This window comes from Massilia sp. P2_C2, from assembly GCF_056404615.1.
Map to the genome: position 1 here is coordinate 1 of NZ_JBFUDR010000004.1, position 57671 is coordinate 57671.

Annotated in this window: 46 protein-coding genes and 2 pseudogenes (1 of these 48 running past the window's edge); 15 read left to right on the top strand and 33 right to left on the bottom strand. The window is 65.7% G+C overall.

Annotation, left to right across the window (positions count from 1 at the left end; all coding sequences use genetic code 11):
• The 7 genes from AC1DYX_RS00975 to AC1DYX_RS01005 all read right to left on the bottom strand — a co-directional run.
• Positions 1-494, bottom strand: a 494-nt coding sequence (locus AC1DYX_RS00975) for a type IV pilus assembly protein FimV (RefSeq protein ID WP_477255374.1), incomplete at its 3' end; no start/stop codon positions are given.
• A gap of 283 nt (positions 495-777) precedes the next feature.
• The gene (gene asd, locus AC1DYX_RS00980; RefSeq protein WP_477255376.1) at positions 778-1902 is read right to left on the bottom strand and encodes an aspartate-semialdehyde dehydrogenase; all 1125 of its coding nucleotides are present in this window, start codon (positions 1900-1902) and stop codon (positions 778-780) included.
• A gap of 135 nt (positions 1903-2037) precedes the next feature.
• A complete protein-coding gene (gene leuB / locus AC1DYX_RS00985) occupies positions 2038-3108 on the bottom strand; it encodes a 3-isopropylmalate dehydrogenase (protein ID WP_477255378.1) in 1071 nt (356 codons plus the stop codon).
• A 12-nt stretch (positions 3109-3120) separates the two neighbouring features.
• Positions 3121-3768 carry a 3-isopropylmalate dehydratase small subunit gene (gene leuD, locus AC1DYX_RS00990; RefSeq protein WP_477255380.1) on the bottom strand — a complete coding sequence of 216 codons (648 nt, stop codon included), beginning with the start codon at positions 3766-3768 and terminating at the stop codon, positions 3121-3123.
• A gap of 120 nt (positions 3769-3888) precedes the next feature.
• Complete coding sequence (gene leuC / locus AC1DYX_RS00995) at positions 3889-5289, bottom strand: 3-isopropylmalate dehydratase large subunit (protein WP_477255382.1); 1401 nt, start codon at positions 5287-5289, stop codon at positions 3889-3891.
• Positions 5290-5547: 258 nt separating this feature from the next.
• Complete coding sequence (locus tag AC1DYX_RS01000) at positions 5548-7443, bottom strand: chemotaxis protein CheA (protein WP_477255384.1); 1896 nt, start codon at positions 7441-7443, stop codon at positions 5548-5550.
• Complete coding sequence (locus AC1DYX_RS01005; RefSeq protein WP_477255386.1) at positions 7443-8285, bottom strand: protein phosphatase CheZ; 843 nt, start codon at positions 8283-8285, stop codon at positions 7443-7445. The genes AC1DYX_RS01000 and AC1DYX_RS01005 overlap by 1 nt, the downstream gene beginning before the upstream one ends.
• Before the next feature lie 365 nt (positions 8286-8650).
• Here AC1DYX_RS01005 and AC1DYX_RS01010 point away from each other — a divergent pair, with 365 nt between their 5' ends.
• The 3 genes from AC1DYX_RS01010 to AC1DYX_RS01020 all read left to right on the top strand — a co-directional run bounded on the left by AC1DYX_RS01010 (position 8651) and on the right by AC1DYX_RS01020 (position 11095).
• Positions 8651-9115, top strand: a complete 465-nt coding sequence (locus AC1DYX_RS01010; RefSeq protein ID WP_477255388.1) for a universal stress protein — start codon at positions 8651-8653, stop codon at positions 9113-9115.
• A 125-nt stretch (positions 9116-9240) separates the two neighbouring features.
• A complete protein-coding gene (locus AC1DYX_RS01015) occupies positions 9241-9885 on the top strand; it encodes a response regulator (RefSeq protein ID WP_413674070.1) in 645 nt (214 codons plus the stop codon).
• A gap of 415 nt (positions 9886-10300) precedes the next feature.
• Positions 10301-11095, top strand: a complete 795-nt coding sequence (locus AC1DYX_RS01020; protein ID WP_477255460.1) for a Crp/Fnr family transcriptional regulator — start codon at positions 10301-10303, stop codon at positions 11093-11095.
• A gap of 91 nt (positions 11096-11186) precedes the next feature.
• Here the strand turns inward: AC1DYX_RS01020 and AC1DYX_RS01025 are convergent, their stop codons facing one another.
• The 6 genes and pseudogenes from AC1DYX_RS01025 to AC1DYX_RS01050 form a co-directional block, all read right to left on the bottom strand.
• On the bottom strand, positions 11187-12305 hold the full coding sequence (locus tag AC1DYX_RS01025; RefSeq protein WP_477255390.1) for an outer membrane lipoprotein: 1119 nt from the start codon (positions 12303-12305) through the stop codon (positions 11187-11189).
• A gap of 68 nt (positions 12306-12373) precedes the next feature.
• Complete coding sequence (gene pdeM / locus AC1DYX_RS01030; protein ID WP_477255392.1) at positions 12374-13033, bottom strand: ligase-associated DNA damage response endonuclease PdeM; 660 nt, start codon at positions 13031-13033, stop codon at positions 12374-12376.
• Entirely contained in the window at positions 13030-15516 is a 2487-nt protein-coding gene (locus AC1DYX_RS01035) for a ligase-associated DNA damage response DEXH box helicase (RefSeq protein ID WP_477255394.1), read from the bottom strand. The genes pdeM and AC1DYX_RS01035 overlap by 4 nt, the downstream gene beginning before the upstream one ends.
• A complete protein-coding gene (locus AC1DYX_RS01040) occupies positions 15513-17144 on the bottom strand; it encodes an ATP-dependent DNA ligase (RefSeq protein WP_477255396.1) in 1632 nt (543 codons plus the stop codon). Before AC1DYX_RS01040 ends, AC1DYX_RS01035 begins: the two co-directional genes overlap by 4 nt.
• Positions 17137-18192, bottom strand: a complete 1056-nt coding sequence (locus tag AC1DYX_RS01045) for a ligase-associated DNA damage response exonuclease (protein ID WP_477255398.1) — start codon at positions 18190-18192, stop codon at positions 17137-17139. The genes AC1DYX_RS01040 and AC1DYX_RS01045 overlap by 8 nt, the downstream gene beginning before the upstream one ends.
• Positions 18189-19912: pseudogene (locus AC1DYX_RS01050) on the bottom strand (RecQ family ATP-dependent DNA helicase). The gene AC1DYX_RS01045 and the pseudogene AC1DYX_RS01050 overlap by 4 nt, the downstream one beginning before the upstream one ends.
• Before the next feature lie 211 nt (positions 19913-20123).
• Between AC1DYX_RS01050 and AC1DYX_RS01055 the strand changes: the two are divergent.
• From AC1DYX_RS01055 to AC1DYX_RS01065, 3 genes are all read left to right on the top strand, one after another.
• The gene (locus AC1DYX_RS01055) at positions 20124-20249 is read left to right on the top strand and encodes a hypothetical protein (protein ID WP_477255400.1); all 126 of its coding nucleotides are present in this window, start codon (positions 20124-20126) and stop codon (positions 20247-20249) included.
• Between the two features lie 102 nt (positions 20250-20351).
• On the top strand, positions 20352-20798 hold the full coding sequence (locus tag AC1DYX_RS01060; RefSeq protein WP_477255402.1) for a response regulator: 447 nt from the start codon (positions 20352-20354) through the stop codon (positions 20796-20798).
• Positions 20799-21179: 381 nt separating this feature from the next.
• The gene (locus AC1DYX_RS01065; protein WP_477255404.1) at positions 21180-22406 is read left to right on the top strand and encodes a glycoside hydrolase family 30 beta sandwich domain-containing protein; all 1227 of its coding nucleotides are present in this window, start codon (positions 21180-21182) and stop codon (positions 22404-22406) included.
• A 24-nt stretch (positions 22407-22430) separates the two neighbouring features.
• On the opposite strand, the gene AC1DYX_RS01070 is transcribed toward AC1DYX_RS01065, so the two are convergent.
• From AC1DYX_RS01070 to AC1DYX_RS01135, 14 genes and pseudogenes are all read right to left on the bottom strand, one after another.
• Positions 22431-23582 (bottom strand): chromate transporter, encoded by a 1152-nt coding sequence (locus tag AC1DYX_RS01070; RefSeq protein WP_477255406.1) that lies wholly within the window; start codon positions 23580-23582, stop codon positions 22431-22433.
• Positions 23579-24547, bottom strand: coding sequence for a chromate resistance protein ChrB domain-containing protein (locus AC1DYX_RS01075; RefSeq protein ID WP_477255408.1), 969 nt, complete (start codon positions 24545-24547; stop codon positions 23579-23581). The genes AC1DYX_RS01070 and AC1DYX_RS01075 overlap by 4 nt, the downstream gene beginning before the upstream one ends.
• A 359-nt stretch (positions 24548-24906) precedes the next feature.
• The gene (gene ahpF / locus AC1DYX_RS01080; RefSeq protein WP_477255410.1) at positions 24907-26484 is read right to left on the bottom strand and encodes an alkyl hydroperoxide reductase subunit F; all 1578 of its coding nucleotides are present in this window, start codon (positions 26482-26484) and stop codon (positions 24907-24909) included.
• A gap of 250 nt (positions 26485-26734) precedes the next feature.
• Positions 26735-27298: an alkyl hydroperoxide reductase subunit C gene (ahpC, locus tag AC1DYX_RS01085; RefSeq protein ID WP_166861448.1), complete on the bottom strand. Its 564-nt coding sequence runs from the start codon at positions 27296-27298 to the stop codon at positions 26735-26737.
• Positions 27299-27508: 210 nt separating this feature from the next.
• Positions 27509-28726 carry a hybrid sensor histidine kinase/response regulator gene (locus AC1DYX_RS01090; protein ID WP_477255413.1) on the bottom strand — a complete coding sequence of 406 codons (1218 nt, stop codon included), beginning with the start codon at positions 28724-28726 and terminating at the stop codon, positions 27509-27511.
• Positions 28723-29334, bottom strand: coding sequence for a chemotaxis protein CheB (locus AC1DYX_RS01095; protein WP_477255462.1), 612 nt, complete (start codon positions 29332-29334; stop codon positions 28723-28725). Before AC1DYX_RS01095 ends, AC1DYX_RS01090 begins: the two co-directional genes overlap by 4 nt.
• The gene (locus AC1DYX_RS01100) at positions 29334-30164 is read right to left on the bottom strand and encodes a CheR family methyltransferase (protein ID WP_477255415.1); all 831 of its coding nucleotides are present in this window, start codon (positions 30162-30164) and stop codon (positions 29334-29336) included. Before AC1DYX_RS01100 ends, AC1DYX_RS01095 begins: the two co-directional genes overlap by 1 nt.
• A gap of 26 nt (positions 30165-30190) precedes the next feature.
• Positions 30191-33685, bottom strand: a complete 3495-nt coding sequence (locus AC1DYX_RS01105) for a response regulator (RefSeq protein WP_477255416.1) — start codon at positions 33683-33685, stop codon at positions 30191-30193.
• A gap of 275 nt (positions 33686-33960) precedes the next feature.
• Entirely contained in the window at positions 33961-34125 is a 165-nt protein-coding gene (locus AC1DYX_RS01110) for a hypothetical protein (RefSeq protein WP_477255418.1), read from the bottom strand.
• A gap of 62 nt (positions 34126-34187) precedes the next feature.
• Positions 34188-34607: pseudogene (locus AC1DYX_RS01115) on the bottom strand (excinuclease ABC subunit A); the annotation flags it as partial.
• Between the two features lie 156 nt (positions 34608-34763).
• The gene (locus AC1DYX_RS01120; RefSeq protein ID WP_477255420.1) at positions 34764-35843 is read right to left on the bottom strand and encodes an SDR family oxidoreductase; all 1080 of its coding nucleotides are present in this window, start codon (positions 35841-35843) and stop codon (positions 34764-34766) included.
• Positions 35844-35998: 155 nt separating this feature from the next.
• Complete coding sequence (locus tag AC1DYX_RS01125; RefSeq protein WP_477255422.1) at positions 35999-36922, bottom strand: ABC transporter permease; 924 nt, start codon at positions 36920-36922, stop codon at positions 35999-36001.
• Complete coding sequence (locus AC1DYX_RS01130) at positions 36919-38004, bottom strand: ABC transporter permease (protein ID WP_477255424.1); 1086 nt, start codon at positions 38002-38004, stop codon at positions 36919-36921. The genes AC1DYX_RS01125 and AC1DYX_RS01130 overlap by 4 nt, the downstream gene beginning before the upstream one ends.
• On the bottom strand, positions 37991-39583 hold the full coding sequence (locus AC1DYX_RS01135) for an ABC transporter ATP-binding protein (protein ID WP_477255426.1): 1593 nt from the start codon (positions 39581-39583) through the stop codon (positions 37991-37993). The genes AC1DYX_RS01130 and AC1DYX_RS01135 overlap by 14 nt, the downstream gene beginning before the upstream one ends.
• A 229-nt stretch (positions 39584-39812) precedes the next feature.
• On the opposite strand from AC1DYX_RS01135, the gene AC1DYX_RS01140 reads away from it, so the two are divergent.
• The 4 genes from AC1DYX_RS01140 to AC1DYX_RS01155 all read left to right on the top strand — a co-directional run bounded on the left by AC1DYX_RS01140 (position 39813) and on the right by AC1DYX_RS01155 (position 43180).
• Positions 39813-40520 carry a GntR family transcriptional regulator gene (locus tag AC1DYX_RS01140; protein ID WP_477255428.1) on the top strand — a complete coding sequence of 236 codons (708 nt, stop codon included), beginning with the start codon at positions 39813-39815 and terminating at the stop codon, positions 40518-40520.
• A 214-nt stretch (positions 40521-40734) separates the two neighbouring features.
• Positions 40735-41586: an outer envelope protein gene (locus AC1DYX_RS01145; protein WP_477255430.1), complete on the top strand. Its 852-nt coding sequence runs from the start codon at positions 40735-40737 to the stop codon at positions 41584-41586.
• A 31-nt stretch (positions 41587-41617) separates the two neighbouring features.
• Entirely contained in the window at positions 41618-42688 is a 1071-nt protein-coding gene (locus AC1DYX_RS01150) for a BMP family ABC transporter substrate-binding protein (RefSeq protein WP_477255432.1), read from the top strand.
• A gap of 9 nt (positions 42689-42697) precedes the next feature.
• The gene (locus AC1DYX_RS01155) at positions 42698-43180 is read left to right on the top strand and encodes a nucleoside deaminase (protein WP_477255434.1); all 483 of its coding nucleotides are present in this window, start codon (positions 42698-42700) and stop codon (positions 43178-43180) included.
• A gap of 3 nt (positions 43181-43183) precedes the next feature.
• Here AC1DYX_RS01155 and AC1DYX_RS01160 read toward each other — a convergent pair whose 3' ends face one another.
• Entirely contained in the window at positions 43184-44467 is a 1284-nt protein-coding gene (locus tag AC1DYX_RS01160) for a glycosyltransferase (protein ID WP_477255436.1), read from the bottom strand.
• Between the two features lie 267 nt (positions 44468-44734).
• Here AC1DYX_RS01160 and AC1DYX_RS01165 point away from each other — a divergent pair, with 267 nt between their 5' ends.
• Together AC1DYX_RS01165 and AC1DYX_RS01170 are read left to right on the top strand one after the other, a co-directional pair.
• Entirely contained in the window at positions 44735-45271 is a 537-nt protein-coding gene (locus tag AC1DYX_RS01165; protein ID WP_477255438.1) for a GAF domain-containing protein, read from the top strand.
• A gap of 59 nt (positions 45272-45330) precedes the next feature.
• Positions 45331-46992, top strand: a complete 1662-nt coding sequence (locus AC1DYX_RS01170; protein WP_477255440.1) for a methyl-accepting chemotaxis protein — start codon at positions 45331-45333, stop codon at positions 46990-46992.
• Between the two features lie 106 nt (positions 46993-47098).
• On the opposite strand, the gene AC1DYX_RS01175 is transcribed toward AC1DYX_RS01170, so the two are convergent.
• The gene (locus AC1DYX_RS01175) at positions 47099-47566 is read right to left on the bottom strand and encodes a cyanophycin metabolism-associated DUF1854 family protein (protein ID WP_477255442.1); all 468 of its coding nucleotides are present in this window, start codon (positions 47564-47566) and stop codon (positions 47099-47101) included.
• A gap of 3 nt (positions 47567-47569) precedes the next feature.
• On the bottom strand, positions 47570-49855 hold the full coding sequence (locus AC1DYX_RS01180; RefSeq protein WP_477255444.1) for a cyanophycin metabolism-associated ABC transporter: 2286 nt from the start codon (positions 49853-49855) through the stop codon (positions 47570-47572).
• Between the two features lie 346 nt (positions 49856-50201).
• On the opposite strand from AC1DYX_RS01180, the gene AC1DYX_RS01185 reads away from it, so the two are divergent.
• From AC1DYX_RS01185 to AC1DYX_RS01195, 3 genes are all read left to right on the top strand, one after another.
• Positions 50202-52391 (top strand): cyanophycin synthetase, encoded by a 2190-nt coding sequence (locus tag AC1DYX_RS01185; RefSeq protein WP_477255446.1) that lies wholly within the window; start codon positions 50202-50204, stop codon positions 52389-52391.
• 84 nt (positions 52392-52475) lie between these two features.
• On the top strand, positions 52476-55046 hold the full coding sequence (cphA, locus tag AC1DYX_RS01190; RefSeq protein WP_477255448.1) for a cyanophycin synthetase: 2571 nt from the start codon (positions 52476-52478) through the stop codon (positions 55044-55046).
• 214 nt (positions 55047-55260) lie between these two features.
• Positions 55261-55647, top strand: a complete 387-nt coding sequence (locus AC1DYX_RS01195; RefSeq protein WP_477255450.1) for a hypothetical protein — start codon at positions 55261-55263, stop codon at positions 55645-55647.
• On the opposite strand, the gene AC1DYX_RS01200 is transcribed toward AC1DYX_RS01195, so the two are convergent.
• The 3 genes in view from AC1DYX_RS01200 to AC1DYX_RS01210 are tightly spaced (at most 45 nt apart) and all read right to left on the bottom strand, a layout consistent with a single transcriptional unit that may run on beyond the window.
• Complete coding sequence (locus AC1DYX_RS01200; RefSeq protein ID WP_477255452.1) at positions 55629-55847, bottom strand: hypothetical protein; 219 nt, start codon at positions 55845-55847, stop codon at positions 55629-55631. The two genes, AC1DYX_RS01195 and AC1DYX_RS01200, sit on opposite strands and share 19 nt — an antisense overlap.
• A gap of 45 nt (positions 55848-55892) precedes the next feature.
• Positions 55893-56522, bottom strand: a complete 630-nt coding sequence (locus AC1DYX_RS01205; protein ID WP_477255454.1) for a response regulator — start codon at positions 56520-56522, stop codon at positions 55893-55895.
• Between the two features lie 34 nt (positions 56523-56556).
• Positions 56557-57671, bottom strand: the 3' portion of a protein-coding gene (locus tag AC1DYX_RS01210; RefSeq protein WP_477255456.1) for a putative bifunctional diguanylate cyclase/phosphodiesterase. The gene runs 1069 nt beyond the window's last position; 1115 of the gene's 2184 nt are visible here — the last part of the coding sequence; its start codon lies off the right edge, out of view; it ends in the stop codon at positions 56557-56559.

The window sequence follows — 57671 nt, forward strand, 5'->3', positions numbered from 1 at the left end:
GCCGGCGCGGCCGCGGCGGTGCCGGCGGCAGGCGCCTCGGCGCGCGCACGGGCCGTCTCGCTCGGCGCGACCTGGGCCGACTGCGTCGCGCGCAACTCGGCGGGGTCGAGCAGGAACGTGTATTCGCGCACGAGGCGCCCGTTGTTCCACGACAATTCCAGCAACATGTCGACGAACGGCTCGTTCAGCGGCTGCGTGGAACTGACACGGATGAACTGGCGTCCGCCGCGCTGCTCGACATTGAATCGCAGCGACAGCAGGGCCGGATTGAAATCGATGTTGGCTGCCTTGAACGCTTCCGGCGATGCCAGCTTCGCGGTGAGGCCGGCGGCCTCGTCACCGGACACCGCCGTCAGTTCGATTTCGGCGCGCAGCGGCTGGCCGAGCGCGGACAACACCGTGAGCTTGCCAAGGCCGGCCGCGTGGGCCGCCGACGTCAGGACCAGCGCACTTGCGACCGCCGCGGTGAGCTTTTTCAGCGCGGACGACTTCATCGGGAGGCGGTGAGTGACATGCATAGATTCGAAAGCGGAGTGGGTTGACGGAGACGTGACGTTGCCCGGAGGTCACAGCAACATATCATCATGCACTGTGGCATGCAAGTTCTGTAGGGAGAAACATTCAGCGAGTCTGAGATATGTAGACGATCTATTCAGATGTGTGATGTTTTTTGGATGATTCCATGCCACCGATACAACCTTAGGATGAGCCATCGCGGCCGGATGAAAAAAGGCGGCTCGAGGCCGCCTTTTTTGCGCCCGCAGGCGACAGATTACATCACTTGTCCAGGACGATGCGCAGCATGCGGCGCAGCGGCTCGGCGGCGCCCCACAGCAGCTGGTCGCCGACGGTGAACGCGGAGATGTATTCCGGGCCCATGGACAGCTTGCGCACGCGGCCGACCGGGATCGTCAGGCTGCCGGTGACGGCGGCCGGGGTCAGGTCGTGCATCGACGCTTCACGCGTGTTCGGCACGAACTTCACCCACTGGTTGTCCTTGGCGATGATGTCGTTGATCTCGTCCAGCGGCACGTCCTTCTTCAGCTTGATGGTCAGCGCCTGCGAGTGGCAGCGCATCGCGCCGATGCGGACGCACAGGCCGTCGACCGGGATGATGTTGCCACCGGCGGCATTGCGGCCCAGGATCTTGTTGGTCTCGGCGCCGCCCTTCCACTCTTCCTTCGACTGGCCGTTGCCCAGGTCCTTGTCGATCCAGGGGATCAGGTTGCCGGCCAGCGGCACGCCAAACTGCTTCGTTTCTTCGGCGGACAGGCCGTGCTGGGTGGCCAGCACGCCGCGGTCGATTTCCAGGATCGCCGATGCCGGGTTGTCCAGCAGCGGCTTGACGGCCGCGTTGATGGTGCCGAACTGGGTCAGAAGTTCGCGCATGTGCTGCGCGCCGCCGCCCGATGCGGCCTGGTACGTCATCGAGGTCATCCAGTCGACCAGGTCGTGCTTGAACAGGCCGCCCAGGCCCATCAGCATGCACGACACGGTGCAGTTACCGCCGATGAAGTTCTTCACGCCGTTCACCATGGCGTCCTTGATGACGTTCAGGTTGACGGGGTCCAGCACGATGACGGCGTCGTCGCTCATGCGCAAGGTCGAGGCGGCGTCAATCCAGTAGCCGTTCCAGCCGGCGGCGCGCAGCTTCGGGAACACTTCGGTCGTGTAGTCGCCACCCTGGCACGAGATGATGATCTCGCATTTCGACAGTTCGGCGATGTCGGTTGCGCTTTTCAGCGTGGTTTCGTTCTTCGCCATTTTCGGCGCAGGGCCACCCGGATTCGACGTGGTGAAGAACACCGGCTCGATATGGGCGAAATCGCCCTCGTCCTGCATGCGCTGCATGAGGACCGAACCGACCATGCCGCGCCAACCAACCAGACCTACTAATTTCATTTTTTGACCCCTCGTTTGATTTACTCCGCCCCGTTCGGCGTATTCCTTAATGATCATGCTTATGGTGGGCACGGGGTGCCCACCCTACGGCGTGCTGACAGGCTGGCCCATCAACGCTCCGTTCTTAACGTCTTATCAACCCAACGCGTTGACGACGGCGTCGCCCATCTGTTCGGTGCCGACGCGGGTCGTGCCTTCCTCGTAGATGTCCGGCGTGCGCAGGCCCTGGGCCAGCACCTTCTTGACCGCGTTCTCGATGCGGTCGGCCTGTTCGGCCTTGCCCAAGGAGAAGCGCAGCATCATGGCGCTTGATAAGATCGTGGCCAGCGGATTCGCGATGCCCTTGCCGGCGATGTCCGGCGCCGAACCGTGCGACGGCTCGTACAGGCCCTTGTTGTTCACGTCCAGCGAAGCCGACGGCAGCATGCCGATCGAGCCCGTCAGCATGGCGGCAGCGTCCGACAGGATGTCGCCGAACATGTTGCCGGTCACGATGACGTCGAACTTCTTCGGTGCGCGCACGAGCTGCATCGCGGCGTTGTCGACATACATGTGGTCCAGTTCGACGTCCTGGTATTCCTTGTGCACGTCGGTGACGATGTCGCGCCAGAACTGGAACGTCTCCAGCACGTTGGCCTTGTCGACGCTCGTCAGGCGGCGGTTGCGCTTGCGCGCGGCCTGGAACGCGACGTGGGCGATGCGGCGGATCTCGCCTTCCGCATAGCGCATCGTGTCGAAGCCTTCGCGCTGGCCCGCGAACGGACCGTCCGGGCACTCGCGCACGCCGCGCGGCTTGCCGAAGTAGATGTCGCCCGTCAGTTCGCGGATGATCAGGATGTCGAGGCCGGACACCACTTCCGGCTTCAAGGTCGAGGCGCCGGCCAGTTCCGGATACAGGATCGCGGGACGCAGGTTGGCGAACAGGCCCAGTTCCTTGCGCAGGCCGAGAATGGCCTGTTCCGGACGCAGCGAACGCTCCAGCGAGTCGTACTTGAAGTCGCCGACGGCGCCGAACAGGACGGCGTCCGCCGACTTCGCCAGCGCCAGCGTGCCCTGCGGCAGCGGATGGCCGTGTGCGGCATAGCCGGCGCCGCCGACGTCCGCGCTTTCCAGTTCAAACGATTCGCCCAGCGCCTTCAGGACCTTGACGGCTTGCGTGGTGATTTCGGGACCGATGCCGTCGCCCGGCAGGATTGCAATCTTCATGTTCTTGTTCTCTCAGATGGTGTTGGCGAGCCAGGGCTGCGCGCGCAAATGGCGCTCTTCGTAGGCGCGGATGTCGTCGGCATGGCGCAGCGTGAGGCCGATGTCGTCCAGGCCGTTCAGCAGGCAGTACTTGCGGAAGTCGTCGATGGCGAATTCGAACGCGAGGCGGCCGTCCGGCGTGCCCACGGTCTGCTTCTCGAGGTCGACGACGAGCTTGTAGCCTTGGCCCGCCTTGACTTCATTCATCAGCTGGTCGACCCTGGCTTCGTCCAGCACGATCGGCAGCAGGCCGCCCTTGAAGCAGTTGTTGAAGAAGATGTCGGCGAAGCTCGGCGCGACGATGGCGCGGAAGCCATACTGCTGCAGGGCCCACGGCGCGTGCTCGCGCGACGAACCGCAGCCGAAGTTCTTGCGGGTCAGCAGGATCGACGCGCCGGCGTAGCGCGGCTGGTTCAGCACGAAATCCGGATTGACCGGGCGCTTCGAATTGTCCATGCCCGGTTCGCCGTGGTCGAGGTAACGCCATTCGTCGAACAGGTTGGGGCCGAAGCCGGTGCGGCGGATCGACTTGAGGAACTGCTTCGGAATGATGGCGTCGGTGTCGACGTTGGCCCGGTCCAGCGGGACCACCAGTCCTTCGTGTACGGTGAATTTATCCATGATGCTGTCTGCCTTATTTGCTACCGCAGGGGTCAGAGCCCGAAGTTGCCTTTTGGGGCTCTGACCCCGAATTCAGTCGGAGTCGGAGCACCGGGAAATTCGTGCTCTGACCCCGAATTATCAAATCTTACGGACGTCCACGAAATGACCGGCGATACCAGCCGCCGCGGCCATCGCCGGCGACACCAGGTGCGTGCGCCCGCCCTGTCCCTGGCGGCCTTCGAAGTTGCGGTTCGACGTCGATGCGCAGCGCTCGCCCGGTTCCAGGCGGTCGGCGTTCATCGCCAGGCACATCGAGCAGCCCGGCTCGCGCCATTCGAAGCCGGCGGCCTTGAAGATCGCATCCAGGCCTTCGCGTTCCGCCTGTTCCTTCACGAGACCGGAGCCCGGCACCACCATCGCCAGCTTGACGTTCGACGCGCGCTGGCGGCCGCGCACGACGGCGGCGGCGGCGCGCAGGTCCTCGATGCGCGAGTTGGTGCAGGAACCGATGAACACCTTGTCGATGCGGATGTCTTCCATCGCGGTGTTCGGCTTCAGGTCCATGTAGACGAGCGCCTTTTCCATCGCGTCGCGCTTGACCGGATCCTTTTCGTTGTCCGGATCGGGCACGCGGCCGTCGATCGTCGTGACCTGCTCGGGCGACGTGCCCCAGGTCACCTGCGGGCGGATTTCCTGTGCGTTGAGTTGCACGACGAGGTCGAACTTCGCGCCCGGGTCCGTGTGCAGGGTGCGCCAGTAGGCGACGGCCTGTTCCCATTGCGGGCCGCTCGGGGCGAACGGACGGCCCTTCACGTACTCGATGGTCGTGTCGTCGACGGCGACCATGCCGGCGCGCGCGCCCGCCTCGATCGCCATGTTGCAGACGGTCATGCGGCCTTCCATCGACAGCGCACGGATCGTCGAGCCGCCGAATTCGATGGCATAGCCGGTGCCGCCCGCCGTGCCGATCTTGCCGATCACGGCCAGCACGATATCCTTCGCGGTGACGCCCGCCGGCAGTTCGCCGTCGACCTGCACCAGCATCGATTTCGATTTCTTCGCCAGCAGCGTCTGCGTGGCCAGCACGTGTTCGACTTCCGAGGTGCCGATGCCGTGGGCCAGCGCGCCGAACGCGCCGTGCGTGGACGTGTGCGAGTCGCCGCAGACGACGGTCATGCCAGGCAACGTGGCGCCCTGCTCCGGGCCGATCACGTGCACGATGCCCTGGCGCTTGTCGTTCATGTTGAAGTACGTGAGGCCGAAGGCCTTCGCATTACCGTCCAGGGTTTCGACCTGCAGGCGCGAGGTCGGGTCGGCGATGCCGTGCGAACGGTCGGTAGTCGGCACGTTGTGGTCGGCTACGGCAAGATTGGCCGAAGTGCGCCATAGCGGGCGACCGGCTTCGCGCAGGCCTTCGAACGCCTGCGGGCTGGTGACTTCGTGGACCAGATGACGGTCGATATACAACACGGTGGTGCCATCGGCATCGGCACGCACGACATGCGAATCCCAAAGTTTGTCGTAGAGCGTTTTTAACATGATGAGTTGCGAAGTCCAGAGAAACGACCGCTTCATGCGGGCATGGTCTTTGATTATGCCATATTTGTGCATTGCAGAAGCAATGCCCCTCAAGCACGATTATTCCAATGAACTCATCCGCACAAAAATTTTGTTCGGATGCCTAGCCAGGCAGGCAAACAAAAAAAGCCTGTGCATTTGCTGCACAGGCTTTTCGTGGTTTTGTTGCAAAAATGCGGAAACCCGCTTATAGCACGTTTTCAGTGCGTCGGGCGCATCTCATGCAGCCAGCCTGACGGTCGAACGGCAGCCGTCCATCAGGAACGACAGGCCGACGACCAGCACCAGCGAGCCCTCGGCCGAACGCGCCGTGCCCGTGATGCCATCGACGTTCAGCGCCGTCATCGGCTTGATCACCAGGTCGGCCGTGCCGTCGACGGCTTCCACCGCGATGATGTACGGCTGCGGCGCGTTGATGACGATGCCGACGCGCTCCGAGCAGGGCTCGTAGCCGAGCGACAGCGCCAGCGAGCGCACCGGCAGCGGACGGCCCTGGTCCTTCAGCACCGGGGCGCCGCCGACCTGCATGAAGGTCTCCGGCAGTTCGACGACGCGCTCGACGACGGCCATCGGCAGTGCCAGCTGGGCGCCCGACGTGGACACCAGCATGGTCGGCACGATCGACAGTTCGATCGGCAGGCGGATCGAGAACCTGGTGCCCTTGCCCAGGTTCGAATCGATGCGGATCGCGCCGCGGTTCTTCTCGACGGCCGTCTTGACCACGTCCATGCCCACGCCGCGGCCCGAGACCGACGACGCCACTTCCTTGGTCGAGAAGCCCGGCAGGAACACGAGTTGGTACGCCTCGTCGTCGCTGCTGGCCTGGCTCTCGGAGATCAGACCCTTCTCCATCGCCTTCTTGCGCAGCTTGGCCGGGTCCATGCCGCGGCCGTCGTCCTGCAGCACGATCATGACGCTGTTGGCTTCCTGCCAGGCTTTCAGCAGGATGTAGGCCTTGGCCGGCTTGCCGGCGGCGACGCGGTCCTGCGGCGACTCGACGCCGTGGTCGAGCGCGTTGCGCAGCATGTGCACGAGCGGGTCGTACAGGCTGTCCACGACGACGCGGTCGACTTCCGTCTCGGCGCCTTCGATCGTCAGCTCGACGTCCTTGCCCAGGTCCTTGGCCAGCTCGCGCACGAGGCGCGGGAATTTCTGGAACAGGCGGCCGACCGGCTGCATGCGGGTCGCCAGCGTGGCGCGCTGCAGCTCGGCCGAGTAGCGCGAGGCGCGCTCCAGCGTTTCCGTCAGCGTGGCCATCAGCGTGGCGGCCTGGCCCTCGAACTTGAACTGCAGCAGGCGCTCGAGCAGCACGGATGCCTGGTTCGCAGCCTGCACGGATTCGCCGGCCACTTCCAGCAGCGCGTCCAGCTTGACCGCGTCGATACGGATGCTCTCGTCCTTGGCCGGGCCGGCGGCGGCCGGCTTGCTCTCGGAACGGCGCTCGACGCCGTCCCAGCCCGGCTTGCCGGACGCGGCCGGCGCGGCGGCTTCGGCCGGCGTAGCGACGCCCGGCGCGGCGACGGTATCAAGCGCTGCAGCCGGAGCAGCAACAGCCGCCTGGGCCGGCGTGTACGTGCCCGGCGGGACGACTGCCATGAACATCGCTTCCCAGTCGAGGCCATCGGCGGCCGGCGTAGCGACGCCCGGTGCGGGTGCCGCGACAGGCGCGACGACCGGAGCCGGTGCCGCCGCCACGGGCGCAGGCGCGGCCTTCGGCGCGGGCGCGGCATCCTTGCCGGCGATCGCTTCCTTGAGCATGCGCTCGAGGTCGGGCGGCATCGAGGCCAGCTGGTCCGGCGTGGCGCCGTTGTTCAGGTCATTCAGCTGGTCGGCCACGAAGCCGGACGCCTGCAGCGATGCCTCGATCGCCGCCGGTGTGACCGGCGCGGCGCCGGTGCGCAGCGCGTCGAACAGGTTTTCCGTCAGGTGGCAGGCGGCGACGAGCGCCGGCAGCCCCATGAAACCCGCGCCACCCTTGATCGTGTGGAACGAGCGGAACACCGCATTCAGCGTTTCCTTGTTGTCTGGATCGCGTTCGAGGTGCAGCAGATGCTCTTCGACATTCGCTGCAAGATCCATCGCCTCGACGACGAAATCCTTGAGCATTTCATCCATTAGAATCCCAGATCGGCAAGAAGGTCATCGACACTGTCCTGGTCGAGCGCCGCGGACGGCACCGACGGACCCGACATCAGCGGCTGCGGCTGTTCCTGTGCGGCCTGTTTCTGCGCCAGCTTTTCCTTCACGTCCGGCGGCGCGCTGTCCTTCAGCAGCTGGGTCAGCTCGTTCTCGACCGTCTTGGTGATGATGACGACTTTCTTGATCAGCTGGCCGGTGATGTCCTGGAAGTCCTGGGCCATCATGATCTCGAGCAGGCGCGCCTTCTCGGCCTCGGTCGCTTCCGACACCAGCTGGGCGAACTGCTTCGAGTCGCCGGCCAGCGCCTTGAACTGCTCGATCGAGAGCTTGCCCGAGAACAGGTCGTCCCAGCGGTTTTCCATGTCCTTGGCCTGCTTGGACAGCAGGTCCTGCGCAGGCATGCCGTCGTCCAGGGTGTTCAGCACCTTGTTGGCGGCCTGTTCGGTCAGGGAGGCGACGTATTCCAGGCGGTCCTGGGCGTCCACGATCTGGGACGACGCCTCGGTCAGCGCCTTGTCGTAGCCCAGCTCGCGCAGCGAATCGTGCAGCAGGCGCACGATGCCGCCCAGGCGCTCGTACATGCCTTTTTCATGTTCTTCCTCGGCCGGCCCGGCGGCCGGCGCCGGTGCAGCGGCTGCGGGCGCCGGGGCGGTCGTGGCCGAGACCTGGTCGAACAGGGCCTCCAGGTCGTCACTGTCGCCGCTGTCGCCGCCGGCGGCGGGCTCGGGCGCGGGTGCAGGAGCGGCTGCGGGTGCGCTGGCACGCTGCGCTGCCACTTCCTCGAATAGTGCGTCGAAATCGTCAGCGGCGTCGGTCATAGTCCCTGCTTCTCCATAATTTAAATGTCGCGATGATCTTTGCTGTGTGCGGTACGGCTGCCGTCATTACGCTGACGGTACAAACTCCGACGAGTGTATCAGTGTGGTTGCCGTAGGTAAATCTTCTGAAATGCCAGTGTCGTCGATTGACGGGTAATGTTGGTCTGACGACAATCATTTACAGGTTTTTCTGAATATTTTCGCAAAGCAAGTGTTGTATTTTTTTATCGTAGGATATTGTGACACGTGGCATTTGCTTGCGGATAGCCGAGCACATCCCTGAGAAAGATCAAGCATTTACGTTCTGCCAAAGGGTCAACGCGAACTACAATGAGAACGTAGCGTGACGTGAGGGAGGGCTTACCATGTACCAGAAGATTCTGATTACCACCGACGGCTCCTTGGTATCGCAACACACCGCGTGCGCCGGCGTCAAATTTGCGCAACAGATGGGCGCCGAAGTCCTGGCCCTGTTCGTCGCGCCGGAATACCAGTATCCGGTGTACGTCGAGATCGTACCCCCCGCCTATCCCAGCGAGGAGGAATATGTGTTGCAAATGAAGCGCATGGGAGAAGAGTACATGGGCTCGATCATGCGCGCGGCGCAGAGCGCCGGGCTGAAACATGCATGCATGACGGCGTTTTCCGACTCGGCGGCGCTGAAGATCGTCGACGTGGCGGAACAACAACACTGCGACCTGATCTTCATGGGCTCGCACGGCCGCAGCGGCTGGGGGCAGTTATTGCTTGGTAGCGTCACCAACAAAGTGTTGTCGCATACGAGCAAACCCGTGCTGGTGCACCGCCTGATCCGGGAGCCCGGTACCTGAACGGCTGACCAGAAGTCGCGCCCGCGCCGCATTCGGACAATTGGAATTGTCGAAAAAAAGGCAGCGTAGATGTTGCCCATGTGATATCTTTTTTAACCTTTTTTACGTGATCCTTAGGGACATCTATGATTCGCATTGTCATCGCCGACGACCACACGATCATGCGCGAAGGTCTGAAGCGTATCCTCGACGGCGCCCTCGACATCGAGATCGTCGGCGAGGCCATCAACGGCTTCGAAGTGCTGTCGCTGGTGCGGCAAGGCGGCTTCGACCTGCTTCTGCTGGACCTGTCCATGCCCGGCCGCAGCGGCGTCGACCTGATCCGCCAGGTGCGCAGCGAGGCGCCCAAGCTCGCCGTCCTGATCCTGACGATGCACGAGGAAGAACAGTACGCCGTGCGCGCGATCCGCGCCGGCGCCCAGGGCTATCTCACCAAGGAAAGCGCCGGCACCCAGCTCGTCGGCGCGATCCGCAAGGTCGCGTCAGGCCGGCCCTACATCAGCACGGAAGTGGCCGAGCAGCTGGCACTGAACATCATGGCGCCGAACGAACAGCTGCTGCACAAGCAGCTTTCCGATCGCGAGTTCGAGGTGTTTTCCCTGCTCGTGGGCGGCAAATCGATCACCGAGATCGCCAACAACCTGCACTTGTCCGTCAAGACCGTCAGCACCCACAAGACCCGCATCATGCAGAAAATGGGCATGACCTCGCTGTCGGAAATGGTCCAGTACGCGGTTGCGCACCGTCTGCTTGCACCGATGAAAGCCTAAGCGCATCGCCCGAAACCGATTTGACATTCTGGCGACACTTTTTGCACCCTGCGGCACCGATTTTTCCGGATGCGCAGGGCTCGTCTCCCTACTCGAACTCCTACCCGCGCTTCATTGGGACGTCCTCTGACAGGACAGGTTAGCAATCGGAAAATTCCTACAAGCTGACGTCTTCTCCTACTACACATTCAGCCGTTGCTGATATTAATGCCGGACTCGTGTTGGCATACTGACTTCAGCGTTTCGACTTGCCTGCGATCTATATCCGTATCCAGCTAGAAGCCGTGCGTCATCATCGCACTGCCGTCGGATCGCAGCTTGCTTCTTTGAAATCCTAAACCTGGAGATGAGTATGCAGTCCCCGCTAACTTCAGAACAACGCAACGCCGCCACGTCGACCCTGCACTCATCACAGATGGAAGCCGGACGTCAGCGCCAGGGCCGTCTCTGGTCGAACCTGAAAGAGGTCTGCGACCTGCTCCACATCCCGGCCGCCGTATCGATGAACACGGAAGAGCTGCTGTTCCAGCACGTACAGTTCAAGACCGGGCAGCGCGTGCACACGATCGGCCAGGCGTTCGACACCCTGTACATCGTGAACTCGGGCTTCCTGAAAACCGTGCTGATCGACGAATTCGGCAACGAGCAGGTGCTGAGCTTCCCGATGAAGGGCGACATGCTCGGCGTCGACGGCATCCACACGCGCCATTACGCGTCGGAAGCCGTGGCCCTGTCCGACTGCGACCTGATCCTGGTACCGTTCAAGAAGCTCACCGCCCTCGGCCGCGTGCACGCCGAGCTCGAAAACCTGATGTATGGCGTGATGAGCCGCGAACTGGTGCGCGAACAGGCCATGATCGGCATGCTCGGCGCCCTGTCGGCCGAAGCCCGTGTGGCACGTTTCCTGATTTCGCTGGCGGAGCGCTTCGCCGCGATGGGATATTCGAGCAAATTGTTCAACCTGCGCATGACGCGGCACGAAATCGGCAGCTACCTCGGCCTGACGCTCGAGACGGTCAGCCGCACCTTGTCCGCCTTCAACGAAATCGGCCTGATCACGGTCGACCAGCGCACGATCGGCATCAAGGATCCGGAAGCGCTCAAGACGCTGCGCCGCCTGCCGCCGTCGCGTTCGCGCGCCAAGCAGAACGCCAAGCAAAAGGCCGAAGCGGACAGCACGGGCGACGGCCAGGTGCTCGCCACCGCCTGAACGCCCATCCACGGCGCGGCCCGCTGCCGCAGCCGCACGAAAAAAAGCCGGATCCGCGCGGAGTCCGGCTTTATGTTTTCGATGCCGCCGCTCAGTCGCGGATCAGCATGCCATCGCTGACTTTCACCCGGTCGCCGGGGCGGAACCCAGGATTATTTTCGTAAGGAATGGTCTGCGTGGCACCGTTCGCATAGCGCACGACGACTTCATAGCGCTGCCTCGTATTGGCATTGCGCTCGATCTCGCGCCCCGCGATCGCGCCGCCCACGGCGCCGGCGACGGTGGCCGCCGTGCGTCCGCTGCCGCTGCCGACCTGGTTGCCCAGCAGCCCGCCCACGACGGCCCCGGCACCCGTGCCCAGGTAGCTGCCGTCGCCGCTGACCTGCACGACATTGACCGCTTCCACCGTCGCGCAATTCGTGCAATAGCGCGCCACGCGCGGCTGGTTACCCGGCGGGTTGATGCCCTGGCCGTTGCCGCCTGCCATCAGCGGCTGGCCCAGCGTAGCAGTCGAATAACGGCCATTGGCACGGATCGTCGCCGTGACGGGCGCATCCGGCGCGATATGGTCGTTGCGGCGGATCGTGTACAGGCCGCTGTATTCGCCCGGCCGGATTTCCGGCAGGAAGAAGATGCCGCGCGTACCCGCGATCTGCACCTCGACCTTGGCGCCCGGCGTGCCGTGCACGGTGAACTTGAGTTCGTTGCCCGGACCGAGGTCGTCGCTGCCGCGCACGTCGAAGCGGTCCACGTGCGGCATGTTGCCGGCCACGCGGTCGCCGCGGTCGCCGCCGCGATCGCGATCACGGTCGGGACCGCGCACGATCGATTCGGCCAGCAACCGCGTCGTGACCATGTTGTTCACGCGCAGGTTCGCGGTCACGGCACTGCCGGGATTGATGCGGTCGTGCGTGCCGATCGTGTAGGTGCCTTGGTAAGTGCCGGGCGACGTTTCTGTCAGGGTCAGGTTGCGTGTGGCGCCATCGATGCGCAAGGTGGCGTAGCCGCCCGGCGTACCGTAGAGGTCGAAGTTCAGTTCCGTGCCCGGTTCCAGGCGCCGGACCTCGTCCACGTTGAAGCCATCGATGCGCGGCGCCAGCCGGGCCGCGCGCGGGTGGTCCTGCGCATGGACGGGCGTCGTCACGGTTATGTTGAGCAGGGGCAGCGCGGCCACCATCGCAGCGGCCAATGTCTGTCGGGTTGTTGCCATGGGGTCCTCCGACGAATCTTGTTGTCGATACAATCAGCTTACGCCCTGCCCCGGCCGGGCTCGGTGCGTTAGCGTACGTTGTGCACGGCCTCGCCTGAGGTCACATAAATGCGATCGCCTTCGTCCGGACGGACGGTGTATCCGCCGGTAAAAGATCCGAACGACGGCAGGATCATCCGACGCGGCCCCGCCACGAAACACGGCAGGCGCAATGCGTCGAAACGTGTCGCCAAGACATAAACCGGGTGGACGTGGCCGGCCAGCACATAGCCGGGCGCGTCCAGGTCCGGATGGTGGCAGAAGGACATGGGGCCGACCGTGTACGGCTCGTCGACGAGCGCGATGCCCAGCGCCTCGGCCGGGTCGCCTGCGTGTTTGTCGTGGTTGCCGCGCACGAGCGTCAGCACGAGATCCTGCCTGCGCCGGCGCCACGCGAGCATGGCGGCCTGCGTCCCGGCCGCGTGCGCCGCGCGCGCATGCAGGAAGTCGCCGAGGAACAACACGTGGTGCGCCCCGGTCGCATCGATCAGTGCATCCAGCGCATCGAGATTCTCGCTCGTCGTGCCGCGCGGCACGGGAATACCGAACGAACGGAACGCGGCCGCCTTGCCGAAATGGATGTCGGCGATGGCCAGCAACCGTTCGCGCTGCCAGTACACGGCTTTCTGCGGCAACAGCCACAACGCCTCGCCGCCCGCTTCGATGACCACGCTGCCTTCGATTCTCATCGTTCCGCCGCCTTTTCCAGTTCCCGCACCATGCGCGCGACACGGTCCGCCAGCTTTTCCGTGCTGACCTTTTCGCGGAAACGCTCGACCATCAGCGGAAAGCCGAACGGCGTGGCGCGCCTGACCTCGCGAAACGCGATGCGGCGCGCGTGCAGTTCCACGAGCGTGTCGCGCAGGCGCGTGAGTTCCAGTTCCTGCTCCAGCACCTCGCGCTCGGCCTGCGTCAGCAGCAGGTTGTCGCTGTCGTGCTTGCGGAAGACCTCGAAGAACAGCGACGACGACGCCTGCACCTGGCGCATGGACTTGTGCTGGCCCGGGTAGCCCTGGAACACGAGCCCCGCGATGCGCGCCACTTCGCGGAAGCGCTGCTGCGACAGCTGGGTCGCGTTGAGGCTGTCCAGCACGTCTTCCAGCAGGTGCGACGTGTCGAACAGGCCGACGCCAGCCCCCGTCTCGGCCGCGAACAAAGACGCCCAGTCGACGGGGGCCAAAGCGAGCAGCTCGAAGCCGTAGTCGTTGACGGCGACGGAAAAGGTATTGGGCAGCACGCGCCCGATGCGGAAGGCGAACAGCGACGCGAGCCCCGTGTGCACGGCGCGCCCGGCGAACGGATAGACGAACAGATGATGTCCCTCGCGGCTCTTCATGCTCTCCACGACGAGCACGTCGCTGCCGGGCAGCGCCGACCAGCGCGCCTGGATCTCCAGCAGCGGCTGCAGCGCGCGCATCTCGGGGCCGTCGTATAAGCCTTCGCTGGCCATTTTGAGTTCTTCCAGCGCCGCATGCGCGAGTTCGGACGACAACGGCATCTTGGTGCCCTGCCAGCGGCTGACGGCGCCGCGCGTCGAATCCGAGCGCTTCACGAATGCCGTCATCTCGTGCACGCGCACGAGTTCCAGGATGCGGCCCGAGAACAGGAAGCGGTCGCCCGGCTTCATCCGGCCGATGAACGATTCCTCCACGCTGCCGATGCGTCCGCCGCTCACGTACTTCACCTGCATCTGCGCGTCGGACACGATGGTGCCGATACCCATGCGGTGGCGCCGGCCGATCTTTACGTCCGGCACGCGGTAGACGCCCTCCTCGTCCGGCAGCACGCGCCGGTACTCCGGATAAATCGTCAGGCTCTGGCCGCCGCGCGCGACGAAATCCAGCGCCCACTGCCATTCCTCCGGCGTCAGGTGGCGGTACGACCAGGCGCTTTTCACCTCTTCATACAATTCTTCGGAACGGAAGCCGCCGCCCAGCGCGACGGTGACGAGGTGTTGCACGAGCACGTCGAACGGCTTGTTCGGCACCTGCCGCGCTTCGATGCGGCGCGTGGCGACGGCCCGCCTGGCGCCGGCCGCCTCCAGCAGTTCGAGGCTGTTGGTCGGCACCAGGGTCACGCGCGAGATGCGGCCCGGCGCGTGGCCGCTGCGCCCTGCCCGCTGCAGCAGCCGCGCGATGCCCTTGGCGCTGCCGACCTGCAGCACGCGCTCGACGGGCAGAAAATCGACGCCGAGGTCCAGGCTCGCCGTGCACACGACGGCTTTCAGGTCGCCGCGTTTCAGGCCCGTCTCGACCCAGTCGCGCACCTCGCGGTCGAGCGAGCCGTGGTGCAGCGCGACGAGGCCGGCCCAGTCGGGGCGCGCCTCGATCAGGTTCTGGTACCACAGCTCCGACTGCGAGCGCGTGTTCGTGAAGACCAGCGTCGCCTCGTGGCGTTCGATCTCGTCGATGACGGGTTGCAGCATCTGCAGGCCCAGGTGGCCGGCCCACGGAAAGCGCGCCACGCTCCGCGGCACGAGGCAGTCGACGACGATCTGCTTTTTCAGGTCGCCCTCGACGAGCACGCCCGCGCCTGGCTCGCCCAGCAGCACGGCGCGCGCCTCCGCCAGGTTGCCCATCGTGGCGGACAGTCCCCACACGACGAGGCCGGGATTCCAGCGTCTGAGGCGCGCCAGCGCCAGCTGCACCTGCACGCCGCGCTTGCTGCCCATCAGCTCGTGCCACTCGTCGATGATGATCATGTCCAGGTGCTTGAACTGGTCGCGCGCGGCCGCGTGCGACAGCAGCAGCGACAGGCTTTCCGGCGTCGTGATCAGGGCACCCGGCAGCGCCTTCGACTGGCGCGCGCGCTCGGCCGCGCCCGTGTCGCCCGTGCGCGCGCCGATGGTCCACGCGCCGATCACGTCCGGGCTGGCGGCGCCCAGTTCCGCCGCCGACGTCTCCAGCGAGCGCTGCATGTCCGCCGCGAGCGCGCGCATCGGCGTGATCCACAGCACGCGCAGGCCTGTGTTGGCACGGCGATTCCGGTTTGCCCCACGCAGCAATGCGGCGAACCACACGGCATAGGTCTTGCCCGCGCCCGTGTTCGCGTGCAGCAGGCCCGATTCGCCCGCGAGCGCCGCCTTCCACACGGCGCGCTGGAACGGGAACACCTTCCAGTCGCGCGCGGCGAACCACGTGTCGACTGCCTGCTCTGCCTGCCCCTTGCTCATGGTCCCGCCGCCTCGAGCAGACCCTTCAACGTATCGAGCGTATCGGCCTGCTCGACCGTCTTGTCGTCGCGCCGGCGCAGGATGCGCGGAAAGCGCACGGCGATGCCGGCCTTGTGGCGCGTGGACAGCGCGATGCCCTCGAAACCGATCTCGAACACCATCGTCGGCCGCACGGACCGCACGGGCCCGAATTTTTCCACCGTCGTCTTGCGGATGATGTTGTCGACCTGCGCGATCTCGGCATCCGTCAGGCCGGAATAGGCTTTCGCGAACGGGACGAGCCTGCGTTCGGCCCCGTCGCCATCCCACACGGCGAACGTGTAATCGGTGTACAGCGACGCGCGCCGGCCGCTGCCCGCCTGTGCATAGATCAGCACCGCGTCGACGGCGTACGGATCGATCTTCCACTTCCACCACGTGCCCACGTCCTTCGTGCGGCCGACGCCGTACTGCGCATTCCTCGCCTTCAGCATCATGCCTTCCACGCCGCGCGCCCGCGATTCGGCCCGCAGCCTGCCGAGGTCTTCCCAGCTGTCGGCCGTCACCAGCGGCGAGATCTTCAGCTGCGGCTGCGCGGCGCCCGTGACGAGCGTCTCCAGCAGCGCGCGCCGCTCGTGCTGCGGCAGCGCGCGCGTGTCGACGCCGTCCAGTTCCAGCAGGTCGTACGCGAGCAGCCTTGCCGGCAGCTCGGCCAGCAGTTTCGCGGACAAGGTCTTGCGGCCGATGCGCTTCTGCAGGTCGGCGAACGGCGCGGGCGCGTCGCCCGTCGTCCAGATCAGTACCTCGCCGTCGACCACGGTCCCTTCCGGCAGGGAGAGGCTTGCCAACTCGGGAAAGCGCTCCGTGATCAGGTCTTCGCCGCGCGACCACAGGTAATTCTGGCCACCGCGCCGCACCAGCTGGGCGCGGATGCCGTCGTACTTCCATTCGACCTGCCAGTCGCCCATGTCGCCAAGCGCGCTCGGGTCGCCCTGCAACTGGTGCGCGAGGAAGAAGGGGTAAGGCTGGCCGCCGCGCAGCCTGTGTTCATCGTCGGTCTGCGCAGCGATCAGTTGCAGGAACCCCGTCGCCGTCGGCTGCACGCGGCCGTCCGTCCAGCCCATCAGGCGCTGTGCGATCAGTTTCGAATCGACCGCGGCGATCGACGCCAGCGCGCGCGTGACGAGCAGCTTCGACACGCCCACGCGAAAGCCGCCGCCGATCAGCTTCACGAACAGGAAGCGTTCGCGCCACGTCAACTCGTCCCAGTACGCGAACAGCGCCTCCCGGATCGTGCCGGGGTCGGCGCCGCGCAGCGGGCCGATGCGCTCTTCCATCCACACGGCCAGGCCGACGTCGCTGTGGCGCTTCGGCTGCGGCAGGATGTGGGCGATGGTCTCGGCCATGTCGCCGACGGCCGCGTACGATTCGTCGAACAGCCAGTCGTCCAGGCCCGCGTACTCGATGGCGTACTGGCGCAGCAGCTTGCTCGGCACGGCCTGGCGCGGCTTGCCGCCGGCGAGGAAGTAGACGGCCCAGGCGGCGTTTTCCGGCGCGGCGCTGGCGAAGTAATTCTGCAGCGCCTCGAGCTTGCGGTTGGTGGCGGTGGTCTCGTCGAGTTCGGCGTACAGGCGGGCGAATTCACGCATCCTTTGCCTCCTCCGCCCCTTGTTCCCCTTGCGGTTCGCCCGGCGTGGCCGTGACGGCTTCGTCGTCCTCCTCGCCGTACTCGGTGTCGAATGCCTTCGCATCGAGGCCGATCTGGCACAGCCAGCGCACCATCACGGGAATGGAGCCATGCGTGACGATCACCTGCTGCGCGCCGGTCGCGTGGATGGCGTCGAGCAGGCCGGGCCAGTCGGCGTGGTCCGAGAGCACGAAGCCGCGGTCCACGCCGCGCCGCCGGCGCGCACCGCGCAGCAGCATCCAGCCGCTGGCGAACGCATCGGAATAATCGCCGAAGCGGCGCGTCCACGGCGAGCCGGCGGCCGACGGCGGCGCCAGCACCAGCGCCTTCTTGAGGTCGGCCTTGTCCGTTGCGCTGACGAGCCGCGTGTGCGGAAGATGCACGCCGCCCTCGCGGTAAATGCGGTTCAGTGGCTCTATGGCACCATGGCACACGATGGGACCGAGGGAAGAGTTCAAGCCATGGAGCAGCCGCTGCGCCTTGCCGAACGCGTAGGCATACAGGATGCTCGTGCGGCCTTCCTCCGCATTGCGCCGCCACCAGCGGTTGATGTCGTCGAACACTTCCTGCTGCGGATCCCAGCGGTAGATCGGCAGGCCGAACGTGGATTCCGTGATGAAGGTATGGCAGCGTACGGCCTCGAACGGCGCGCACGTGGCGTCCGGCTCGACCTTGTAGTCGCCGGACGCGACCCAGACCTCGCCTTCGTGTTCCATCCGGACCTGGGCGGAACCAAGCACGTGCCCGGCGGGATGCAGCGAGATCGCCACGCCGTTGTGGACGATGCGCTCGCCGTACGCGAGCCCGTCGATGTGGATGTCGTGGCCGAGGCGCGACTTCAGGATGCCGACGCTGTCGTTCGAGGCCAGGTAATGCCGGTGGCCCCAGCGCGCGTGGTCGCCGTGCGCATGGGTGATGACGGCCCGGTCCACCGGCCGCCACGGGTCGATGTAGAACTGGCCCGGCACGCAGTACAGGCCTTCCTTGCGTACGACGACCATGTCACTCATGCCGGCGTGACGAAATCGGCGAGGAACGCGCGCGCCTCGCCGCCCGGGAAGTCGATCGTGACCTGGTCGGAGGCAGCGGTCAATACGACGCCTTCGCCATACTTCGGCACCGTCACGCGCGCGCCCGGCTCGAACGTGGGACCGGCCGCGACTTCCGTGTCCGGCGCGCGGTCGAACTCGTCGTCGCGGATGTCGATATCCTCCGTCAGCACGGCGGCCGGCGGATTCAGGCAGTTGTCGCAGCGGCAGCACTGCTCGAAGCCCTCGACCTCGTCGCCGAAGTAATCGAGCAGCAGCTTCCAGCGGCAGAAACCGCTGACGGCATACGCCACCATCTGCTCCAGCGCTTCCCTGTCGCGCTCCTGCTTCTGGCGGTAGACCTCGGCCATCGCGGCGAACAGCTTGTCGTCCGGCACGGCGCTGCCCGGGGCGTAGGCCAGCTTGCGGTTCTGGCGCAGCAGCTTCGCATCTTTCAAGAGTTTCAGGCAGACCTTCAGGTGCGGGCCCGCAAGATCGCCCGATACGTCCTCGATGCGGTCCGGCGTGGCCGTCTCGTTCTCGAGCAGGGTGCGCACGGCGTCGTAGACGGCGCAGATCTCGTCCGCGGTCGGGTAGTGCTTCACGAGGAAGAACTGCTGCACGCGCTTGTCGTCCTGCAGGAACAGCAGGGTGCACCGGGCATCCTGGCCGTCGCGGCCCGCGCGGCCGGATTCCTGGTAGTACGCTTCCAGGTCGCCGGGATCTGCAGATGGATGACGAAGCGCGTGTCCGGCTTGTCGATGCCCATGCCGAACGCGTTCGTCGCCACCATCACGCGCCGCTCGTCGTTCATGAACAGGTCCTGGTTGGCCTTGCGCTCGGCCGCGTGAAGCTTGCCGTGGTACAGGGTAACGGACTCTCCCGCCTCCTCCAGCAGCGCGTGCATTTCCTCGGCTGCCTTGACGGTGGCCGCGTAGACGATGCCCGTGCCCTGTGTCTCGCGCACGAGCCGCAGCGCGGCCGCGAGCTTCTCGTCGGGGTTCGTCACCTGCAGCACGCGATACTGCAGGTTCGGCCTATAGATGCCCGTGTTGATGACGTTCATCCGCGGCCGACGGTGTTGGCCAATGAGTTGGCGACCGATGTCCTCGACGACTTCCTCGGTCGCCGTGGCCGTCAGCGCCAGCACGGGCGGACGGCCCAGCGCCTCGATCGCGGCGGCCATCTCGAGGTAGGCCGGGCGGAAATCGTGGCCCCATTGCGAGATGCAGTGAGCCTCGTCGACGACGACCAGGGCAATGGGAACAAGCCTCAATACGTCGACGAATTCCGGCATCGTGAGGCGCTCGGGCGTGCAGAACACGATCTCGCAACGGCCCTCCCCGATCGCCGCGAGCGCCGTGCGTTCTTCCTCGGCCGACAGGCTGCTGTTGACCTGCCCGGCATGGATGCCCAGCTCGCCGAGCTTTTCCAGCTGGTCCTTCATCAGCGAGATCAGCGGCGAGACGACGATCGTCATGCCGTCGAGGATGCGGGCGGGAATCTGGTAGCACAGCGATTTACCGCTGCCGGTCGGCATGATGGCCAGCGTGTCCCTGCCATCGAGGACGCTGTCGATCACGCGTTGCTGGCCGTCGCGCAGGTGTTCGATGCCGAATACCGTATGCAGCAGGCGGCGGATGGTGTTGCGGCGTACCGCAAGCACACCCTTGTGGAGGAGTCGGGGGTCGTGTGTGGTCATGATGCAACCACTCTAGGCCTGAGCACGGCGGCACGCCATAGGACGCAACCTACAGCGACCGTAGGATCGCTACGACGAGGTGACACAAGCGTTCAGACAGAGAGACGAGGCGCCGTCCTACAGCGCGACGGATTTCCAGCCGATAGTTACCCCCAAGTACGCAATTTAAGATGTGGTCAACAATCAGAAATCGGCAATCCGGAGGTTCATCATGACCCGCTTCTTCCCCACAACCAAAGCCTGGACCGCAGCCCACGTCGCGCTGGCGACCGCCGCAACCTGGCTGCTGTGCGAAACCGATGCGTTGGGCGGCATGGCGCCGCTGTTCTTCCATTGACGAAGACGAAGCGCATCCCTTCACGCACCGCGCACCTTGTTACAACTTGACAGTTGAACAATAGCAGCCCGAGCGCCATACCTGAGGCAGGAGGACTCATCCATGAAGTACGCCCTGTTATACGACGATGACGCGGCCACGCGCCGCCACAGTGCCACCCTGCTCAAGTCGCTCGGCTATGTCGTGGCCGAGACGACGACGGCCCAGGCCGCGCTGAACGCCACCCGGGCGCTGCATTTCGATGTGATCCTGACTTCCCGCGCGCACGCCGCCGGCGAGCGTCGCGCCCTGCCCGGCGAACTCTCCCGCCTCGCCCCCGACACCCCGACGATCCTGCTGCTCGACGAAGACGCACCGTTCCCGCCGCTGTACGACGCATTCAGTGCCACCGTCACGAAACCGGTCAGCGTGCGCGGCCTGCGCCACGCGCTGGACTTCGGCCTGGACGGCACGGGCGCGCGGCCGGTGCCGCAGGCGATCCGCTACGAACGGCGCAACGGCCAGCGCCGCCGGCGCGCGCGCGACATGGCCCCCACCCAATTGGCATAAATACAATTTGTGAATTACTGTTAACAATCTTTGGTTTGATCAGGCATCCGCTGCGGCGTAAGATGTTCACAACAAAATGTTATATAAAACATAATTTTGTGAAATAACAGTAAATAACAATAACCGGAGGAGCCATGCCGCACATCCTGATCCCGCGTCGCCGACCGCATCCGCTTCCTCGCCCCGTCCCCCGTCCCTTCCCGCGCTGAGCGCGCCCCCTCGACAGTCCGCATTTTTTCACGGTGACCTCGTGCCCCATTCGGGCACCGGTGTCGCTCGTCCTGCCTGCCGGCGATCCCGGCATGGGTCCGCAGTCAAAGCAGCACACGCAGTGAACTCCCGGGCCGCCCGCCCGGCAACCAACCGATCACGGAGACGTTCATGCCTCATGCTTTTTCGCGCACTACCCGCCGCGTCGCGTCGGCGCTTCTCTTGTCATCCGCTGTTATCGCCGGCGCCTCCGCGCAGACGGTCACCGTCAACCCGGCCACGACGTACCAGACCGTGCGCGGCTTCGGCGGCTTCAGCGGCGCCGGCTGGGCGGCGGAACTGACCCCGGCCCAGATCGACGCCGCGTTCGGCACCGGCACGGGCCAGATCGGCCTTTCGATCATGCGCCTGCGCATCGACCCCGATTCCAGCAAGTGGTCCACGCAACTGGCGTCCGCGCAGCTGGCCAAGGCGAAGGGTGCCATCCTGTTCGGGACGCCGTGGACGCCGCCGGCGAGCATGAAGACCAACAACAGCCTCGTCTCCGGCCATCTGTCCGCGAGCCACTACGGCGACTACGCGACGCACCTGCTGAATTTCGCGAGCACGATGCAGGCCGGCGGCGCGGCGCTGTACGCCATCTCGATCCAGAACGAACCGGACTTCGACCCGGACTACGAAAGCTGCCTGTGGAGCTCGCAGGAATTCATCGATTTCCTCTCCGGCCAGGGTTCGCGCTTCGGCAACTACAAGGTCATCGCGGCCGAGTCCGCCACCTTCTACAAACCGCTCACCGATCCGATTCTCAACAGCGCGACGGCCGCGCCGCAGTTCGACATCGTGGCCGGCCACCTGTACGGCGTGAGCCCGACCGACTATCCCCTCGCCCGCGCCAAGGGCAAGGAGGTGTGGATGACGGAGCACTTCACCGACAGCACATCCGACGCGAACGACTGGACGAAAGCGATGCCGGTGGCATTGGAACTGCACAACAGCATGGTGGCCAACTACAACGCCTACGTCTGGTGGTACATCCGCCGCTCGTACGGCCTGCTCACGGAGGACGGCAACGTCAGCAAGCGCGGCTACATCATGGCGCAGTTCGCGAAATACGTCCGCCCCGGCGCCGTGCGCGTCGCGGCAACCGAAAAACCGTATGCCGACGTCTTCGTCACGGCCTACAAGGACACCGCCGGCAAACTGATCGTCGTGGCCATCAACAACGGCACGTCGCAGCGCCAGCTGCAACTGCAGGTCGGCAGCGCCGCTCCCGGCTTCACGAAATACCGCACCACGTCGACGGACAACACCGGCTATGCGGGGCAGTACACGGTGACGGGCGGCGTCGCGACGGCGTGGATCGATCCCGGCAGCGTCAATACGTTCGTCAGTCAGTGAGTCAATCAACCCACCCAGGATCCGCTAGGCCGACAGCAACGGGTGCACGACGAGGCCCAGGATGGCAGCGGCGGCGATGACGACCGGTTCCTGCAGCTTCCGGTAGCGCCACAACAGGACGATCGTGGCGACGGCGATCAGCGCCGTCGGGACGTCGACGATCGTGCGCTTCGCGATGATGACGACCGACCCGGCGATCGCCCCGACCGCCGCCGCCGTGATGCCGTCGACGAAGGCGATGACGCCCGGCAGCTTGCCGTAGCGCTTGAAGTAAGGCGCGGGGATCACGGTGAACAGGTAGCACGGCAGGAACGTGGCGAGCGCGGCGACGGTCGCGCCGGGCAATCCCGCCACGAGGTAGCCGATGAAGCCGACCGTGATGACGACGGGCCCCGGCGTGATCATCGCCACGGCCACCGCATCGACGAACTGCTTTTCCGTGAGCCAGTGATGCTCGGTGACGACGCCGCCGTACAGGAAGGGCACGATCGCGAGGCCCGAGCCGAACACGAACGCGCCGGCCTTGGCGAAGAACAGGGCGATGCTGGTCAGCACGGACGTGTCGACCGATCCGGCCAGGCCGGCGGCGAGCACGATCTGCGGCAGCGCGACCGCGCGCAGGCCCCGGCCAGCCAGCCTGGGGGGCGCGCGCCACAGCCAGACGACGATGCCGGCCGCGACGAACAGCCACGCCACCTCGGATTCCGTCGCGATCGTGACGGCCGCCAGCAGCAGGTAGACGGCCCACAGCAGCCCATCCCGGCCGACGCTCTTTTCCGTCAGCTTCTTCGCGCTCATCACGATGATGCCGATGACGGCCGAGCCGACGCCATAGAACACGGCCTGCATCCACGGCAGCCCGCCGAAGCGCACATAGGCCCAGCCGAGGGCGAGCACGATCAGGAAGGATGGCAGCACGAAGGCCAGGCCCACCAGCGTCGCCCCCAGCAGGCGGTAATGGACGTAGCCGAGGTAGATCGCGAGCTGCGCCGCCAGCGGTCCGGGCGCGAGCTGCGACAGGGCCATGCCCTCGCGATAGTCGGCCTCTTCGATCCAGCCGCGCTCCTCGACGAGGTCGCGGTGCATATAGCCCACCAGCGCGACGGGGCCGCCGAAGCCGAGCGCGCCCAGGCGCAGCATATAGGCCACCAGTTGCCACAGGGTATAGCGGGTCATGAAGACTCCTCTTCAGGATTGGAAAAATGGATATGCAGCGAATCGAGCACGCCGCCGATCTCCACCAGCAACGCGTCGTCATCGATCAGCCGCCGGCGCGCGCCGGCCAGCACGGCCTCGAAGCCGCCCGCCTCGGGCACGAAGCCCTCGCCCACGTCCAGCGCACGCACCATGGCGCCGAGCCGCGCGAGGCCGGTGTCGCCGTCGAGGCCGAAACTGGCCGCGAGCACTTCGAACGTGACGCGGGGACCGGCATGGGTGAAGGCGGCGCCGTCGAAGTCGAAGCCGAGGGCGTCCGGCGGACAATCGCCCGGCGCGTCCAGCCACAGGAAGCGGGCGTCGGGATCGATGAAGCGGCGGATCAGCCACGCGCTGGCGACGCGGTCGACCCATAGGCGGCGGCGCGTGGCCCACGTCCGCCCGCGGTACGCGCCCGGGTCGCGCCGCACGATCGCATCCGCCGCGGCCTGCGGCTCGCCCGGCGCCAGGCGCTGCTCGGCGGCTTTGGCGAGTTCCGTCCACGCGGCCTCCGCCCGGGCACTGGCGTCGTTGGGAAAATAATCGATGGCGCGCAGGACGTCGAACTCGCGGCGCAGCCGGCGCAAGGTGCGCTGCACATCCTGCGGTTTCATGCCGGCCAGCGCCTGGCCCGCATCGCCCACGGCGCGCGTCCATTCCCGGTACTCGGCGGCGCGGTCGAACAGCGCGCGGTAGGCCTCGTCCTCGGCCGTCGAACGGGCCTGGACGGCGGGCAGCCATGCCGTCCCCTGCTCGCGCGCGACCTCGTCCGCGAGGCCGCGCAACTGTTCTTCCAGCGCGGCCGTCCACGGCAGCAGATAGACCCCATCGCGCAGCGCGGCACAGCCGAGCGCCTTCAGCGCACGCCAGACGCGCATGCGCAGCGTGGTGCTGTTGCTCGGCAGGCTGACGATCAGCAGCTGCCAGCGTGGAGAAACGTCGTCCATGCCACTCCTTGTTGATGTAGCGATCTTAACATATCCTGTTGCGATCACTACATTACCAAAACGGCAGACGAAAAAAAAGCAGCGGACCTCGCGCGAAATTCGGGGTCAGAGCACATTTTGCGGCACGATCCTTAACGCAAGCCACTTCAGCAGGCAACGACAATCCACTCGTCGCCATATCGATGCATCGGGCGACATCGCAGAACTCATTGCGCCTGGACATTGACCAGAAATGTGCTCTGACCCCGAATTTGTGCTCTGACCCCGAATTTCGAAACGGCAGGCGAAAAAAAGCAGCGGACCTCGTGGAACGCTGCTTCATGAAAAGTCCGGGCGGTCGTCAACCCGGACTGGGGCAATCAGGCGGCCTCGACGGCCACCGGCATGCGGATCAGGTAGTCGAAGGCCGACAATGCTGCCTTCGCGCCGTCACCTGCCGCGATCACGATCTGCTTGAACGGCGTCGTCGTCGCATCGCCCGCGGCGAACACGCCCGGGATGTTGGTGCGGCCATGGTCGTCCACGACGATCTCGCCGAAGCGCGACAGTTCGACCGTGCCCTTCAGGAACTCGGTGTTCGGCACGAGGCCGATCTGCACGAACACGCCGGAAAGTAGAACGTGGTGTTCTTCGCCGCTGATGCGGTCCTTGAAGCGAATGCCGTTCACCTTGCTGCCGTCGCCCGTGATCTCGGTCGTCTGCGCGTTGACGTGGATCGTCACGTTCTGCAGGCTCTGCGCCTTGTTGACGAGCACGGCGTCCGCCTTCAGCTGCGGCGCGAACTCCACCAGGGTCACGTGCTCGACGATGCCGGCGAGGTCAATCGCCGCTTCCACGCCCGAGTTGCCGCCGCCGATCACGGCGACACGCTTGCCCTTGTACAGCGGACCGTCGCAGTGCGGGCAATAGTTCACCCCGGCGTTCTTGTATTCCTGCTCGCCCGGCACGTTGACGTTACGCCAGCGCGCGCCCGTCGACAGGATCACGGTGCTCGACTTCAGCGAACCGCCGTTGGCGAACTGCACTTCGACCAGTTCGCCCGGCTTGGCGGGCGGAATGATCTTCGCGGCCGTCTGCTGGGTCATGATGTCCACGCCATAGTGGCGCACCTGGGCTTCGAGCGCGGCCGAGAACTTCGGGCCGTCCGTCTCCAGCACGGAAATATAGTTCTCGATCGACATCGTGTCGTTCACCTGGCCCCCCATGCGCTCCGTCGCGATGCCGGTGCGGATGCCCTTCCGGGCCGCGTACACGGCCGCCGCGGCGCCCGACGGGCCGCCGCCGACGATCAGCACGTCGTACGGATCCTTCGCATCCAGTTTGGCGGCGTCGCGGGCGCCGGCCCCCGTGTCCAGTTTGGCGACGATCTCTTCGATCATCATGCGGCCCGAGCCGAACATCTCGCCGTTCAGGAGCACCATCGGCACGGCCATCACCTTGCGCTGCTCGACTTCGGCCTGGAACGCGCCGCCTTCGATCACGGTCGTCTTGACGCGCGGGTTCAGGATCGCCATCAGCGCCAGGGCCTGCACGACGTCCGGGCAGTTATGGCAGGTCAGCGACATGTAGACTTCGAATTCGTAGTCGCCGTCGAGTGCGCGGATAGCGTCGATGACCTCCTGCTCGACCTTCGGCGGATGGCCGCCCGTCCACAGCAGCGCCAGCACGAGCGACGTGAATTCGTGGCCCAGCGGCAGGCCGGCGAAGCGCAGGCTCGTGCTGGTGCCGACGCGTTGCAGCGAGAACGACGGCTTGCGGGCGTCGTTGCCGTCGGTACGCAGCGTGATCTTGTCGGCGCGCAGGCCGGCGATGGTCTGCAGCAGGTCGAGCATCTGCTTCGACGTGTCGCTGTCGTCGAGCGAAGCGACGATGTCGAACGGTTGCTGGACGCGTTGGAGATAGCCGGCGAGTTGGTTTTTCAGTTCTTGTTCGAGCATGGTCGTGTCCTTTCGTTCAGTCGTGTTCAGGCCGATGCGTCGCATGTGCGGGCGCATCCATCAATCCAAATAGTGAATCTGGACCGGCAGATCGACTAGTGAGATCGCCTGTCTTGCGTCGGCGGGCCCATTCCGGTTGGGCTCGTAGGGAGGGGGTAGCACCGGTCGCCCCTCGCGGCCGGTGCCTGTATTACCAAGTGCTGCTGTTGCGGTAACTCATGGTGGGCTCGGGGAGCCCACCCTACGTTACTTAGATCTTGCCAACCAGGTCCAGCGACGGCTTCAGCGTTGCAGCGCCTTCGGTCCACTTGGCCGGGCAGACTTCGCCCGGGTGCGATGCGACGTACTGGGCTGCCTTGACCTTGCGCAGCAGTTCCGAAGCGTCGCGGCCGATGCCGTTGTCGTGCACTTCCATGACCTTGATCTGGCCTTCCGGATTGATCACGAAGGTGCCGCGCAGGGCCAGGCCTTCTTCTTCGATCATGACTTCGAAGTTACGCGACAGCAGGCCGGTCGGGTCGCCGATCAGCGGGTAGTTGACTTTCTTGATCGCGTCCGACGTGTCGTGCCATGCCTTGTGGGCGAAGTGGGTGTCGGTCGACACGCCATAGACTTTCACGCCCATCTTGTCGAACTCCGGCTGGAAAGCAGCCAGGTCTTCCAGTTCGGTCGGGCAGACGAAGGTGAAGTCCGCCGGGTAGAACATCAGGACCGACCAGGTGCCTTTGAAGTCGGCTTCGGTCAGGTCGATGAACTTGCCTGCGTGGTAAGCGGTTGCTTTGAACGGCTTGATTTCGGTGTTGATGATGGACATGCAGTACTCCTCTTTCGGGGTTAAAAAAGCTTAGGTGCGTACTATAACCCGCACGCGGATTCGTGTGAAATTGATTGAACAGATTTTATCTATTAATTTTAACTATCGCAGGGTGGGCACCCCGGGCCCACGCGTAACGTTTGAACATTGCAAACGTCCGCGTGGGCACAGGGGTGCCCACCCTACACGGGATCGATGTCGGTGAAGACGTCAGGCCGGCGTGGCAGCGGCAGGTTGCGGCACCGTGGCCATGCACGGCAGCGTGAGGCTGAACGTGGCGCCCTCGCCCGGCGTGCTCTCGACGGTCAGTTCGCCGCCGTGCGACTTCGCCAGCTGGCGCGAGATGTACAGCCCCAGCCCGAGGCCCTTCGGCTCGCCGCTCTTGGCACCGCGCTCGTACGGTTCGAAGATGCGGTCGATGTAGTCCGGCGCGATGCCCTTGCCGTGGTCGCGCACGGCGATGCGCACGTTGCCGTCTTCATCGTGAACACTGACGTCGACCGTGCCGCCGCCATAGCGCATGGCATTGGTCAGCAGGTTGACGACGACCTGCTCGATGCGGAATTCATCCCAGTAGCCTTCGACGGGCTGGTGCGGCGCCAGCATGACATTGGCACCGGCCGCCGCGGCCTGCAGCGACAAATCGTTGACGACGCGTTCCAGCAAGGCCATCAGCTCGACCCTGCCCGGGCGGATAGAGAGGGTCCCGCTCTTCATGCGCGAGACGTCCAGCATGTCGTCGATCAGGCGGATCATCGCCTTGATCTGGCGCTCGTCGCGCTTGATCATGTTGTTCATCTGCTCCGGATTGAACGCCGGCAAGTTGCCCCGCTTGAGCTGCAGGCTGCGCATCTGCGTTTCCAGGAACAGCGTATTCAGCGGCGTGCGCAGCTCGTGGGCGACGAGCGACATGAATTCGTCGCGCATGTGCAGCGAGCGCTGCAGCTCGTCCTGCGTCGCGTTCAGTTCGCGCAGCAGCACTTCCTGCTCGCGCCGCGCCGCTTCCAGCGCCTCCATCTGCTGTTGCATCTCGCGCCGCTGCTGGTCCAGCGTGACGAACACGTTGACCTTGCTGCGCACGGCGTCCGGGTCGAGCGGCTTGTACAGGAAGTCGACGGCGCCCGTCTCATAGCCCTTGAACGCATAGTTCAGCTCGCGGCCGGCGGCGGACACGAACACGATCGGGATATTGCGCGTGCGCGACGTGGAGCGCATCAGCTCGGCCAACTCGAAGCCGTCCATGCCCGGCATCTGCACGTCCAGGATGGCCAGCGCGAAATCATGTTCGAGCATCAGCGACAGGGCTTCCTCGCCGGACCGGGCCTGGAACACGAGGCGCTGCTCGTCGCGGATCAGCGCGTCGAGGGCGCGCAGGTTTTCCGGCAGGTCGTCGACGATCAGCAGTTTGCTAGGGTCGGGAGCGCTCATGATTCATTCATCTCCAACATGGGCAACAAGGCGTGGATGCGCGCCAGCGGCAGGATCAAATCCGGTTGGCTGCGTTCGATGGCGGCTTCGGGCATCGTCTCCACCTGGGCGTCCGCCGGGTCCTGCACGACGGTGAAGCCGCCGCGGGCGCGGACGTGCGCCATGCCGTCGGCGCCATCGCGGTTCGCGCCCGTGAGCAGGATGCCCACGAGGCCGGCGCCGTAGGCATCCGCGCTGGACTCCATCAGCACGTCGATGGCCGGGCGCGCGAAATGCACGGGCGGCTCGCAGCTGAGCGAGAACGTGCGGTCGCGCTCGACGGACAGATGATAGCCGGGCCCGGCGAAATAGACGGTGCCGGGCACGATCTCTTCCTTGTCGGCGGCCTCGCGCACGGGCATGGGCAGGCGCTCGTCGAACAGCTCGGCCAGGCGGCTCGCGCGGTCGCCCGGCATGTGCAGGATGCAGATCACGGGCAGCCGGTAGCCGGCCGGCAGCGCCGGCAGCAGGGTCACGAGGGCATCCACGCCGCCGGCCGAGCCGCCGATCACGACGGCCTCGAAGCGGAGTCCCCGCACGGCCGCGCGCAATGTCGCGTCACCGGACATCACGACGCCACCTTGCGGAATACCCGTTCCCGCTTCGCGAGCGACTCGAAACGCTGGGCATAGGTGGAAAAGTCGATGCTTTCCTTGCTGCCGAGGCCGAGGAAGCCGCGGTGGCACAGCGATTCGTGGAACAGGCCCAGCACCCGGTTCTGCAGGCGCCGGTTAAAGTAGATCATCACGTTGCGGCAACTGATGAAATGCGTTTCGGCAAATACATTGTCCGTCGCCAGACTGTGGTCCGCAAACGTGACCTTGTCGACGAGCGCGCGGTCGAACAGCGCGCCGCCATAGGCCGCCGTGTAATAGTCGGAGAACGCGCGCGTGCCGCCCGCCTTCTGGTAGTTTTCCGTGTATATGCGCATCTTGTCGAGCGGCATCACGCCGCGTCGGGCCGCTTCCAGCGAATCCGGATTGATGTCGGTCGCGTACATCTGCGTGCGCTCCAGCAGGCCCTCCTCGCACAGCAGGATCGCGAGCGAATAGACCTCCTCGCCCGTACTGCAGCCGGCCACCCACACGTTCAGCGACGCATACGTCTTCAGGAACGGCACGATGAGCCGGCGTACCGCCAGATAATAATCCGGATCGCGGAACATTTCCGTTACCGGTATTGTCAAAAACTGTAACAGCTGCGTGAACGCGGCCGGGTCGTGCATGACGCGCGCCTGCAAGGCCGAGATCGTATCGCACGCCATCGCGCGCATGGCGGCGAGCACGCGGCGCTTCTGCGACGAGCCCGTGTAGTCGCGGAAGTCGTAGTTGTACTTGAGGTAGACAGCCTCGATCAGCATCCGCAGCTCGATGTCGACGTCGCTCGGCGGATTTTTCATTTTCTGCAATTCTTGCGGCGCCTTTTTCAAATGCGCTCCAAAGTGGGCATCCATACGCGCAGCAACGAGTACAGCCGGGTCAGGTCGATCGGCTTGGCCAGGTAATCGTTCGCGCCGGCCGCCAGGCATTGTTCCTGGTCGTCCTTCATCGCCTTCGCCGTGATGGCGATGATGGGCAGGCGCGCGAAACGCTTGTCCTGGCGGATGCGGCGCGTCGCTTCCAGGCCATCCATGCCCGGCATCATGACGTCCATCAGCACGAGGTCGATCGCATCGTTCTCATCGAGCCTGGCGATGGCCTCGTAGCCATTGCGCCCCACGTCCACCCGGGCACCGCGTTGCTCCAGCGCACTGGTCAGCGCGAATACGTTACGCACGTCATCGTCCACGAGCAGGATCGTGCGGCCCTCGAACACGCGATCGCGCCCACGCACCGTCTTGAGCATCGTCTGGCGTTCCGACGACAGCTGCGATTCCACCTTGTGCAGGAACAGCGTGACCTCGTCCAGCAGGCGCTCCGGCGAGCGCGCGCCCTTGATGATGATCGACCGCGAATATTTCAGCAGTTCCACTTCTTCGTCGCGCGTCAGGTTGCGGCCCGTGTACACGATGACGGGCGGGAATGAACACAGTTCTTCCAGCGACATATGCTGCAGCAATTCATTGCCCTGCATGTCCGGCAGCTTCAGGTCGATGATCATGCAATCGAAGATCTGCGTGCGCAATAATCCCAGCGCCTCTTCGCCGGAACCGACGGCCGCGATCTCGACGTCGGCATCCGAGATCAGTTGCACCACGCTGTCGCGCTGGCGCTCGTCATCCTCGACAAGCAGCACGCGCTTGATCGTCTGCGACGACTTGTCCTTCAGCTTGCGGAACACGTCTTCCAGCTGCTCGCGCGACGTCGGTTTCAGCGCATAACCGATGGCGCCCAGGTGCAGCGCCTCGCCGCCATTGTCCTGGCTGGACACGACGTGGACGGGAATGTGGCGCGTGGCCGGGCTATCCTTCAGCTGTTGCAGCACCGACAGGCCGGAGCGGTCCGGCAGGCGGATGTCGAGCAGGATCGCGTCCGGGCTCTCGTTCGTCGCCAGTTCCAGGCCTTCCTGCGCCGTCAGCGCGACGAGGCAGCGGAATTCCATGTCGTGCGCGAGGCCGTACAGGATGCGCGCAAACGCCGGCTCGTCCTCGATGACGAGCACCGTGCGCACGCCGGCGGCCGGCTGGGCGCGGTCGTCCGCGAACGACGGCAGCGTGCCCTCTTGCGGCGCGGCGGCCACGGGCTCGGCTACCGGGGCAGGGGCGGGGGCGGGCGCGGATGCGGGCGCACGCACGGACGGGACCGGCGGCGGCACGGGCGGCGTCGCGGCGACGGCACCGTCACGCGGCAGGCTGAGCACGAACGTGCTGCCCTCGCCCAGCGTGCTCGTCATGCTCAGGGTGCCGCCCAGCAAGCCCGTCAGGTCGCGCGAGATCGACAGGCCCAGGCCCGTGCCGCCGTACTTGCGCGCCGTGGAGCCGTCGGCCTGGTGGAAGGCGTCGAAGATCTTTTCCTGCTGCTCGGGCGCAATGCCGATGCCGGAATCCTGCACGGCGAACTGGATCCAGCCGTCGCCGTTCGCGCTGACGGTCAGCCTGACCTGCCCCTTGTCCGTGAATTTCACCGCGTTCGACAACAAATTCTTGAGGATTTGCTCGAGGCGCTGGCGATCCGTGTGGATGCTCGCGGGCACGTTCGACGCGACGTCCAGCACGAAATCCAGGTGCTTCTGGCGCGCCAGCGGTTCGAACATGCGCGCCAGGCCCTCGATGACACGGCGCAGCGCCAGGTCTTCCGGCACGAGTTCCAGCTTGCCGGCCTCGACCTTGGAAATATCGAGGATATCGTTGATCAGGTTGAGCAGATCATTGCCGGCCGAGTAAATCGTCTGGGCAAAACGTACTTGCTCCTCGTTGAGGTTACCGGCGGCATTGTCCGCCAGCAGCTTGGCGAGGATCAGCGAACTGTTCAGCGGCGTGCGCAGCTCATGCGACATATTCGCCAGGAATTCGGACTTGTAGCGGCTGGCCCGCTCCAGCTCCAGCGCACGTTCGCGCAATTGCTCCTGGGCTTGTATCAGCGCCGTGTTCTTGTTGTCGAGGTTGGCGGCCTGCTCGGCCAGCCGTTCGTTCGTCTGCTCCAGCGCGGCCTGCTGGTTTTCCAGTGCCGACTGTGATTCCTCCAGCGCGCGCGACTGTTCTTCCAGTTCCTCGTTCGCGGTGCGCAATTCTTCCTGCTGCACCTGCAGCTCTTCGTTCAACGCCTGCTGCTCTTCCAGCGCCGCCTGCAGCCGCTGGCGGTGCAGCACGTTCGCCACGGCCGCACCGACCGGGGCGGCGAGCGTTTCCATGAGGCGGACGTCGCGGTCACTCACGCCGTTCAGGAAGCCGATCTCGATGACACCCTTGATCTTGCCGAAGTTCGACACGGGCGCAATCAGCAATTCGCGCGGCGCCGTCTCGCCCAGCGCCGAGCCGACCTTGATATAGTCCGACGGCAGTTCGCGCAAGGTGATGATGCGGTTCTGGCTGGCGGCCTGGGCGGCCAGCGACTCGTTCGGTCCCACGATGCGGCCACGGTCCTCGTCGTCGTGCGCGAAGCCATAGGCGCCGATGCGGGTCAACGTGCCATCGTCGGCACGCACGTACATCGCGGCCACGACGCCGCCCACGTACCTGGTCACGTATTTCAGCACGACGTCGGCCAGTGGTTCCAGCGTGACGATGCCCGTCGTCTTCGCGATCAGTTCCGTCTGGCCCGAACGCAACCAGTCCTGCTGGCGCAGCCGCTCGTTGTACTCGGCCTCATGCTCCAGGATCTCGTTGTAAGAGTTCGACAGTGCCATCAGCTCGCGCCGCCCGAACAGCGCAAGCAGCCCGGCGACGACGAGACTGAACGTGAGGAAGGTCGCGACCGACCACGCGATCACGGAGCGCGACGTGGTGTTCCGTTCCTGCAGGATGCGTTGTTCTTCCAGGATGAAATCGAGGAATTCGCGCCGCACCTGGTCCGTCAACAGCTTGCCGCGGCCACCCTTGATGTTCTGGACGATATCGACGAAATCGCTGTTCTTGCCGCGGCGCGCGATCATTTCCTCGGCAAAGCCCTGCCACTGGTTCTGCGCCGCGCGCACCCGTTCGATGCGCTCGATCTGCGCCGGATTGTCTCCGACGAGGCGCTCCAGGTTCTTCAGCTCGGCATCCATGCGCGGCTTGGCCGCCAGGTACGGCGCCAGGAAATCGTCGTCGCCGGACAGCAGGAAGCCGCGCATGCCGGCTTCCATGTCGGACGACAGCCGGTTCACCTCGTTGGCGCGGCCGATCACGTGTTCGGAATGCTCGACCCAGCTCAATACATTGATGAGGTAGGCGATGATCCCGACGAAGACCAGCGCGCTGAGCACGCCCATGCCCAGCGGCATGGCGACGTTGCGCAAGAGGATGCGGCGAAATTGGTCTTTATCGATGCTCGATCCGGGCATGCTGTGTCATTACTCTTATGAAAAAAATATCTTAAGTGTAACGCAAGCATGGGAACCGGCGCGTTCGTTTGAACGTGCATTTTTGCCAAGTCAGCGGGGTTGATCGTATTTACAGCAAGAATCACTGACGTTAGGCCACCCTACGGCGCGTAGGGTGCGGCACCCCGTGCCCACGCGTGACGCTCGCGTCATGCCGGCTTCCGCGTGGGCACAGGGGTGCCCACCCTACAGCGTCACAGGCACGGGGACAAATAAGGTGACGTCCGGCTACAGCGTCACAGGCACGGGGACAAATAAGGTGACGTCCGGCTCGCCTTCACCGTGGCGACCTCGGCCGGCGGCCCCGCCGCCACGACCTGACCGCCGGCCTCGCCCGCGCCGGGGTCGATGTCGATCACCCAGTCGCAGGCCGCCACGATGCGCATCGTGTGCTCGACCATGATGACGGTGTTGCCGGCATCGACGAGGCGGTCGAGCTGGGCCAGCAGGCGGTCGGCGTCGAGCGGGTGCAGGCCCGTCGTCGGCTCGTCCAGCACATACAATACACGGGCACCGTCGGCGTCTCGTCCGTGTACAGGATCCAGTCGCGGTCCTTCTTCGGCAGGTCGCGCCAGGGCGTGTCGACGTCGTAACCGAGCGTGACCAGGATGTCGCGCAGGTTCTGGCCGTGCCATGCGGGCGGCCACGCGGCGACGGCGCGCTCGCGGATCGTCAGGCTGTCGTCCGGCACCATCGTCGCTTCCGTCGCGTCAACCACGCGCCTCAGGCCCGAGCACTGCGGACAGGCGCCTTCCGCCGTGTTCGGCGAGAACGATTCCGCGTACAGCAGGTCCTGCCCGGGCGGATAGTCGCCGGCGCGCGAATACAGCATGCGCAGCGAATTGGACAGCGTACTCACACTGCCGACCGACGATCGCGTCGTGGTTTTTCAGATTGTGCTCGCGCGCGCCGTGCACGCGCACGTGGCCTGTCATCAAGGACCGCCTGGTGGATGGGTCATGCATGCCTGCGGCTCCGGATGCTTCACGATGCCCCATTCCAGCGCGCGCGCGCCGGCAGTCGGTGCGCTCGCCCACCATCAGGGAATCAACAACCGCGCCCGCAGCCCGGAAAACAGGTCGAAGAACGATTCCTCGGTCGACTGCCACGCGGCGAAGCCGAGGCGGCGACTGTTCGCCATGTCCGTCATCACCTCGATGGGACGGCCGAGGTCGAGGTCCGTGTGCCAGGGCGACACGAGCCGGTTCAGGTCCGCCTCGACCAGCCTGTGACGCGTGGCGATCTCGCGCCAGATGGCGTGGTCGTTGGCCATCTCCGCCTCGAGCGGTTTCATCGCGCCCTCGAAGCCGACCGCTTCCACGGCGAACCATGCGGCGAGCCGGCGCCACAGCCAGCTCCAGCGAAAATAATCGCCGTTCGTGATATTGAAGGCTTCGTTGCGCGCGGCATCAACGTCGGCGGCCCAGCGCAACTGCTTCGCCAGCATGCGCCCGTCCGTCACGTCGGACAGTCCTTCCCACTGCGCCCGCGAGCCGGGAAAGCGGAACGGCCGGCCTGTCGCCTTGCAGATCGATGCATACACGGCCAGGGTGGTGCCGAGGTTCATCGCATTGCCGACGGCCATGCCGATGACCGTGTGCGGGCGGTGCACGGTCCACGTGAAGCGGTCGCGTGCCGCGGCCGCGACCACTTCGTCTTCCTGCGCATAATAAAAATTGTCGAGCGGCAGACGCGGCTGGGATTCGCGCAGCGGGGTGTCGGGCAAGGTGCCGGAACTGGCGTAGGCCTCGAACGGGCCGAGGTAGTGCTTCAGGCCCGTCACGAGCGCCACATGGCGCAGCGTCTTGCGCGGGCTCAGCGCATCCAGCAGGTTGCGCACGAGGGCGGCGTTGACGCGGATGTTCTCGGCCTCGCTGTCCTGGCGCATCCACGTCGTGATGAAGACGTGCGTCGGGCCGCCGTCGCCGAACGCCGCCGCGAACGCCTCGTCCAGCCGGGCCGGGTCCATCAGGTCGGCCGGCACGGGGATCAGCCCCGGCAGGTCGCTGGGCGGCCGGCGCGCCAGGCCGTACACGGTCCAGCCGTGGGCCAGCAATTCCCTTGCCGTGGCATGGCCGCCGATGCCGCTGGCGCCGACGACGAGTGCGCTTCTTTGCATGTCAGCCTCTGCTTGACGATAGCATCCCCTATTCTTGCGCGCTTTTCGGAAACGGTGTCGCCCGCTTGGGTAGGGTGGGCACCCCCGTGCCCACCAAACGTTCGCGGACCGGCACGCGTTTGGTGGACACGCTGCCCACCCTACAGGATAGGTTCTTAGTCGGCCTTGAAACTCTGCCCGAGGGACACGGGCTTGTTCAGCAGGATCGTGCGCGGATTGCGGCAGATGATCACCAGCACGACGATCGTCGCCAGGTAGGGCAGCATCGACAGGAACTCGGACGGGATCGGCACACCGAGCCCCTGGCCATGGAATTGCAGCACGGTCACGCCGCCGAACAGATACGCGCCCAGCAGCAGGCCGCGCGGCTTCCACGTCGCGAACACGACCTGCGCCAGTGCGATCCAGCCGCGGCCGGCCGTCATGCCCTCGACCCACATCGGCGTCAGCGCCAGCGACAGGTAGGCGCCGCCGAGCCCCGCCAGCGCGCCGCCCGCGAGCACCGTCGCGTAGCGCAGCTTCACGACGGGCATGCCGAGCGCATGGGCGCTGTGCGGCGCCTCGCCCACGGCGCGGATCAAGAGGCCCAGCCGGGTGCGCCCCAGCATCCAGCCCGTCAGCAGCACGAGGACGATGGCCGCATAGACCAGCGCATCGAAGGAAAACAGCAGCGGCCCGACGAACGGCAGGTCGGACAGCACGGGCACGTGCAGCCGGGGCAGCGGCGCCACGGTCTGGCCGACGAGGTCGCGCCCGGCGAACGCGGACAGGCCGATGCCGAACAGCGTCAGCGCGAGGCCGGTGGCGACCTGGTTCGTCTGCAGGGTGAGCACGAGCACGCCGAACAGCAGCGCCATCGCCATGCCGGCGGCGAGCGCGGCGGCGAGGCCCAGCGCCGCCAAGCCGGTGTGCAAGGTGACGGAAAACCCGGCGACGGCACCGACGAGCATGATGCCCTCGAGGCCCAGGTTGATGACGCCGGAGCGTTCCGCCACCAGTTCTCCCGTCGATGCGAGGACGAGCGGTGTCGCGGCGCCCGCCGTGCTGGCGAGGAAGGCGATCAGGTAATCTGCATTCATGGGGCGACGGTCTCCGTGGCCACGACGATATGCCGCGGCTTGATGCGATAGTGGATGAACAGGTCGGCCGCCAGCAGGTAGAACAGCAGCAGCCCTTGGAACAGGCCGGTAATGGCGGACGGCAGCTGCAGTTCGATCTGTGCGGTCTCGCCGCCGATGTACAGCAGCGACATCAGCAGCGACGCGAGCAGCACGCCGACGGGATGCAGCCGGCCGACGTAGGCGACGATGATGGCGGCAAAACCGTAGCCAGGCGACACGGACGCCTGCAACTGGCCCAGCGGCCCGGCGACTTCGCCCACGCCCGCCACGCCGGCCAGCGCGCCACTCGCAAGAAACGCGATCCACACGTTCTTCGGCTCGGAAAAGCCCGCGTACAGCGCGGCCGCCGGCGCCATGCCGGCCACCCGCATGCGGTAGCCCGCGAAGCTGTGGCGGCAAAAGAACCACGCGCCGGCCACCGCGACGAGCGACAGAAGGAAGGCGGCATTCACGCGCAGCCCCTCCTTCAAGAGCGGCAGCATGGCGGCATCGCCGAACATCTTCGATTGCGGGAAGTTGTAGCCGGCCGGATCGCGCAGCGGGCCGTGCACGAGGTAGCCGAGGAACAGGTAGGCCACGTACACGAGCATCAGCGACACCAGGATCTCGCTCGTATTGAAGCGCGTGCGCAGCAGCGCGGGCACGGCCGCCCACGCGGCGCCGCCCGCGGCCCCGGCCAGGATCATCAGCGGCAGCACCCACGGTCCCTGCGCGCCGTCGAAATACAGGGCGACGCAGCCGGCGGCCACGGCGCCCATCGTCAGCTGGCCGTCGGCGCCAATGTTGTGGACGTTGGCGCGAAAGCCGATCGCGAGCCCGACACCGCAGAGGATCAACGGCGTGGCCTTGAGCAGCAGCTCGCCGATGCCGTACATCGACGTCAGCGGCTGCACGAAATACACGTAGAAGGCGTGCAGCGGCGCCTGGCCGAGGAAGAGGAACAGCAGCGAGCCGGAGACGAGCATCGCGCCTGCCGCGATCAGCGGTGATGCCAGCATCATCGCGCGCGAGGGTTCTGGACGGGCTTCAAGCCGGGACATGGGCGGCTCCTTCGGACGTTGGGGTTGGGGTTGGTGTTGCGGTGGCGGCTTCGTCGAAGTCGCCGCCCATCCAGCGGCCGATGCGGTCGACGCTCGTCGCCCCGGTCGCCACCGCGGGCGACAGGCGTCCCCGGGCCAGCACCGCGATGCGGTCGCACATCATGAACAGCTCGTCGAGTTCTTCCGACACGACGAGTACGGCGACACCCGCGTCGCGCAGGTCGATGATGGCCTGGCGGATCAGCATGGCGGCGCCGACGTCGACGCCCCACGTGGGCTGGGCGACGACCATCACCTTCGGCGCCAGCCTGATCTCGCGCCCGACGATGAATTTCTGCAGGTTGCCGCCGGAGAGGCTCGCGGCGGTGGACTGGTCGCCGCCACACTTGACCCGGAAGCGCTCGATGACGGCGGCCGCGAACGCGCGCACGGCGCCGCGCCGGATCACGCCCCGCGTCGTCATGCCGGCGGCCGGGCTCAGGTAGCCGGTCAGCAGGGCATTGTCCGCCAGCGACAGCGTGGGCACGGCACCCCGTCCCAGCCGCTCTTCCGGCACGAAGCCGAGGCCCAGGCGGCGGCGCGCGGCGGCATCCAGGCGGCCCGCGTCGCGTCCCAGCAGGCGGATCGCTGCCGGTTGCGTCAGCCGCTCGCCGGACAGGGCCTGCAGCAGCTCCTGCTGGCCATTGCCGGAAATGCCCGCGAGGCCGACGATTTCTCCCGCGCGCAATTCCAGCGAGATGCCGCGCAGCGCCGTGCCGAACGGGTCGCTGCTTGCCAGGTCGAGATCGGCGATCGCCATCAGCACCTCGCCCGGCGCGCGCGGCGCCAGCGTGCACGTCGGCAGATCGCCGCCGATCATCAGTTCGGCCAGCGACTGGGCCGTCTCCGCGCGGGGATCGGCGGTGCCGGCCACGCGGCCCGCGCGCAACACGGTGGCGCGGTCGCACAAGGCCTGGATCTCGTCCAGCTTGTGGCTGATGTACAGGATGCTGACGCCTTCGTCGCGCAGCCGGCGCAGCGCGACGAACAGCTTCTGCACGGCGTCCGGCGTGAGCACGGAGGTCGGCTCGTCCATGATCAACAGGCGCGGCGACTGCAGCAGGCAGCGCACGATCTCCACGCGCTGGCGTTCGCCGACGGACATGCTGTGCACGAGCCGGTCCGGGTCGAGCGGGAGGCCGTATTGCCCGGACACGGCGCGGATGCGCGGCGCCAGCGACGCCGGCGCCGTCCTGTCGTCCAGCGCGAGCGCGATGTTCTCGGCGACGGTGAGCGTCTCGAACAGCGCGAAATGCTGGAACACCATGCCGATGCCGAGGCGGCGCGCGGCCGACGGCGAATCGATGCGTACCTGCCGGCCTTCCCACATGATCTCGCCGGCGTCCGGCTGCGTGACGCCATAGATCATCTTCATGAGAGTGCTCTTGCCGGCCCCGTTCTCGCCCAGCACGGCGTGGATCTCGCCGGGCATGACGGTGAGATCCACGTCCGCGTTGGCCACGACGGACGGATAGATCTTCGAGATCCCGAGCAGCCGCAGGCGCGGTTCGGTCGGCGGCGCACCATGGGGGTCGCTCATCTTGACTCCAATCGTTGTATACAAAAACGTAGTCGTTCGTTTGCAATTTGCGTGCCGGGGGCGAACGGGCACGCTTTGTATACGAAGCGCACCGACTCGGCTCAGCGACTCACCGAAAGCGGGCGTATGAATGCCCGGATACGGGCGCGGCGACCACATTGCGTGTGCACGATTCCTGCTTCTTTTGTCGACAACCGGCTTGTACGCGCCGCATACATTGGAGACCTAAATGACCGAGACCACGACCGCGCCCGCCCGGAAGCGCGGCCTGACCGCCGTCGACGACCGCATCTACCGCGCCGTCGTCAACGCCGTGATGAGCCACCGCCTGCCGCCCGGCACCCGCCTGGGCGAAGCGGAATTCTGCGACCTGTACGGCGTGAGCCGCACCACCGTGCGCAAGGCCCTGCAGCGCCTCGCGCACGACCACATCATCGAACTGCGGCCGAACCGCGGTGCCATCGTCGCCTCGCCCACGCCGAAGGAAGCGCGCGACGTGTTCGCCGCGCGGCGCGCGCTGGAACGCGAGATCGTGCCGCTCGTCGTCCAGCGCGCGACGCCGGCTTCGCTGCGCGCGATCCGCACGGCCATCGAGGCCGAGGAAGCGGCAAGGCGCAGCGCCGACCGCGCCGCGTGGATCCGCCTGGGCGGCGAATTCCACCTCCTGCTGGCGGAACTCGCCGGCAACGCCGTCCTGCAACGCTTCATGGCCGAACTGGTGTCGCGCTGCTCGCTGATCATCGCGCTGTACGAGAACCCGGGCGCGCCCATGTGCGGCAACCACGACCACCAGCAACTGCTCACCCTGATCGAAAACGGCGACGCGGCGCGGGCCACCGCACTGATCGAACACCACCTGGTCGAGATCGAGGCGCGCCTGCACCTGGGCGAGCAGGACCGCAAGGTCAACCTGGCCGAAGCGCTGGCCGAGCACTGAACCGGTCGGCACCATGCGCACTGTATGACGCCGGTTGTGCACGATCGCGGACCGTTTGTTCGCCGTGCTGGTGCGTCCCGGCGGCACCAACGGCGTTCGAGCAGGGCGAAACAGCCTGGCCCGCTCCTTGCTAACGGATGAAATCAGATTGCATCCAATCCATCGCTCGATTGGATGCAATCGACAAGCCCCATCACCATAACAAGGACATTGAATGAAGCCCAAGCTCCGCATCGCCTGTCTCGCCCTGCTCTCCGCCTGCGGCACCGCCGCCCACGCCGCCGACTGGAGCGACACCTCGCTCAGCTGGCGCTACGGCACCAAATTCTCCGAGCCGTACAACGGCGAAGACATCACCAAGCACGTCATCAACTTTTCCAACGTCAGCGGCTACAAGTACGGCAAGAACTTCTTCAGCGTCGACTTCCTGTTCTCCGATTCGCACGATCCGTCCGCCGTGGGCGCATCCAGCGGCGCGCACGAAGCCTACGCCGTGTACCGCCACACGCTCGACCTGGGCAAGGTGAGCGGCGCCGACCTCGCGTTCGGTCCGGTGCGCGGCGTCGGCGTCACGGGCGGCTTCGACGTCAACAGCAAGACGGATGCGGGCTACAACTCGAAGAAACGCATGCTGGTGCTGGGCCCCACGCTGATGTTCGACGTGCCCGGCTTCCTCGACGTGAGCCTGCTCGCCCTGCGCGAAAGCAATGCGCCGTTCAACGGCTTCACGAACACGTCCACGCCGCGCTACACGTACAAGACGCACGCGATGTTGTCGGCCGCATGGGGCATCCCGTTCACGCTGGGCGTGCCGCTGTCGTTCGAAGGCTATGCCAACTACATCGGCACGAAAGGCAGGAACGAATTCGGCGGCCCGACGGCGGTCGAGATCAACGTCGACATGCAGCTCATGTACGACCTGAGCCCGGCCATCGGCGCCGCCAGGAACACGCTGAAGCTGGGCCTCGAATACCAGTACTGGAAGAACAAGTTCGGCAACCCCACGGACATCGCGCCGGGCGCCACCGCGAAGACGCCGATGGTCCGCGCCGAATACCACTTCTGATCCGCTCCAACACTCACCGCAAAGGAACACCATGAATCGTCGCAGCCTGCTCGCCCTCACCCTCCTGACTTCCTTCGCCGCGCTGACCGCGCACGCAGCCGATCCGCTGAAGGTCGCCTTCGTCTACGTCGGTCCCGTCGGCGACGCCGGCTGGACTTATGCCCACGAACAGGGCCGCCTGGCCATGGAAAAGGCGCTGGCCGGCAAGGTCGCCACCACGTTTGTCGAGAACGTGCCGGAAGGCGCGGACGCCGAACGCGTCATCCGCAAGCTGGCCGCCGACGGCAACAAGCTGATCTTCACCACGTCGTTCGGCTTCATGAACCCGACGGAAAAAGTGGCGAAGGCGTTCCCGAACGTTGTGTTCGAGCATGCGACCGGCTTCAAGCTGGCGAAGAACATGGGCGTATACGAGACCCGCCAGTACGAGGGCACGTACCTGCAGGGCGTCCTCGCGGCGAAGATGAGCAAGACCGGCACGCTCGGCTTCGTCGGTTCGTTCCCCGTGCCGGAGGTGATCCGCAACATCAACGCGTACACGCTCGGCGCCCAGAGCGTGAACCCGGCCATCAAGACCAAGGTCGTGTGGATCAACAGCTGGTACGACCCGGCGAAGGAACGCCAGGCTGCGGAAACGCTGATCGCGCAGGGCGCCGACGTGCTCACGCAGAACACCGACTCGCCGGCCACGCTGCAGGTGGCGCAGGAAAAAAGCAAGTACGCGTTCGGCTGGGATTCCGACATGGTGAAGTTCGCGCCGAAGGCCCACCTGACCGCGACGACGAATGCCTGGGGCGACTTCTACACCCGCACCGCGCAGGCCGTGCTGGCCGGCACCTGGAAGAGCGCCGAGGTGCGCGGCGGCCTGTCGGAAGGCATGGTGAAGATGTCGCCGCTGAACGCCGTCATCCCGGCCGACACGGCCAAGCTGTTCGAGGCGAAGAAAGCGGCGCTCATCGGCGGCGAGATCAAGCCGTTCCAGGGTCCGCTGAAGGACCAGTCGGGCGCCCTCAAGGTGGCCGCGGGCAAGGCGTTGTCGCTGGCCGACCTGAAAGGCATGAACTGGTACGTGCAGGGTGTCGAGGGCACGATTCCGAAGTGAGCCGACGCCATGCCGACACCGACCGCGCAAGACCATGAGTTCCTGACGCGCGTGTTCGCGCTGGCGCAGCGCTCGCGCGCCGAGGGCCACCATCCGTTCGCCGCCATCGTCGTCGGCGCGGACGGCACCGTCATCGCCGAGGCGATGAACGATTCGTCCACGGACCGCACGGCGCACGCGGAGATGAACGCGCTGCGTGCGGCGTCGCGCCGCCACGGCCCGGCCGAACTGGCGGGCACCACGCTGTACAGCAATGCCGAGCCGTGCGCGATGTGCGCGGGCGGCACGTACTGGAGCGGCGTGGGCCGCGTGGTCTACGGCATGTCGGAGACGAGCCTGCTGGCGCTGACCGGCAGCGATCCCGAGAATCCGACCCTGTCCCTGCCCTGCCGCGAGGTGTTCGGGCGCGGGCAGCGGCCGACCGAGGTGATCGGGCCCGTGCGCGAGGACGAGGCGAAGGCAGCGCACATCGGCTTCTGGCGCAACGAGTGACCGTCAGCCCGCCAGGCTTTCGAGCGCCGCGCACATCCTGTCCACGCCCGCCTGCGGCACGAAGCGTCCGGCCACGGCGCGCGTGCGCCCGTCCAATCCCGGCACCGCCAGCAAGGCCGCCAGCCGGCGCACCAGACGCGCCTCGTCCAGCCGCGCCGCCGGCAGCGCGGCGCCGACGCCCAGCGCCGTCACGCGCGCCGCGTTGTCGAACTGGTCGTGCGCGAGCGGCACCACCAGTTGCGGCGTCCCCGCGCGCAGGGCTTCCGCCGTCGTGCCGATGCCGCCATGGTGAATCAAAGCCGCCGCGTGAGGCAGCAGCCGGCGCAGCGGCACGTAGTCCTGCCACAGCATCGTGTCCGGCAGGTCGGCCGGTACCTGCTCGCGGTGCGGCGTGAGGAAGATCGCGCGCCGGCCCAGTTGCTCCGCCGCCGCACGCGCATGGTGGAAGTACGCGGCCGCCTGCGTATTACCGGTGCCGTGCGTGAACACGAGCGGCGCCGGGCCGGCCTGCAGGAAGGCGTCCAGTGCCGGCGCGGGCGCCGCGTCCGGGGTCGGATCGAACAGCGGAAAATCGCCGCGCACAAGCGGCCGCGGCCAGTCCGGCTGCGTGGGCGCGAACCAGTCGGGGAACAGCGTGAGCGACAGGTCGGGCACGGCCGCGATCCAGTCCATCAAGGTCGCCACGGGCGCCAGGCCGCGCGGGAGGCGCGCCGCATTCACGTCCGCCAGCGCGACGGGATCGATGAAGCGCCGCACGGCCCAGCGCCAGAACGCCCGGCGCGCGGACAGCGGCACCCATGCGGGCACGCGCCACGGCCCCACCAGCAGCGGATCGTGCACCGTCATCAGGTTCGCAGGGGCCAGGTAGGCCGCCGCGATCTTCACGCCGGGATGCGCGGCCCGGCACAGGTCAGCCTCCGGCAATGCGAGCGGATGCACGAGCAGCACGCTTGCTTCGCCACGCGGCAGCGCCTCGACGAAGGGAACGATGCGCGCCATCGCAGGCCGCGTCGCGCGCCAGACGACGCCGAAGCCGCGCGTTGGATGCCACAGGTCGGGATCGTGCAACACGGCGTCGTCGGCCGGCAGGCCCGTGAACGGCAACCCGGTCGGACGCACCCACGGGCCATGCTGCTCCGGTCCGAGGAAGCTCACGCGGTGGCCGCGTGCGCGCAACCCGAGCGCCAGCGCGAGGAGCGGGAACAGGTCGCCGGCCGAGCCGATCGTGACGACGATGTAGTGGATGGGTTCGATGCCGCCTCCTTGCACGGTCGTCTTATGGCTCAAGTGTCAAACTCCGTCACATCCCATGTAACTAAAGTTGCATGATGGAAATCATGCTGTAAAATCAGGCACGCTGAAATTGTAAGTCAAGCAATGCGCCGCGCGTGGCACTTGTTCAAGCACGCACCGCATGCCGCCACCACCGCGCCTGCTTGACGCTCCTGTTATTTCTTTCCCTTTTCGGCCGCACTGGTGAGGAGGCTGGCCTTTCGCCCCCTCGATCCGTGCACCCCTGGAGTTTCGTCCCCCAAAAATAAAAAGGAGTTCAAGTTGAAATCTGTCGTAAAAACCGGTTTGGCCACCCTGCTTGCCTGCGCCAGCTTCTCCGCCTTCGCCGGCGATTTTCCAGCCCCGCTGCAGGCCAAGGTCGACAAGTACAAGCAGAAGCTCGTCGAATGGGCCGCCAATCCGGCGATCGTGCAGGCCGTGAAGGAAGCCAATGCCAACGGTCCCCAGGGCGGCATGACCAATGCCAAGTGGCAGGACGTGGCTGACAGCGACCCGGCAGCCAAGTCTTTTAGCACCAGCAAGGCCGGCGGCCTGCTCAAGAAGTGGGAAGAAGACACCGGCATCAACAAGCTGGTGCTGCGCGATGAAAAAGGCAATCTGGTGGCCGCAAGCACCAAACCGTTGCTGTTCAACAACGCCGTACGCCCGGTATTCGTCAACGGCATCAAAGGCCAGGTCTGGGCCGACAGCAAGGTGACACCCGACCCCACCACCCAGGTCAAGGGCGTGCAAGCCTCCGCCCCGGTGTTGGACGGCAAGAAGGTCATCGGCGTGATCCACGTCGGCATCACTGAGTAAGTCAGTTCACCAACCTCGGCCACGCCGCGGGCGGCGGGGCCGCTCCCTAGGAGTTCTCCATGAAATTCCTCGAGACCATGAAGGTCGGTCCGCGCCTCGCCGTCGGTTTCGGTATCGTACTGGTACTGATGCTGATCCTGACCGGGGTGGCGATCAGCCGTATGTCCTTCATCAACACGAGCCTGAACGAGATCGTCAACGGTGACTCGCCCAAGCTGCGGCTGGTCAATACCATGCGCGACCTGGTGCGCCACCAATCGGTGACCGTACGTGACGTCGTCATGCAGGAAGACTTCGCGTTCAAGAAAAAGGAACTGGCGCTGTCGCGGCAATCGCGGACCACCTATCAGGCCGCAGCCAACCAGCTCGCCGGCTTGCTCACGGACCCGGCAAACAAGGCCATCCTGGCCAAAACCGGTACGCTGGACGCCAAAGTCAAGACCGAGGTCGACAAGGCCATCGACCTGTCCCTCTCGGGCGATGTGGCCGGCGCAGGCGACGCCATCCGCGACCGGGTGCGGCCGGCCCAGGTCGAATTGATCGACGCGCTCGACACCCTCCTGGCACGTCTGGAGGCGCGCGCAAAGGACTCGGCGCAGACGGCCGGACGCACTTATACGCAGGCGTGGCAAGCGATGGCCGGCGTCGGCGTGCTGGCCCTTCTGGTGGGCGCGGTGGCTGCGTTCCTGATCACGCGCAGCCTGCTCAAGCAGCTCGGCGGCGAACCGACTTATGCGGCCGAGATCGCAGGCAGGATCGCCGCCGGCGACCTGGCCGTGGAAGTGCGGACCGATGCGGGCGATCACACCAGCCTGCTGTATGCGATGCGTGAAATGCGCGACAGCCTGGTGCGCATCGTCAGCGAGGTGCGCACCGGCACCGACATGATCGATACGGCCGCCGGTGAAATTGCGGCCGGCAACCTCGACCTGTCCTCGCGCACCGAACAGCAATCCAGCGCGCTGGAGGAAACCGCGTCTTCCATGGAAGAGCTGACCTCGATCGTCAAGCAGAACGCCGACAATGCCCACCAGGCCAATGACCTGGCCAGCTCGGCCACCGACATCGCGCGCCGTGGCGGCGACGTGGTCCAGGAAGTGGTCCAGACCATGGGCGCCATCAATGACTCGGCGCGCAAGATCGTCGACATCATCGGCGTCATCGACGGGATCGCCTTCCAGACCAACATCCTGGCACTGAACGCGGCCGTGGAAGCGGCCCGCGCCGGCGAGCAGGGACGCGGCTTCGCCGTGGTGGCCACCGAGGTCCGCAACCTGGCCCAGCGCGCCGGTGCCGCCGCCAAGGAAATCAAGACCCTGATCAACGATTCCGTGGACAAGGTCAACAGCGGCGCCAGGCTGGTCGACGAGGCCGGCGCCACCATGGGAGACATCGTAGCCAGCGTCAAGCGCGTCAGCGGCATCATCGGCGAGATCGCCGCCGCCAGCCAGGAGCAGGCCCACGGTATTGCCCAGGTCAACCAGGCCATCACCCAGATGGACGCCGTGACCCAGCAGAACGCGGCCCTGGTGGAGGAAGCCGCGGCCGCGTCCGAGGCCATGCAGGACCAGGCCGGCCGGCTCTCGCAGGTGGTCAGCGTGTTTACGTTGACCCAGGCGGCACCGGTGTCCCTCGTGCCGGCCATTCACATGGACCATGTGAGCCAGCAGGCCCGGGACAAGGCGAAAGCGCGCGCGTCCGCCCAGCGCAGAGTCGCTTAAGCGCCGTAGGGTGGGCACCACGTGCCCACGCGTAACGCCAACATACCGCGAACGTCACGCGTGGGCACAGCGCGTGATTGATGCCCCCGGCATCAATCACCCCACCCTACAGGAACCGGTCGAGTATCTTCCGGCTCCCCTTGTCGATCGCAAACATGTCGCGGATCAGGAAATGGATGCCGTGACTGTCCGCGATCAGCAGCGACCAGGCCCCCAGGCGGCGGATATCCTCCTCGCCCTTGAGCACGAAGTCCGTATCGCCGCGGTCCGTTTTGACGGTCCATGTGCAGGGCGTGGCGAAGCTCGAGACGCCGTTGATCGACAGGATCTCGGGCATGAATTCACGCCCCTCCAGTTCTTCCGCGACGAGAGACCGGATATCGGCCGGCATCGTCTCGAGGTCGTCGATCCACGCGACTTCCTTGCCGCCGTCGCGCACGAGCGAAATGCCCTTCGTCGGCGCCTGCACCGGGAACGAGCGTACCGGGGTCACGCCCACGAATTCCTCGCCCTCGGCATTCGTCAGCACCAGCTTGCCGAACGGGTCGCGCTTCAATTGAAAAGATAGGGTCATCGTTCAGTCTTCCTTGCCTTCGTCGTCCGGATCCTGGTCCACGTTGCGTGCCTGCGCCTCGTACAGGCGGTAGTAGGCGCCTTGCGCCGCCATCAGCTCGTCGTGGTTGCCCTCTTCCACGACCTGGCCGCGGTCCAGCACGACGAGGCGGTCGGCGCGGTGCAGGGTGGACAGGCGGTGCGCGATGGCGATCGTCGTGCGGCCCTGCACGAGGTTGTCCAGCGCCCTCTGGATTTCCTTTTCCGTTTCGGAGTCGACGGAGGACGTCGCCTCGTCGAGGATCAGGATCGGCGGATCGATGAGCAGCGCGCGCGCGATCGAAATGCGCTGGCGCTCGCCGCCGGACAGGCCCTGGCCCCGCTCCCCGACCATCGAGTCATAGCCCTGCGGCAGGCGCAGGATGAATTCGTGGGCGTGCGCGGCGCGGGCGGCGGCGATGATCTCTTCGCGCGTCGCATCCGGCTTGCCGTAGGCGATGTTTTCCGCGATGGTGCCGAAGAACAGGAAAGGCTCCTGCAGCACGAGGCCGATGTGGCGGCGGTAATCCGCCACGGCGAAGCTGCGGATGTCGCGGCCGTCCAGCAGGATCGCGCCTTCCGCCACGTCGTAGAAGCGGCAGATCAGGTTCACCAGCGTGCTCTTGCCCGAGCCCGAGTGGCCGACGAGGCCCACCATCTCCCCGGCCCTGATGTTCAGCGAGATGCCGCGGTTGACGGCACGGTTGCCGTAGCGGAAACCCACTTCGCGCAGCGCGATATTGCCCTCGACCTTGTCCAGTTTCACCGGATTGACCGGGTCCGGGACGCTCGACACGTGGTCGAGGATGTCGAAGATGCGCTTGGCGGCCGATGCGGATTTCTGCGTGACCGACACGATGCGGCTCATCGAATCGAGGCGGACGTAGAACCGTCCGCTGTACGCGATGAACGCGGACAGCACGCCCACGGTGATCTCCTGGTGGCTCACCTGCCAGATGCCGAAGCACCAGATGATGAGCAGGCCCAGTTCCGTCAGCAGCGAGACGGTCGGCGAGAACAGCGACCACACCTTGTTCAATTTATCGTTGACGGCCAGGTTGTGCTTGTTGGCCTCGCGGAAGCGCGACGCTTCCCGGTGTTCCTGGGCGAACGCCTTCACGACGCGGATGCCGGGAATGGTGTCGGCCAGCACGTTCGTGACCTCGCCCCACACGCGGTCGATCTTCTCGAAGCCGGTGCGCAGCTTGTCGCGCACGACGTGGATCATCCAGGCGATGAACGGCAACGGCACCAGGGTGATCAAGGCCAGCTTGGCATTAATGCTGAACAAAATTGCGCCCGTCATGATGATCATGAGGACGTCGGAGAGGAAATCCAGCAGGTGCAGCGACAGGAACACGCAGATGCGGTCCGAACCGCTGCCGATGCGGCTCATCAGGTCACCCGTGCGCTTGCCGCCGAAGAATTCCAGCGACAATCTCAGCAGGTGTTCATAGGTTTCCGAGCGCATGTCGGCGCCCATCCGCTCGGACACGAGGGCCAGGATGTACGTGCGGCCCCAGCCCAGCGCCCACGCCAGGATGGCGGACGCGAACAGGCCGCCCATGTACATGTAGACGAGGCGCGTGTCGATGTGCTGGCCGTTCTGGTACGGGATCAGCACATTGTCCATCAGCGGCATCGTCAGATACGGCGGAATCATGTGTGCGCCAGTACTCGCCAACATGAGCAAGAATCCGAGGAGCAATTGACCTTTGTATGGACGGGCGAAGCGCCACAGGCGCAGCAAGGTCCATGTGGAGGGCGGCGTGTGCAACACCTTGGTGCAGATCGGGCATTCTTCCTGGTCCGGCTCGAGCGGCGCCTTGCAACTTGGACAAATATGTTGGTCAGGCGGTTGCACGGGAACGCCGGTGACGAAACTGTCGACCTGGCCGTGGAACTGGTCGACGACGCGGATCGCCTGCAGGTTCTGGCCGAGCGTGAAGCGCCAGGCCGCCAGCAGGCCGTTCTGGTCGACCAGTTCCAGGTGGCCGACACCGGCGTGATCATGGTGGCGCAGCGTGAGGCCGGCGCGGTAGGGCCAGTCGCGCCATATCGTGTCGCCGGGGGCACGGGTGAGCAGGCGATAATTCGTGACGACGAGAATGCCCTTGGTGAAGCGTAATTTCGCATCGAGGTCAACCTCGACGCTGTTTAAAACGTTTTCCCCTGGCGCAAGCTTTTTCGCGACGTCCGCCTGCCAGTGCTCAGGCAGGAAACCGGCGGTCGACGCCGGCGGAACGGAGGGAACAAGTTGTTGATTTGTCATGTGATGCCGCCGGTAAAGGCGAAGTTTCCGGTTCTATTTTAGGATTGGGGCAGCCAAAGGCTGGCAGATCTGTACGATGGAACGTTGCGAGCGGTACTGCCGTTGACACGCACACCGACTGAAAGCTTGGTGCGCGGGAGTGTACGGTATTCTATCGGAGGGGCCTGACTGGCAGAAATCGGTTCGGCACGGTAAGCTTCGTTCTTGTAAGTATATAACATGTGCATTATGGAAAGAGAGGAAGACGGTCGCCGCGATCCGGCAATCGCCTTGAACACCCATCGATGTGCAAACATAGGCAACGCCAGGCGATGAGAGAGCGGTCTCGCGTGGCTGGATATTTTTCATGACAAAAAAGAAAGACATTGCAATTCTTCGTGTAAACCACCTGCGTGGACCGAACATCTGGACCTACCGTCCTGTCATCGAAGCGTGGCTCGACATCGGCGAACTCGAAGAATGTCCTTCGAATAAACTTCCCGGCCTGTATGAACGTCTGACCGCCTGGCTGCCGGGCCTGATCGAACACCGCTGCGGCCTCGGCGAGCGCGGCGGCTTCCTGGAGCGCCTGCGCGACGGTACGTGGTCCGGGCACATCCTCGAACACGTCGTCCTCGAACTGCAGAACCTGGCCGGCATGAAGACCGGCTTCGGCAAGACCCGCTCCACCGCCGACCGCGGCATTTATAAAATGGCATTCCGCACCCGCGACGAGACCGTCGGCCGCGCCGCGCTGAAAGCCGGTCATGCCCTGTTGATGGCCGCCATCAACGACACGCCGTTCGACCTCGACGCCGCCGTCGCCGAACTGACGGAACTGGTCGACCGCTACTGCCTGGGCCCGTCGACGGGTCACATCGTCGAAGCCGCTACCGAGCGCCGCATCCCGGCTATCCGCCTGACCGAGGGCAATCTCGTGCAACTGGGCCACGGCGCCGCGCAGCGCCGCATCTGGACGGCCGAGACCGACCGCACGAGCGCCATCGGCGAATCCATCGCCAGCGACAAGGACCTGACCAAGACCCTGCTCGCCTCCTGCGGCGTGCCGGTGCCCGAGGGCACGGTCGTGCGCAGCGCGGAAGCCGCCTGGGAAGAAGCGCAGGACATCGGCCTGCCCGTCGCCGTGAAACCGGTCGACGGCAACCACGGCCGCGGCGTGTCGCTGAACCTGATGTCGGAAGCGGACGTGCATGCGGCCTACGCCATCGCGGCCGAGGAAGGCGATTCCAGCGCCGTCCTCGTCGAGCGCTTCATTCCCGGCAACGAGCACCGCCTGCTCGTCGTCGGTGCGAAAGTCGTCGCGGCCGCCAAGGGCGAATCGCTGTGGGTCGTCGGCGACGGCACCTCCACCGTGACGCAGCTGTGCGACAGCCAGATCAACATCGACCCGCGCCGCGGCGACTCGGAAGAATTCCCGCTCAGCCGCGTCAAGCCGCAGGACAGCGAGATCAAGCTGGACCTCCAGCGCCAGGGCCTCACGCCCGACTCCATCCCGCAAGCCGGCCAGAAAGTGCTGATCCAGCTGAACGGCAACGTGGCGGACGACGTCACGGACGAGGTCCACCCGGACGTGGCCCATGTCGCCGCGCTGGCTGCGCGCGTCGTCGGGCTGGACATCGCCGGCATCGACCTCGTGTGCGAAGACATCTCGCGTCCGCTTGAAGAACAGCGCGGCGCCATCATCGAAGTCAATTCCAGCCCGGGCCTGCTCGCCCACATCAAGCCCGCCAAGGGCGAACCGCGCAACGTCGGCCGTGCCATCGTCGAGCACCTGTTCAACGAGGATGAGACCAGGGAGGGTGAAACGGGCCGCATCCCGCTCGTGGGCGTCACGGGCGGCAAGGATGCCGCGCTGGCCGCGCGCCTCGTCGGCACCGTGCTGAACCTGACCGGCAAGCACGTCGGCGTGGCCAACCGCGACGGCCTGTTCCTCGATGCCCGCCAGGTCACCACGCAGGACGGCACCCGCTTCGACGCGGGGCAGCGCCTGCTGATCAACCGCACCGTGCAGGCCGCCGTATTCGAATCGAACCCGCGCACGATCCTGAACGAAGGCCTGCCCTACGACCGCTGCCTGGTCGGCATCGTGACGGACATGGGCAACGTGGCCGACGTCGCCGACCTGTACGTGCGCGACGAGGATGCGTTGTATAACGTCGTGCGCGGCCAGGTCGACGTCGTGCTGTCCGATGGCGCGGCCGTGCTGAACGCGGCCGACCCGCGCCTGGCCGCGCTGGCCGACCTGTCCGACGGCGCCGTGCTGTTCTATGCGCAGGACGAAGCCAACGCCACGCTGCAGGCGCACCGCGCCGCCGGCGGCCGCGTCGCGTTCGTGCGCAACGGCCATGTCTTGCTGGCCCAGGGTGGCGAAGAGATGCCGCTGCTGGGCCTGGACAAGGTCAAGCCGGCCACCGCCGCGCAACCGGACGCCGTGCTGGCCGCCGCCCTTGCGGGATGGGCGCTGGACGTGCCGACCGACCTGATTTGCGCCGGCCTGCGCACGTTCGACGCCGCCGCAAAAAAAGGCAAGGCCTGATAAAGATACGTGCCCGGGACGACCGGGCCGACGCGCGCCAGCTGCCAGGAGCTCTGGCGCCGCAAGACCCTAAAGGAAAGATCTATGGAAGTAACACGCGTACGGGCCCTGCGCGGTCCCAACCTCTGGAGCCACCACACGTCGATCGAGGCGATCGTTACCTGCACGCCCGAGGAGGAATCGATCGGCGCCCTGCCCGGTTTCGAGACGCGCCTGCGCGCCCTGTTCCCGCAGATCTGGCCGCTGCAGCCGACCGGCCATGACGACACGATCCCGCTGGCCCAGGTACTGGAAGTCGCCGCGCTCGCCCTGCAGGCGCAGGCCGGCTGCCCCGTCACCTTCAGCCGCACCACCGCCACGCTGGAGAGCGGCGTCTACCAGGTCGTCGTCGAATACAGCGAGGAAGACGTCGGCCGGCTGGCCATGAAACTGGCCGAACAGCTGTGCGAAGCGGCACGCACCGACCAGCCGTTCGACCTCGATGCCGCGCTGAAGCAGCTGCGCGACCTGGACGAGGACGTGCGCCTCGGCCCGTCCACGGGCTCCATCGTGCACGCCGCCGTCGTGCGCGACATTCCGTACCGCCGCCTGACCGAGGGCAGCCTCGTGCAGTTCGGCTGGGGCAGCCGCCAGCGCCGCATCCAGGCCGCCGAGATCGACGCCACCGGCGCCATCGCCGAATCGATCGCCCAGGACAAGGAACTGACCAAGACCCTGCTCAACGCGGCCGGCGTGCCGGTGCCGCTGGGCCGGGCCGTGAGCGATCCGGATGATGCGTGGGCCGCCGCCCGGGAAATCGGCGTGCCGGTCGTGATCAAGCCGAAGGACGGCAACCAGGGCAAGGGCGTGACCGTGAACGTGACGACGCGCGAACAACTGAACGCCGGCTTTGCCGCCGCGTCCGAGTTCCGCGACGAGATCATGGTCGAAAAATACCTGCCGGGCCATGACTACCGCCTGCTCGTCGTCGGCAACAAGCTCATCGCCGCCGCGCGCCGCGACCCGCCGCACGTCGTAGGCGACGGCAAACACACGGTGCGCCAGCTGGTCGACATCGTCAACCAGGACCCGCGCCGCGGCGACGGCCATGCGACGTCGCTGACGAAGATCCGCTTCGACGACATCGCCCTCGCCTCGCTGGCGAAACAGGGCTACGACGCCGAATCGGTGCCGCCGAAGGGCCAGCGCGTCACCTTGCGCAACAACGCCAACCTGTCGACGGGCGGTGCCGCCACCGACGTCACGGACGACGTGCATCCGGAAGTGGCGGCGCGCGCGATCGCGGCCGCGCACATGGTCGGCCTGGACATCTGCGGCGTCGACCTCGTGTGCGACAGCGTCCTGAAGCCGATCGAGGACCAGGGCGGCGGCATCGTCGAGGTGAACGCGGCGCCGGGCCTGCGCATGCACATCTCGCCGTCGTTCGGCAAGGGCCGCGCCGTCGGCGAAGCCATCATGGACACGCTGTACGCCCCGGGCGACGACGGCCGCATCCCGGTCGTCGCCGTGACGGGCACGAACGGCAAGACGACGACCGTGCGCCTGATCGCCCACCTGCTCGGCAGCTCGGGCCTGCGTACCGGCATGACGAACACGGACGGCGTGTATATTCAAGGCCGGCGCATCGACAGCGGCGACTGCAGCGGCCCGCGCAGCGCGCGCAACGTGCTGCTGCACCCGGACGTGGACGCCGCCGTGTTCGAGACGGCGCGCGGCGGCATCCTGCGCGAAGGCCTCGCCTACGACCGCTGCCAGGTCGGCGTCGTCACCAACATCGGCTCCGGCGACCACCTCGGCCTGAACTACATCACCACGCTGGAAGACCTGGCGGTACTGAAGCGCGTAATCGTCCAGAACGTGGCACCGAACGGCATGGCCGTGCTGAACGCGGCCGATCCGATCGTCGCCGCCATGGCCGAGAACACGAAGGGCGACATCACGTATTTCGCCGCGGACTCCTCGCTGCCCGTCATGCAGAAGCATCGCGCGCAGGGCCGCCGCATCGTCTATGTCGACAACGGCCACCTCGTCGCGGCGCAGGGCAAGCGCGCAGAGCGCGTGCCCCTGGCCGACGTCCCGATCACCCGCGGCGGCGTGATCGGCTTCCAGGTCGAAAACGTGATGGCAGCCGTCGCCGCGGCCTGGGCCGTGAACATTTCGTGGGACGCGATTCGCCTGGGCCTGAAGACCTTCGTGGGCGAAAGCGACAACGCCCCCGGCCGCTTCAATGTGTTCGACTACCGTGGCGCGACCGTGATCGCCGACTACGGCCACAATCCGGACGCGATCCAGGCGCTCGTCAACGCCGTCGAAGCGATGCCGGCCAAGCGCCGCTCGGTCGTGATCTCCGGCGCGGGCGACCGCCGCGACGAGGACATCCGCGACCAGACCCGCATCCTGGGCAAGGCGTTCGACGACGTGCTACTGTACGAAGACCAGTGCCAGCGCGGCCGTTCGGAAGGCGAAGTCGTCGCCCTGCTGCGCGAAGGCCTGGCCGGCGCGTCGCGCACGACGCACGTCGACGAGATCAAGGGCGAGTTCGTCGCCATCGACAAGGCGCTGGCGCGCCTGCAGCCGGGCGATTTGTCGCTGATCCTGATCGACCAGGTCGACGAGGCGCTGGCGCACATCGCCAGCCGGGTCAAGGAAGGCTGACGCACGTCGGCAGCGGTTGTTGGAACGGGCGCCGCATGCGGCGTTCGTGCCCCGGCCCGTTCTGCATGTCGTCGGTGTTATTCGATGCCGCTCAGAAACGCGCGCCGCGGATCGCCGACAATGTCCGGGGGCGCGCACGCTACGTTAACCAGCGAACGTGCTCGGGACGGCAACTGTCTTAACATGGAAAGGCCATTCGACGAGCGGTGCAACCATGACGAACGACCAGGACACGCGACACCAACCCACGCCGCCCTCGGGGGAGGCCTACCCTCCCCTGCCCGAGATGCCGTTCCGCCGGCTGCTGTACCGCTTCCTGTTCTTCGACTGGCTGTTCCACGACGTGAGCGCCGCGCGCGACCGCTTCGAGCGCCACGCCGCCCACCAGCACAACCGCCGCATGAGCCGCTACCTGCCCGTGTACCTGCGGCGCTGGTCGTTCCTGACCGTCTTCGACTTCGGGCTGGGCGTGCTGTTCGAAAAGGTGCTGCAGGCCGGGATCCTGTCGGCCTGGTTCTTCACGTGGTCATGCGTGACGTTCACGGGCATGGTCGTGATCACGGTGGCCTGGCTCCTCCTCAATCATGCGCGGCTATCGTGATAGAACATCAGCCGGGCTCGTATATGAGGCCATGCCTCATCGAGAAAGCGTTGCGCCGAATTTCTCGCAATCGCTGCCTGCTGCAATCGTGCTTCGATAGACTGCATATGGGCACTGGTCTTCTCGCACAGAGATCTGCTGATGAGATCCATGGCAAGTTCAAAATCTTCCATGTGCAGCGCTATATCTGACTTATTCAATTTATGTCCTGTCACATTCTTTTGGCAGCGTGTGGCTGCCCGGTGCTATTTCACGAGCCCGCGTTCGAGCCCATAACGCACGAGGTCCGCATCGCTATGGAAATTCAGCTTCCGCATCAGCCGCACCTTGTGGGTGCTGACGGTCTTGCTGCTGAGGCCAAGATCGAGCGCGATGCCATTGATGCTCTTCCCGCATGACAGCAGGCTGAGGATATGGAACTCCCGGGTGGACAGTCGTTCATGCGCCGGATCGGGATGTGCCGTCGCCGTATCGAACACCATCTGACCGATCAGCATCGGGTCGATGAACCGGCCACCCGAGGCCGTCTTGCGGATGGCCGCCATCAGCACTTCCGGTTCATTATCCTTGGTCAGGTATCCGGAAGCCCCCGCCTTGAACGCCGCGCGCGCCACGTGCAGGTCGTTCTGCATCGTGAGCACGAGGATGGGAAGTTGCGGATCGAGCATGCGCAAGCGCACGATCAGATCGATGCCGCTTGGCTCCGGCATATGCATGTCCAGCACGACCAGATCATACCGACTGCTGCGCACTGCGTCGAGCACCTGCTGGCCATTTTCCGCCTCCCCCACCACCAGAATGTCATCCACCGTCGCCAGCAACTGCTTCAATCCACCGATCACGAGCGCGTGATCGTCAGCGATCAATAACTTCATCCCCGGTCCATCCGCTTCCCGATCTTCAGGTTTTTCATTTTTTGTTTATCTCCTCTGCATTATTCCATGTCGCACTTCCTGGCCAGCAGCCTCGCTCGTGTCTCTCCAGGGCGGTTTCGAAATCGGCGATCGACATCGCCTTGCCATAAAAGTGGCCCTGCGCCGCATGGCAGCCATGCCGCCACAGATAATCCGCCTGAGCAAAGGTCTCGACACCTTCCGCCACCGATGCGAGTCCCAACGCCGCGGCGATCAGGAGCATGGCCTTGACCAGTTCACGCTTGTCGAGCTGCCCTTCGATCCCGTGGACGAAAGAGCGGTCGATCTTGAGATGGCTGACGGGGAAACGATGAAGGTAGTTCAACGATGAATAGCCCGTACCGAAATCGTCGACCGCGATGGCGACGCCCATGTCGTGAAACGCCGACAGTATCGCGACGGTTTCCTCGCAATCTTCCAGCAGCAGGTTTTCGGTGATTTCCAGTGTCAGCCATGCCGGTTCGCATCCGGTCTCCTTGAGGATGCGTGCGACCTCGCCGACGAGGTCGGTGCGTACGAACTGCCGGGGCGACAGGTTCACGGCGATCTTGAGCGGTTTCTTCCGCCCCTGGTTCCAGCGCACCACAGCCCGGCAAGCGGAAGACAGGACCCATTTGCCGATATCGAGAATCAATCCCGACGCCTCCGCAATGGCGACGAACCCGTCCGGCCCGACCACGCCGTGTCCGGGACGGTGCCAGCGCAACAACGCCTCGGCGCCGATCATGTCCCCGCTCTGCAAGTCGAGCAGGGGCTGGTAATACAACTCCAGTTCGTCATGCTTCAATGCCTTGTGCAATGCCATTTCCGTGTCCATGCGTTCGAGCGCGCGCGTGGTGAATTCGCGCGCATAAAACTGGAAATTGTTGCGTCCCATTTTTTTGGCGTGGTACATGGCGGAATCGGCGAACTTGAACAGCGCATCCATCTCGACGCCATCGCCGGGATACAGGGCGACGCCGATGCTTGCGGTGATAAACAGCTCGCGTCCACCGACAAAGAATGGACAGGCCAGGTATCGGAGGATCTTGTCTGCCACCATGGCCACGTCGTCCGCCTTGCGCACGTCCGGCAGCAGCACCGCGAATTCATCGCCGCCCAGGCGGGCGA

Bases quoted from the DNA above. Each gene is read 5' to 3' on its own strand.
- asd (WP_477255376.1), bottom strand. From the start codon at position 1,902: ATGAAATTAGTAGGTCTGGTTGGTTGGCGCGGCATGGTCGGTTCGGTC.
- leuB (WP_477255378.1), bottom strand. From the start codon at position 3,108: ATGAAGATTGCAATCCTGCCGGGCGACGGCATCGGTCCCGAAATCACC.
- leuD (WP_477255380.1), bottom strand. From the start codon at position 3,768: ATGGATAAATTCACCGTACACGAAGGACTGGTGGTCCCGCTGGACCGG.
- leuC (WP_477255382.1), bottom strand. From the start codon at position 5,289: ATGTTAAAAACGCTCTACGACAAACTTTGGGATTCGCATGTCGTGCGT.
- AC1DYX_RS01000 (WP_477255384.1), bottom strand. From the start codon at position 7,443: ATGGATGAAATGCTCAAGGATTTCGTCGTCGAGGCGATGGATCTTGCA.
- AC1DYX_RS01005 (WP_477255386.1), bottom strand. From the start codon at position 8,285: ATGACCGACGCCGCTGACGATTTCGACGCACTATTCGAGGAAGTGGCA.
- AC1DYX_RS01010 (WP_477255388.1), top strand. From the start codon at position 8,651: ATGTACCAGAAGATTCTGATTACCACCGACGGCTCCTTGGTATCGCAA.
- AC1DYX_RS01015 (WP_413674070.1), top strand. From the start codon at position 9,241: ATGATTCGCATTGTCATCGCCGACGACCACACGATCATGCGCGAAGGT.
- AC1DYX_RS01020 (WP_477255460.1), top strand. From the start codon at position 10,301: ATGGAAGCCGGACGTCAGCGCCAGGGCCGTCTCTGGTCGAACCTGAAA.
- AC1DYX_RS01025 (WP_477255390.1), bottom strand. From the start codon at position 12,305: ATGGCAACAACCCGACAGACATTGGCCGCTGCGATGGTGGCCGCGCTG.
- pdeM (WP_477255392.1), bottom strand. From the start codon at position 13,033: ATGAGAATCGAAGGCAGCGTGGTCATCGAAGCGGGCGGCGAGGCGTTG.
- AC1DYX_RS01035 (WP_477255394.1), bottom strand. From the start codon at position 15,516: ATGAGCAAGGGGCAGGCAGAGCAGGCAGTCGACACGTGGTTCGCCGCG.
- AC1DYX_RS01040 (WP_477255396.1), bottom strand. From the start codon at position 17,144: ATGCGTGAATTCGCCCGCCTGTACGCCGAACTCGACGAGACCACCGCC.
- AC1DYX_RS01045 (WP_477255398.1), bottom strand. From the start codon at position 18,192: ATGAGTGACATGGTCGTCGTACGCAAGGAAGGCCTGTACTGCGTGCCG.
- AC1DYX_RS01055 (WP_477255400.1), top strand. From the start codon at position 20,124: ATGACCCGCTTCTTCCCCACAACCAAAGCCTGGACCGCAGCCCACGTC.
- AC1DYX_RS01060 (WP_477255402.1), top strand. From the start codon at position 20,352: ATGAAGTACGCCCTGTTATACGACGATGACGCGGCCACGCGCCGCCAC.
- AC1DYX_RS01065 (WP_477255404.1), top strand. From the start codon at position 21,180: ATGCCTCATGCTTTTTCGCGCACTACCCGCCGCGTCGCGTCGGCGCTT.
- AC1DYX_RS01070 (WP_477255406.1), bottom strand. From the start codon at position 23,582: ATGACCCGCTATACCCTGTGGCAACTGGTGGCCTATATGCTGCGCCTG.
- AC1DYX_RS01075 (WP_477255408.1), bottom strand. From the start codon at position 24,547: ATGGACGACGTTTCTCCACGCTGGCAGCTGCTGATCGTCAGCCTGCCG.
- ahpF (WP_477255410.1), bottom strand. From the start codon at position 26,484: ATGCTCGAACAAGAACTGAAAAACCAACTCGCCGGCTATCTCCAACGC.
- ahpC (WP_166861448.1), bottom strand. From the start codon at position 27,298: ATGTCCATCATCAACACCGAAATCAAGCCGTTCAAAGCAACCGCTTAC.
- AC1DYX_RS01090 (WP_477255413.1), bottom strand. From the start codon at position 28,726: ATGAGCGCTCCCGACCCTAGCAAACTGCTGATCGTCGACGACCTGCCG.
- AC1DYX_RS01095 (WP_477255462.1), bottom strand. From the start codon at position 29,334: ATGTCCGGTGACGCGACATTGCGCGCGGCCGTGCGGGGACTCCGCTTC.
- AC1DYX_RS01100 (WP_477255415.1), bottom strand. From the start codon at position 30,164: ATGAAAAATCCGCCGAGCGACGTCGACATCGAGCTGCGGATGCTGATC.
- AC1DYX_RS01105 (WP_477255416.1), bottom strand. From the start codon at position 33,685: ATGCCCGGATCGAGCATCGATAAAGACCAATTTCGCCGCATCCTCTTG.
- AC1DYX_RS01110 (WP_477255418.1), bottom strand. From the start codon at position 34,125: ATGGTCGAGCACACGATGCGCATCGTGGCGGCCTGCGACTGGGTGATC.
- AC1DYX_RS01120 (WP_477255420.1), bottom strand. From the start codon at position 35,843: ATGCAAAGAAGCGCACTCGTCGTCGGCGCCAGCGGCATCGGCGGCCAT.
- AC1DYX_RS01125 (WP_477255422.1), bottom strand. From the start codon at position 36,922: ATGAATGCAGATTACCTGATCGCCTTCCTCGCCAGCACGGCGGGCGCC.
- AC1DYX_RS01130 (WP_477255424.1), bottom strand. From the start codon at position 38,004: ATGTCCCGGCTTGAAGCCCGTCCAGAACCCTCGCGCGCGATGATGCTG.
- AC1DYX_RS01135 (WP_477255426.1), bottom strand. From the start codon at position 39,583: ATGAGCGACCCCCATGGTGCGCCGCCGACCGAACCGCGCCTGCGGCTG.
- AC1DYX_RS01140 (WP_477255428.1), top strand. From the start codon at position 39,813: ATGACCGAGACCACGACCGCGCCCGCCCGGAAGCGCGGCCTGACCGCC.
- AC1DYX_RS01145 (WP_477255430.1), top strand. From the start codon at position 40,735: ATGAAGCCCAAGCTCCGCATCGCCTGTCTCGCCCTGCTCTCCGCCTGC.
- AC1DYX_RS01150 (WP_477255432.1), top strand. From the start codon at position 41,618: ATGAATCGTCGCAGCCTGCTCGCCCTCACCCTCCTGACTTCCTTCGCC.
- AC1DYX_RS01155 (WP_477255434.1), top strand. From the start codon at position 42,698: ATGCCGACACCGACCGCGCAAGACCATGAGTTCCTGACGCGCGTGTTC.
- AC1DYX_RS01170 (WP_477255440.1), top strand. From the start codon at position 45,331: ATGAAATTCCTCGAGACCATGAAGGTCGGTCCGCGCCTCGCCGTCGGT.
- AC1DYX_RS01175 (WP_477255442.1), bottom strand. From the start codon at position 47,566: ATGACCCTATCTTTTCAATTGAAGCGCGACCCGTTCGGCAAGCTGGTG.
- AC1DYX_RS01180 (WP_477255444.1), bottom strand. From the start codon at position 49,855: ATGACAAATCAACAACTTGTTCCCTCCGTTCCGCCGGCGTCGACCGCC.
- AC1DYX_RS01185 (WP_477255446.1), top strand. From the start codon at position 50,202: ATGACAAAAAAGAAAGACATTGCAATTCTTCGTGTAAACCACCTGCGT.
- cphA (WP_477255448.1), top strand. From the start codon at position 52,476: ATGGAAGTAACACGCGTACGGGCCCTGCGCGGTCCCAACCTCTGGAGC.
- AC1DYX_RS01195 (WP_477255450.1), top strand. From the start codon at position 55,261: ATGACGAACGACCAGGACACGCGACACCAACCCACGCCGCCCTCGGGG.
- AC1DYX_RS01205 (WP_477255454.1), bottom strand. From the start codon at position 56,522: ATGAAGTTATTGATCGCTGACGATCACGCGCTCGTGATCGGTGGATTG.